The organism is Seonamhaeicola algicola (genome assembly GCF_007997385.1).
GTDB lineage: Bacteria > Bacteroidota > Bacteroidia > Flavobacteriales > Flavobacteriaceae > Seonamhaeicola > Seonamhaeicola algicola.
The window spans coordinates 115343-173013 of sequence record NZ_VOSC01000012.1 but is presented as its reverse complement, the minus strand read 5'-3'; the positions used below and the strand labels follow the sequence as shown (position 1 = coordinate 173013).

At 31.9% G+C, this 57671-nt stretch carries 52 protein-coding genes, 1 tRNA gene and 2 pseudogenes (2 of these 55 running past the window's edge); 27 read left to right on the top strand and 28 right to left on the bottom strand.

Annotation, left to right across the window (positions count from 1 at the left end; genetic code table 11):
* A protein-coding gene (locus FUA26_RS03270) for a sulfatase (protein ID WP_147131511.1) crosses the window boundary here: on the bottom strand, positions 1–1162 show its 5' portion. The gene continues 425 nt to the left of window position 1, outside the view; 1162 of the gene's 1587 nt are visible here — the first part of the coding sequence; it begins with the start codon at positions 1160–1162; the stop codon falls past the left edge of the window.
* Between the two features lie 102 nt (positions 1163–1264).
* On the opposite strand from FUA26_RS03270, the gene FUA26_RS03265 reads away from it, so the two are divergent.
* Positions 1265–1660: a hypothetical protein gene (locus FUA26_RS03265; RefSeq protein ID WP_147131509.1), complete on the top strand. Its 396-nt coding sequence runs from the start codon at positions 1265–1267 to the stop codon at positions 1658–1660.
* Positions 1661–1729: 69 nt separating this feature from the next.
* Here FUA26_RS03265 and FUA26_RS03260 read toward each other — a convergent pair whose 3' ends face one another.
* From FUA26_RS03260 to FUA26_RS03250, 3 genes are all read right to left on the bottom strand, one after another.
* On the bottom strand, positions 1730–2182 hold the full coding sequence (locus FUA26_RS03260) for a hypothetical protein (protein WP_147131506.1): 453 nt from the start codon (positions 2180–2182) through the stop codon (positions 1730–1732).
* A gap of 97 nt (positions 2183–2279) precedes the next feature.
* Positions 2280–2654, bottom strand: a complete 375-nt coding sequence (locus FUA26_RS03255) for a hypothetical protein (protein ID WP_147131504.1) — start codon at positions 2652–2654, stop codon at positions 2280–2282.
* Between the two features lie 51 nt (positions 2655–2705).
* Positions 2706–3707: an NAD(P)H-dependent glycerol-3-phosphate dehydrogenase gene (locus FUA26_RS03250; RefSeq protein ID WP_147131501.1), complete on the bottom strand. Its 1002-nt coding sequence runs from the start codon at positions 3705–3707 to the stop codon at positions 2706–2708.
* Between the two features lie 134 nt (positions 3708–3841).
* On the opposite strand from FUA26_RS03250, the gene FUA26_RS03245 reads away from it, so the two are divergent.
* Positions 3842–4780: a nicotinic acid mononucleotide adenyltransferase gene (locus FUA26_RS03245; protein ID WP_147131499.1), complete on the top strand. Its 939-nt coding sequence runs from the start codon at positions 3842–3844 to the stop codon at positions 4778–4780.
* 114 nt (positions 4781–4894) lie between these two features.
* Here the strand turns inward: FUA26_RS03245 and FUA26_RS03240 are convergent, their stop codons facing one another.
* From FUA26_RS03240 to FUA26_RS03215, 6 genes are all read right to left on the bottom strand, one after another.
* The gene (locus FUA26_RS03240; RefSeq protein ID WP_147131497.1) at positions 4895–5728 is read right to left on the bottom strand and encodes an alpha/beta hydrolase; all 834 of its coding nucleotides are present in this window, start codon (positions 5726–5728) and stop codon (positions 4895–4897) included.
* 15 nt (positions 5729–5743) lie between these two features.
* Positions 5744–6106 (bottom strand): methylglyoxal synthase, encoded by a 363-nt coding sequence (locus tag FUA26_RS03235; protein ID WP_147131494.1) that lies wholly within the window; start codon positions 6104–6106, stop codon positions 5744–5746.
* Complete coding sequence (locus FUA26_RS03230; RefSeq protein ID WP_147131492.1) at positions 6107–10546, bottom strand: CheR family methyltransferase; 4440 nt, start codon at positions 10544–10546, stop codon at positions 6107–6109.
* Between the two features lie 110 nt (positions 10547–10656).
* On the bottom strand, positions 10657–11238 hold the full coding sequence (gene nadD / locus FUA26_RS03225; protein ID WP_147131490.1) for a nicotinate (nicotinamide) nucleotide adenylyltransferase: 582 nt from the start codon (positions 11236–11238) through the stop codon (positions 10657–10659).
* A 2-nt stretch (positions 11239–11240) separates the two neighbouring features.
* The gene (gmk, locus tag FUA26_RS03220) at positions 11241–11828 is read right to left on the bottom strand and encodes a guanylate kinase (protein WP_147131487.1); all 588 of its coding nucleotides are present in this window, start codon (positions 11826–11828) and stop codon (positions 11241–11243) included.
* A gap of 75 nt (positions 11829–11903) precedes the next feature.
* Positions 11904–12761: a YicC/YloC family endoribonuclease gene (locus FUA26_RS03215; RefSeq protein WP_246109058.1), complete on the bottom strand. Its 858-nt coding sequence runs from the start codon at positions 12759–12761 to the stop codon at positions 11904–11906.
* Positions 12762–12880: 119 nt separating this feature from the next.
* Here FUA26_RS03215 and FUA26_RS03210 point away from each other — a divergent pair, with 119 nt between their 5' ends.
* Positions 12881–13903, top strand: coding sequence for a LacI family DNA-binding transcriptional regulator (locus tag FUA26_RS03210; protein ID WP_147131485.1), 1023 nt, complete (start codon positions 12881–12883; stop codon positions 13901–13903).
* 69 nt (positions 13904–13972) lie between these two features.
* On the opposite strand, the gene FUA26_RS03205 is transcribed toward FUA26_RS03210, so the two are convergent.
* From FUA26_RS03205 to FUA26_RS03190, 4 genes are all read right to left on the bottom strand, one after another.
* Positions 13973–15625, bottom strand: a complete 1653-nt coding sequence (locus FUA26_RS03205; protein WP_147131482.1) for a sodium:solute symporter — start codon at positions 15623–15625, stop codon at positions 13973–13975.
* 2 nt (positions 15626–15627) lie between these two features.
* Positions 15628–16935: a xylose isomerase gene (gene xylA / locus FUA26_RS03200; protein WP_147131479.1), complete on the bottom strand. Its 1308-nt coding sequence runs from the start codon at positions 16933–16935 to the stop codon at positions 15628–15630.
* A gap of 2 nt (positions 16936–16937) precedes the next feature.
* Positions 16938–18422, bottom strand: a complete 1485-nt coding sequence (locus FUA26_RS03195) for a xylulokinase (protein WP_147131477.1) — start codon at positions 18420–18422, stop codon at positions 16938–16940.
* 319 nt (positions 18423–18741) lie between these two features.
* Positions 18742–18823 (bottom strand) — tRNA-Leu (locus FUA26_RS03190).
* Between the two features lie 145 nt (positions 18824–18968).
* Between FUA26_RS03190 and FUA26_RS03185 the strand changes: the two genes are divergently transcribed.
* From FUA26_RS03185 to pth, 3 genes are all read left to right on the top strand, one after another.
* Positions 18969–19910, top strand: a complete 942-nt coding sequence (locus FUA26_RS03185) for a ribose-phosphate pyrophosphokinase (RefSeq protein ID WP_147131474.1) — start codon at positions 18969–18971, stop codon at positions 19908–19910.
* A 50-nt stretch (positions 19911–19960) separates the two neighbouring features.
* A complete protein-coding gene (locus tag FUA26_RS03180; RefSeq protein ID WP_147131471.1) occupies positions 19961–20578 on the top strand; it encodes a 50S ribosomal protein L25/general stress protein Ctc in 618 nt (205 codons plus the stop codon).
* Positions 20579–20724: 146 nt separating this feature from the next.
* The gene (pth, locus tag FUA26_RS03175; RefSeq protein ID WP_394344908.1) at positions 20725–21291 is read left to right on the top strand and encodes an aminoacyl-tRNA hydrolase; all 567 of its coding nucleotides are present in this window, start codon (positions 20725–20727) and stop codon (positions 21289–21291) included.
* Between the two features lie 20 nt (positions 21292–21311).
* Here the strand turns inward: pth and FUA26_RS03170 are convergent, their stop codons facing one another.
* Entirely contained in the window at positions 21312–24752 is a 3441-nt protein-coding gene (locus tag FUA26_RS03170) for a reprolysin-like metallopeptidase (protein ID WP_147131465.1), read from the bottom strand.
* Between the two features lie 70 nt (positions 24753–24822).
* Here FUA26_RS03170 and FUA26_RS03165 point away from each other — a divergent pair, with 70 nt between their 5' ends.
* The 16 genes from FUA26_RS03165 (at position 24823) to FUA26_RS03095 (ending at position 38303) form a co-directional block, all read left to right on the top strand.
* Complete coding sequence (locus FUA26_RS03165) at positions 24823–25758, top strand: bifunctional riboflavin kinase/FAD synthetase (protein WP_147131462.1); 936 nt, start codon at positions 24823–24825, stop codon at positions 25756–25758.
* A complete protein-coding gene (locus FUA26_RS03160) occupies positions 25751–27067 on the top strand; it encodes an HTTM domain-containing protein (protein ID WP_147131459.1) in 1317 nt (438 codons plus the stop codon). Before FUA26_RS03165 ends, FUA26_RS03160 begins: the two co-directional genes overlap by 8 nt.
* Before the next feature lie 45 nt (positions 27068–27112).
* A complete protein-coding gene (serS, locus tag FUA26_RS03155) occupies positions 27113–28384 on the top strand; it encodes a serine--tRNA ligase (protein WP_147131457.1) in 1272 nt (423 codons plus the stop codon).
* A gap of 166 nt (positions 28385–28550) precedes the next feature.
* Positions 28551–28673 carry a hypothetical protein gene (locus tag FUA26_RS15840; RefSeq protein ID WP_262712115.1) on the top strand — a complete coding sequence of 41 codons (123 nt, stop codon included), beginning with the start codon at positions 28551–28553 and terminating at the stop codon, positions 28671–28673.
* Positions 28674–28903: 230 nt separating this feature from the next.
* On the top strand, positions 28904–30679 hold the full coding sequence (locus FUA26_RS03150; RefSeq protein ID WP_147131455.1) for a tetratricopeptide repeat protein: 1776 nt from the start codon (positions 28904–28906) through the stop codon (positions 30677–30679).
* 122 nt (positions 30680–30801) lie between these two features.
* The gene (locus FUA26_RS03145; protein WP_147131452.1) at positions 30802–31131 is read left to right on the top strand and encodes a DUF4286 family protein; all 330 of its coding nucleotides are present in this window, start codon (positions 30802–30804) and stop codon (positions 31129–31131) included.
* A 13-nt stretch (positions 31132–31144) separates the two neighbouring features.
* Entirely contained in the window at positions 31145–31921 is a 777-nt protein-coding gene (gene rsmA, locus FUA26_RS03140) for a 16S rRNA (adenine(1518)-N(6)/adenine(1519)-N(6))-dimethyltransferase RsmA (RefSeq protein ID WP_147131450.1), read from the top strand.
* A gap of 38 nt (positions 31922–31959) precedes the next feature.
* Positions 31960–33336, top strand: coding sequence for a magnesium transporter (gene mgtE, locus FUA26_RS03135; protein ID WP_186826845.1), 1377 nt, complete (start codon positions 31960–31962; stop codon positions 33334–33336).
* A gap of 55 nt (positions 33337–33391) precedes the next feature.
* The gene (locus tag FUA26_RS03130) at positions 33392–34330 is read left to right on the top strand and encodes a 2-hydroxyacid dehydrogenase (protein ID WP_147131447.1); all 939 of its coding nucleotides are present in this window, start codon (positions 33392–33394) and stop codon (positions 34328–34330) included.
* A gap of 113 nt (positions 34331–34443) precedes the next feature.
* Positions 34444–34815, top strand: coding sequence for a VOC family protein (locus tag FUA26_RS03125; RefSeq protein WP_147131444.1), 372 nt, complete (start codon positions 34444–34446; stop codon positions 34813–34815).
* Between the two features lie 11 nt (positions 34816–34826).
* Entirely contained in the window at positions 34827–35282 is a 456-nt protein-coding gene (locus FUA26_RS03120; RefSeq protein ID WP_147131442.1) for a DUF1801 domain-containing protein, read from the top strand.
* Positions 35283–35385: 103 nt separating this feature from the next.
* The gene (locus FUA26_RS03115) at positions 35386–36144 is read left to right on the top strand and encodes a sulfite exporter TauE/SafE family protein (RefSeq protein WP_147131439.1); all 759 of its coding nucleotides are present in this window, start codon (positions 35386–35388) and stop codon (positions 36142–36144) included.
* Positions 36145–36253: 109 nt separating this feature from the next.
* A complete protein-coding gene (locus tag FUA26_RS03110; protein ID WP_147131437.1) occupies positions 36254–36697 on the top strand; it encodes a YtxH domain-containing protein in 444 nt (147 codons plus the stop codon).
* A gap of 85 nt (positions 36698–36782) precedes the next feature.
* Complete coding sequence (locus FUA26_RS03105) at positions 36783–37106, top strand: ArsR/SmtB family transcription factor (RefSeq protein WP_147131435.1); 324 nt, start codon at positions 36783–36785, stop codon at positions 37104–37106.
* A gap of 10 nt (positions 37107–37116) precedes the next feature.
* Complete coding sequence (locus tag FUA26_RS03100) at positions 37117–37629, top strand: DUF6428 family protein (RefSeq protein WP_186826844.1); 513 nt, start codon at positions 37117–37119, stop codon at positions 37627–37629.
* A 53-nt stretch (positions 37630–37682) separates the two neighbouring features.
* Positions 37683–38303, top strand: coding sequence for an arsenate-mycothiol transferase ArsC (locus tag FUA26_RS03095; RefSeq protein WP_147131432.1), 621 nt, complete (start codon positions 37683–37685; stop codon positions 38301–38303).
* A 3-nt stretch (positions 38304–38306) separates the two neighbouring features.
* Here FUA26_RS03095 and FUA26_RS03090 read toward each other — a convergent pair whose 3' ends face one another.
* The 4 genes from FUA26_RS03090 to FUA26_RS03075 form a co-directional block, all read right to left on the bottom strand.
* A complete protein-coding gene (locus FUA26_RS03090) occupies positions 38307–38507 on the bottom strand; it encodes a hypothetical protein (protein WP_147131429.1) in 201 nt (66 codons plus the stop codon).
* A 239-nt stretch (positions 38508–38746) separates the two neighbouring features.
* Complete coding sequence (locus FUA26_RS03085) at positions 38747–40567, bottom strand: GNAT family N-acyltransferase (RefSeq protein WP_147131426.1); 1821 nt, start codon at positions 40565–40567, stop codon at positions 38747–38749.
* A 46-nt stretch (positions 40568–40613) separates the two neighbouring features.
* Positions 40614–41864 carry an aspartate kinase gene (locus tag FUA26_RS03080; protein ID WP_147131423.1) on the bottom strand — a complete coding sequence of 417 codons (1251 nt, stop codon included), beginning with the start codon at positions 41862–41864 and terminating at the stop codon, positions 40614–40616.
* A gap of 1 nt (position 41865) precedes the next feature.
* Positions 41866–42345: a GNAT family N-acetyltransferase gene (locus FUA26_RS03075; protein ID WP_147131421.1), complete on the bottom strand. Its 480-nt coding sequence runs from the start codon at positions 42343–42345 to the stop codon at positions 41866–41868.
* 123 nt (positions 42346–42468) lie between these two features.
* On the opposite strand from FUA26_RS03075, the gene fbp reads away from it, so the two are divergent.
* Complete coding sequence (gene fbp, locus FUA26_RS03070; RefSeq protein WP_147131418.1) at positions 42469–43485, top strand: class 1 fructose-bisphosphatase; 1017 nt, start codon at positions 42469–42471, stop codon at positions 43483–43485.
* Here the strand turns inward: fbp and FUA26_RS03065 are convergent.
* From FUA26_RS03065 to FUA26_RS03040, 6 genes are all read right to left on the bottom strand, one after another.
* On the bottom strand, positions 43482–45149 hold the full coding sequence (locus FUA26_RS03065; protein WP_186826843.1) for an ArnT family glycosyltransferase: 1668 nt from the start codon (positions 45147–45149) through the stop codon (positions 43482–43484). The two genes, fbp and FUA26_RS03065, sit on opposite strands and share 4 nt — an antisense overlap.
* 194 nt (positions 45150–45343) lie before the next feature.
* Positions 45344–45877: a hypothetical protein gene (locus tag FUA26_RS03060; RefSeq protein ID WP_147131412.1), complete on the bottom strand. Its 534-nt coding sequence runs from the start codon at positions 45875–45877 to the stop codon at positions 45344–45346.
* Between the two features lie 27 nt (positions 45878–45904).
* Positions 45905–46885 (bottom strand): T9SS type A sorting domain-containing protein, encoded by a 981-nt coding sequence (locus tag FUA26_RS03055; protein WP_147131409.1) that lies wholly within the window; start codon positions 46883–46885, stop codon positions 45905–45907.
* Between the two features lies 1 nt (position 46886).
* Positions 46887–47909: a right-handed parallel beta-helix repeat-containing protein gene (locus tag FUA26_RS03050; protein ID WP_147131406.1), complete on the bottom strand. Its 1023-nt coding sequence runs from the start codon at positions 47907–47909 to the stop codon at positions 46887–46889.
* Between the two features lie 38 nt (positions 47910–47947).
* Positions 47948–48808 (bottom strand): tetratricopeptide repeat protein, encoded by an 861-nt coding sequence (locus FUA26_RS03045; RefSeq protein ID WP_147131405.1) that lies wholly within the window; start codon positions 48806–48808, stop codon positions 47948–47950.
* On the bottom strand, positions 48798–49232 hold the full coding sequence (locus FUA26_RS03040) for a hypothetical protein (protein WP_147131402.1): 435 nt from the start codon (positions 49230–49232) through the stop codon (positions 48798–48800). The genes FUA26_RS03045 and FUA26_RS03040 overlap by 11 nt, the downstream gene beginning before the upstream one ends.
* A gap of 177 nt (positions 49233–49409) precedes the next feature.
* On the opposite strand from FUA26_RS03040, the gene FUA26_RS03035 reads away from it, so the two are divergent.
* The gene (locus tag FUA26_RS03035) at positions 49410–51464 is read left to right on the top strand and encodes a tetratricopeptide repeat-containing sensor histidine kinase (protein WP_147131399.1); all 2055 of its coding nucleotides are present in this window, start codon (positions 49410–49412) and stop codon (positions 51462–51464) included.
* Positions 51457–52203, top strand: coding sequence for a LytR/AlgR family response regulator transcription factor (locus tag FUA26_RS03030; protein WP_147131397.1), 747 nt, complete (start codon positions 51457–51459; stop codon positions 52201–52203). The genes FUA26_RS03035 and FUA26_RS03030 overlap by 8 nt, the downstream gene beginning before the upstream one ends.
* A gap of 54 nt (positions 52204–52257) precedes the next feature.
* Here FUA26_RS03030 and gltD read toward each other — a convergent pair.
* Positions 52258–52430, bottom strand: a pseudogene (gene gltD / locus FUA26_RS15790) (glutamate synthase); the annotation flags it as partial.
* Between gltD and FUA26_RS03020 the strand changes: the two are divergent.
* Positions 52408–52689 (top strand): annotated as a pseudogene (locus FUA26_RS03020) (class 1 fructose-bisphosphatase); the annotation flags it as partial. The pseudogenes gltD and FUA26_RS03020 overlap by 23 nt on opposite strands.
* Before the next feature lie 427 nt (positions 52690–53116).
* Positions 53117–55030: a T9SS type A sorting domain-containing protein gene (locus FUA26_RS03015; protein ID WP_147131395.1), complete on the top strand. Its 1914-nt coding sequence runs from the start codon at positions 53117–53119 to the stop codon at positions 55028–55030.
* An 84-nt stretch (positions 55031–55114) separates the two neighbouring features.
* On the opposite strand, the gene FUA26_RS03010 is transcribed toward FUA26_RS03015, so the two are convergent.
* On the bottom strand, positions 55115–56311 hold the full coding sequence (locus FUA26_RS03010) for an IS256 family transposase (protein WP_147131392.1): 1197 nt from the start codon (positions 56309–56311) through the stop codon (positions 55115–55117).
* 129 nt (positions 56312–56440) lie between these two features.
* Positions 56441–57671, bottom strand: the 3' portion of a protein-coding gene (locus FUA26_RS03005) for a glutamate synthase subunit beta (RefSeq protein ID WP_147131390.1). 233 nt of this gene lie beyond the right edge of the window; only the last 1231 of its 1464 coding nucleotides appear in the window; the start codon falls outside the window, past its right edge; its stop codon occupies positions 56441–56443.

Genomic DNA, 57671 nt, shown 5'->3' with positions numbered 1-57671 from the left:
TAATAGGTTTTAAGCTAATACCATCAATATGTTGTTTGGGCAATAAATTTATACCAGCTAAATCTAAAATTGTAGGATAAAAATCAGAACCCATAACAGGATAATGTATTTGTGATGCCTTAATACCTGGTACTTTAATAAAATACGGCTCTCTAATACCACCTTCCCATTGATATCCTTTACCGCCTCTTAAAGGTAAATTTGAGGTTGAAAATGAATCTCCTGAAGACACACCTCCGTTATCTGAAGTAAAAATAACAATAGTGTTATCATCAATACCTAATGTTTTTAATGTATTTAATACCTCGCCAACTGCATCATCAGTACTTTCTACTAAACCGGCATAAATAGGATTATCTTGTTTTTGGCGAATTGGTAGCACGCGTTCCATAATATATCCAGTACTATCAATGCCTAATCTAGCAGCTTTATCTCGGTATTTTTGCCATTTTTGTTGCGTAGTTTCAATAGGCCCATGAACAGCATAAAATGATAAAAACGCAAAAAATGGCTGTTCTGTATTATTTTTTATGAAGTTTGAAGTTTCTTTTGCTAAGCGCATAGTTAGGTTTTCGCCATCATATGAATTTGGAAGTTTCGGGTTTTTCCAAGGTGAAAAATAACCACCTCTTGGGCCACCAGCTTCATAACCGCCAATATTAATGTTAAATCCATGATCTTCAGGTAATGATCCGGTGCTGCCTAAGTGCCATTTTCCGGCAAAAAATGTATTGTATCCGGCATTTTTCATGGCTTCGGCTAAAGATATATCGTTGTGTGGTAATTGATGTTTGTATTCAGCAGGTAGCAGCTTGTCATGGCGTTTACGGTCTCTCCAAGCTTCGCCGCTTTTGGCTCCAATCCAGTCTGTAATTCCGTGTCTAGCAGTAAATTTTCCAGTAAAAATACTAGCTCTAGATGGGCTACAAACGCGGCAATTGGCATAGCCTTGAGTGAATACGGTTGCGTTTTCAGCTAAATTATCTATGTGTGGTGTTTCATAAAAATTACTACCGGTATAGCTTAAATCATTCAAACCTAAATCATCAACTAAAATAAAAAGTACATTGGGTTTTTTTGTGGTTTTAGAAGGTTCAGATTTACAAGAAATTAAGCATAATGATATTGTAAGTACACTGAATATAGGTTTTAAAAAAGGCATAGTTTAATGTTGAATAGCTGATATACAACTAAATTAAAGTTTTTATTTAAAACATTAAATGTTTAAACTACTATTTTTGCACCTGTAAAAACTGAATTTAACATGAAAAAGGATATTGAAATACCAAAGGTTGAAGGTGTTTATGTGGCGGTTGTTAATGAGTATAACGAAACCTATAAAACCCAAGATTGGAATGCTTATATTATAAATGATAAAACGGTAGATTTAGAAATGGTAATTATTGTTACCAGTGGTTATGCTGAAGGTAAAACAACATCGGTTTTTAGAAAAAAAATAGATAAACTACCTAAAAAAAGCTATGCTAAAATAGAGTTGATGCAAGAGGCTTTGTTTGAAATAAATAATACGTTCAAAGTATCGTTTTTTGAAGGTAATAAAATGTTTGATAAAACGTATTTGTTTAGAAAAAACACCATAAACTTAAATGCTTTACAGCCTATTCCATTAATGGATGTAAAAGGTGTTTTGGTAAAGTAAAAGTGCCTGTTTGAAAGTTTTAATTTTCTTGATAAATAATGTTACTATCAAACAGACACGTTTTTTAAATTAGGCTGCTATTTTAATGTGTTTATTAAAAGTGTTAACCCATTTTTTAGAGAAAATAGTTTCGCCATTTAAAGGTGGGTCTTGTGCTTCATCATAAACATTAAAACTACCTTCTTGGTTTGATAGGTGTTTAAAACAAATATCTGCCGAAATTATAACATTTTTATTATTGTGTTTTACATTTAAAAAACAATGCTCTGTTTCTTTAAGGTTTACAACAGTACTTTCATTATTTTTAATATAAAATGCTAAATTATTTACCGTATCAATAGCAATTATTGATGTGTTAAAAATTTCAAATGTTGTAATTGTTGCATTATGTTTTTGTGCAACGGTATTTAATGTATTTAATAATGTTTGTTTTTGCTTTTTTTTAGATATGTAAAAAAGTATAAAAGGTATAGCGCAAATTAAGGCTAAAACAACGCCAATAATGGTGTTTTGTATGTCCATTTTTTTATGTTTTTAAGTTAAAATAAGTGTGTAAGAGGTTATTTTGGTCTAATTGTTTTTAAACCAAATAACATACAATGTAAAAAGAACACGTAACTTAAAAATGGTTGTGAAAAGGAAAGATTATGTCCGTTTTTTTAAACGGTACAAATACTTGGTTTTGTGTTTTTAAAATAACACCACATGCTAATGAAAAAAAAGTAACCTGATATTGCAAGTTTGTAAAACCACCAAAAGCAATATTTGGTTGTGTGTGCCTAACCGTATCAACTAGGTTAAATACAATGTTTTCTGCATTATTAGCATGAATAGCTACTTTGTTTGGCTGAGAAACATTACTTAAATACGCGTTATTATTGGTATTAGTAATATTAGCAATAACAGCTACATCTTTGCTATTAGTATTTACAGCAAAGGTGTTAAGGCTTGTAAAGCAACTAAGCGTTAATAAAAAGAAAATTAACTTTTTCATGGTGCAAATGTAGTTTAAACTAAATTACACCATACGTTGTAAATGTTAATTTTAATCTAATTTTTCGGTAAGTTTTTTAAATACTTTTTTGGGGTTTTTGTTTTCGTAAAGTATTTCATAAACTGCATTAATAATTGGCAAACGGGTTTTTTTAAGGTTTTTTTGGTTTAAAAGCTGTGCGCTTTTTGCGGCGTAGTAACCTTCGGCTACCATATTCATTTCCATTTGAGCAGATTTTACAGTGTAGCCTTTACCAATCATGTTACCAAACATACGGTTACGTGAAAACGTTGAGTAGCCCGTAACTAATAAATCACCTAAATAAGCAGAGTTATTAATGTTACGTTTCATTTTATGCATTTTTTTAATAAAACGGCGCATTTCTCTAATGGCATTGCTCATTAAAACACTTTGAAAATTATCACCATAGCCTAAACCATGAGCAATACCGGCAGCAATGGCATAAATGTTTTTAAGCATTACGGCATATTCAACACCTATAATATCATCACTAATTTTAGTTTTTATATAGTCTGAAGATAGGCTTTTAGCAATTATTTTAGCTTTCAGGGTATCAGAACATGAAATAGTAAGGTATGATAAGCGTTCTAAAGCCACTTCTTCGGCATGGCATGGGCCAGCAATAACCGCAATATTTTCATAGGGTATTTTGTAAACCTGATGAAAATGTTCACCTACTAATAAACCAGACTCTGGCATAATACCTTTAACAGCCGATACTATTATTTTATTTGAAATATCAACATGCAGTTTTTCTAATTCAGTATGAATAAATGCTGAAGGAATAACAAAAAACAAAACATCGGCCCATTCTGCAATTTCATTTATATCATTACTAAGCTTTAATTGTTCTAAATGAAACTCTACTGAACTTAAATAATTGGGGTTGTGTTGTTCTTTTAAAATATGTTCTTTGGTATAAACACTTCGCATATACCAACCAACTTCATTAATATTTTCACACAGCATTTTTACAATAGCTGTTGCCCAACTTCCACCACCAAAAACCGCATATTTTAAAGGCTTTTCCATAAAAAGTTTGTCTTTTTTAGCTGTTCAAAAGTACATAAAATTATTAAAGGCAAAAGCAGCTTAATGTATTAATAACATTTTTTTGGCACAGGTTTTGAAAACCAATTACATGTAAACCCTAAAATAACGAGATTATGAAGACTGTAAAATTACTTTTAAGCTTTGTTTTAATTGCCAGCGTATTTACATCATGTTATACCGAAGTTCATGTTGATGATTATGTTGAAGAACCACCAATTTCAATACATCAATTATTAAGCTCTTATGAATTATGGTATGTAGATATTAATGCAACCCAAGGTTATGGTGAAACACCGTTTTTACAAAAGGCTTTTACAATATCATTTAGAGGTGGTGTAGTTTATGCAAACAATAATATAGTTGGTTTGGGCAATAGCGGAAATGGCTTTGGAATTGATGTAGCTGAATACGATGCTTACAATATGATTTTAGATGTACAACATGATATTGATGGGTTTTCAACCTTTGATGTATATCAAATAGATGGAAATACTATTGAGTTATATAACCCAGATAATGATACATCGTACTTTTTAGATGGATACCAGCGTAGTAATTTTGATTATGATTTTGTGTTTTATGACAATATTCACTACTTCTTACAAGAATATGAAGCTTGGGAAAAAACATATACCAGTGATTTTGGAGCCATTAATGAGTTTGATAACGAAAACTTTTTAGCGTTTTTAGCTAGTGGAAATGACTCTGAATTCTGGAGTTCACAAGATCCTTCGGGTACAAACGTAAATAATTTACAGTGGGATTATACTGGGGTTTATGGTGTTGGAAATGTGGCAGGAAACATGTACTTAAAAACTTTAACATTAGATTATGATTTCTTCAACAATGAATACTTTGAATTAAGCGTTATTAATGATGTAACTATAGAGCTATATCACCCATCATCTGAAACGGTATATGAGTTTAAAGGAAGAGGTTACATACAGTATTTAAAAAATGCTGATAGTACAAGTAAAATAAAAATAGAAAAGAAACGAAAGTTTAAAAATAAAAGGGTAGATAACCCTAGAGAAAGTAAAAGAAGTATTTAAAATATAAGTAAAAACTAGTTTGCATTAACACCAAACGTAGTTTCACAAATTTTTTGGTTGGTTATTTAGTTAAGAAACCGTTTAAAGTGTTGTTACTTTAGGCGGTTTCTTTATTTATTCTTCTTTGTTAAAAATTTTTTCAAAGGCATCATACACTGCTAAATGTAAAACATCGCCATGGTTTTGTTTCTCAAAAAACTCAAAAAAAAGTTTTGTGTTTGTTGTTTTTTCGGTGTTTAGTTTGATAAATAATTCATTAGCAACACGCTCCATAGTTGGGCCTTCTTTACCAACAGCTATATATATAGATTTTTTCGAGTTGTAAGGCGTTGGTTTATATTTTAGCAATGACGCATCGTCCCACCATAAGCTAGGGCTTGCAATAATGTAATTATTAAATAAGTTGGGGTGTTTAAACAGAATTTCGGTAGCTAAAAGCCCGCCTAAAGATTGCCCAATTAATGTTTTTGTTGCATTGGTATTGTAATTTTGGTCTATAAAAGGTTGTAATTCGGTTTGTATAAACTTGATAAATTGTTCTGATTTTCCTGATGTTGGTAGTTCCTTTAAATCTAATTTGTTTTTTGAAGGATATGTAAAATCTCTTTTCCTATCAACATTTGAAATTCCTACAACAATTGATTCTGGTAGTATATTTATCCATGAGAAAGCCCCAAATTGAACAAGCCCCGTTATATGAATAAAATCTTCATCAATTGAGCCGTCTAAAAGATAAATAACAGGATACTTTTTTGATTTATTTTTAGAATATCCGTTAGGTAAATAAATGTTTAAAACTCTATTTTCGTTGAGAATGTTTGAGTGTAAATCTATTTTCTCACCAATTACAAGTTCTGATGATTTACTGGAAATATTTATGTTTTGGGCGTATAATAGCGTGCAAAACATTACACTTAAAAAAGGTAATAATGTTTTTATAAACTTCATAAGTTATATTAAAAATTAAAGACCTCTAACCAATAATTCTGCGGTAGCTGGGTTTGTAGCTAGTGGCACATCATGAACATCACATAAACGCATAAGCATATTTACATCAGGCTCGTGTGGGTGTTTTTCAAGTGGGTCTCTAAAAAAAATAACCATGTTACATTTACCCTCAGCAACTCTGGCAGCAATTTGAGCATCGCCACCTAATGGGCCAGAAAGCATTTTGGTAACCTCAATGCCTGCGTTTTCAACTTTGCTACCGGTTGTGCCTGTAGAAATTATGGTAATGTTTTTTTCTTGAAATTTTGTTTTATATTGGTTTAAAAACTGAACCATTTCAGCCTTTTTACCATCATGCGCTATTATTGCTATTTCCATTTAATTTGCCCATTTATTTAAAAGTTCAAACAATTCTTCTTTTACAACAGGTTTTGTTAAAAAGCCAACACAACCTTTGCTGTAGCATTTTTCTTTTTCTTCTGGCATAACGTAAGCAGATTGCATGATAACCTTAGCTTTTGGATTTATTTTTATTATTTCGTCTAAGGCATCAATACCATTCATTTGTGGCATTCTTATATCTAGCAAAGAAATATCTATTTTAGGGTTTTCTTTGTGTGCTTTTACTGCGGCTTTACCATTATTTGCAAAAAGTAAATTGGCACCTGTGTTTTTAAGTACAATTTTAAATAACAGCCTAATTAAAGAGTCATCTTCAGCAATTAAAATGGTTTTTCCGTTTAAAGATTTAACCGTTTCAAAATCAACGGCTTCTTTTTTGTCTGGTAAAATTTTTCCAACTTTTAAAGGTATATAAAATTTAAAGGTTGTACCAACATTAAACTCTGAATTTACTGTAATATCACCACCCAATAAGGTTACAAGACCTTTACAAATAGCTAACCCTAAACCAGTGCCACCATAATTTGCATTATCATTATAATTAACTTGTTTAAAGCGTTCAAAAATTTCCATTTGCTTACTTTTTTGTATGCCAATACCTTGGTCTTTAACAAAAAAGTTAATGTTATTTTTTTCAACGGTAAAGCCAAATGAAATTTCGCCTTTGTTAGAAAATTTAAGCGCGTTGTTTAGTAAATTAGAAAGTATTTGTTGCAGCCTTTGCGGATCTGTTAAAATAATTAAATCTTTATGCTGCTCAGGTATATAAGATTTAAAAGTAACCTCTTTTTTATACCTAGTGCGCTTAAGTTGGTTGTAGGTTATTTCTAAATTATTAATAAGTTTTGGTAAATGACACTCTTTGGTTACAATTTTAATTTCGTTTGATTCAATTTTGGCAATATCAATAATATCATCAATTAAATTTAAAAGTTGTTTAGAGTTGTTGTCTATGATTTCAAGGTATTTAAGCCTGTCGTTTGTTGATAACTGATCGTTTTTAAGCAACTCAGAAAAGCCTAAAACACCATTCATAGGTGTTCTAATTTCATGGCTCATATTGGCTAGAAAATGACTTTTGTGTGCGTTTGCAAGTTCAGCCACTTTTTTAGCTTTTATAAGTTCGGTTTCAGTGGTTTTTTGGTCTGTTATATTTTGTGCAGCACCTCTTAAGCCAATTACATTACCATCGTCATCTAAAACAGTTTCTCCACGTGCCCAAAGCCAGCGTTTATGGCCTTTTTTTGTAATTATGTTTAATTCTATTTCGTATGGTATGCCTGTTTTGGTAGTTTCGGCAACCGCATTTTCAAGTATTTTCCAGCTTTCATCAGTAAAAAAGTCTCTACTTTCGGTAAATGTTGGTGCGGGTAAATTAGGGTCGCAATCAAAAATTTTATAAAGTTCTATAGTCCAGGTAACTTCATCAGTATTTAAATTTAAATACCAACTACCAATTTGGGTTATTTCTTGTATGCGTTTTAATTCTTCAGTACTTTTTCTAAGCTCAATTTCACTTCTTTTTACTGCTGTTAAATCTGAAATTGTACCAGCAAATTCGCCTCTTCTAGGTGAAAAGGCATTTACAACAAAGTATTTTCCTAGGGCGTTAACATTGCCTTCAATGGTTCGTTTTTCGCCAGAAAAAGCTATTTCGGCATAATTTTGAATCCATTTATTAGGTTCATTAACTAGTTGAGGGAAAAATTCTGATACTTTTTTCCCTTTAACATCAGCAACTTTAATACCTGTAATTTTTTTATAAGCTGGATTTACAGTAATGTATTCCCAATCTATGGGTGTTCCTTTATTATCTGTTATTATTCTACAGTGAAAAAAACCTTCAGTTAAGTTTTCAAACAGCATTTGGTATTTTAAATCTGTTTGTGCTAATTCTTTTTCGGTTTCTTTTAGTTTGTTAATGTTGTTAAACGTTATTACTACACCATCAATAGTTTTGGTGGTTGTAATAAACGGGCTTATTCTTTTTAAATAGAAATTATTGTCTTTGTCTTGTACTTGTTTTTCAATGGTTATAAGTTTTGATAGTACAAGTTTAGAGTCTTCAATGATTTGATTTCTAATGGTTTCATCAAAATTTGATGTAAAACTTGAAAGTGTTCTTCCGTAGTCAGACTCTCTTAAATTAAAAACGTCGGTAAGTTCTGGTGTAAATTTTCTAATACGTAAGTCGGTATCTAAAAATAGGGTTCCAATATCCGTATTGTCTAAAAGGTTGGTTACATCATTACTTAAGTTTGTGAGTTCTTTATTTTTTTCTTGAAGTTCAGAATTTACAGTATACAACTCTTCGTTAACAGATTGAAGCTCTTCATTGGTGCTTTGAAGTTCTTCGTTTGAAGCCATAAGTTCTTCGTTTGAAGACTGTAATTCTTCATTACTAGTTTCTAGTTCTTCAACGGTGTTTTGTAATTCTGTTTTTACAATAGCTAATTCATTTTCTAAATCTTCTAAACGATGATTTGAAATTTCATCAGCAGTTATGTTGCTTATTAATAAAGGGTTGTTGTGGTTTATTTCAACTTCTTCGCTAAATTCTATTAAATAGCAATCTTGTAAGTTAAATTTATCATTTGGTATATGAAATGTTAGGTTAAATGTATAGTTATTGCCATTAACTTCATTAATAACATCTTTAATTATTATATCTTTTTTCTCAGTTTTTAGTCGCCTAATACCGCTTCTAATTATTGAGGCTATTTCAGGGTTTACAATTTTTAATAAGTTATTTTGAAAAACGCCCTCTTGATGTGATAATTTCTTGCCAGCATCACCTTTAATGAATAGAATGTTATAACTTCCATCTATAAATATGGCAGACGGACTGAACTTTTTGCTTAAGTATTTATGAAACACAACATCGGGAGCCTCTGGCGATGAAATATATTTTGCAGGTTCTGTTATTTTGGTTGGTGTTTTATATGCATAAGTACTAATACGCTCTGATAAGTTGTTTTTTGAAGGTGAAAACTTCTTGTTTTCAGATACGTTTTGATAAATTTTCCATTTTACATCAACAGGTTTAAAATATTTAGCAATATCACCTAAAGATTCACTGTTACCTAAAAACAAATAGCCAGATTTGTTTAGCGCAAACTGAAAACTATTAGTTACCTTATTTTGAATTTTATTATCTAAATAAATAAGTAGGTTTCTGCATGAAATTAAATCCATTCTAATAAAAGGTGGATCTTTTATTAAGTTATGGTTAGAAAACACAATACGCTCTCTTATGCGTTTTAAAATACGAATTTTATCGCCGGTTTTTAAAAAATAGTTTTCAAGGTATTTTTGTTCAATTTCATTAATAATATTAATGTGATATGAGCCTATACCTGCAATAGCCAAAGCTTTAGTATCAATATCTGTGGCAAATATTTTATAGTCTATTTTTAACTGGTTGGTGCGTATATAATCATCAAGTAAAATAGCAATAGAATACACTTCTTCGCCAGTAGAACAACCAGCAACCCAAACTCTAACGGTTTCATGTTCTGGTTTGTTTTTACATATATCTGGTATTACATTTTCTTTTAATATTTTAAAAGCTTCACTGTCTCTAAAAAAACGGGTTACGCCAATTAAAAAGTCTTCTTTTAAAATTCGTTTTTCTTCTTCATTACCAGCAATAAACGATGCATAATCAAACAACTGTTCAATGTTGTTAATATTCATGCGTTTTTCTAGCCTGCGTAGTAATGTGTTGCGTTTGTATTCTCTAAAATCTATACCAGAATGCCTGTAAATTATGGTTAATATATCATTAACGATAGATTCGTTTGATTTGCTTTTATGAAATTCTTTAGTAATAATTTGTTTGTCTATTGTTTGTTTTTGAAAAAGTTCAGCAATTTTTCTAGGGCTTAAAACATAATCAATAGCATTAGTATGTATGGCAGAGTTGGGCATGCCATCAAACTGCGTAGTTGTTGGGTCTTGCACAATGGTTGTACCGTTGCCTTCTTTAATGGTTTTTATGCCTCTAGAACCATCTGACCCTGTGCCAGATAATATAACACCAATGGCTTTTTCTTTAAACTCTTCACCTAAGGTGTGAAAAAAAATATCTATTGGTAAATTTAAGCTTTGCTTAGGGCCTTTATTTAATAAATAGAGTTTATTACCCTTTATATGTAGGTTTTTATTTCTCTGATTTAAATAAATGGCGTTAGGTTTAATAGTTTGCTTATCCTCAGCCGTAAAAATAGGCATGTTGGTGTGCTTACTAAGCAATTCTGGCATTAAGCTTTTAAAATCAGGCGAGAGATGTTGAATGATTATAAATGCCATCCCAGTGTCATTTGGTATGTGATCAAACAAGGTTTGTATAGCATCCAAACCGCCTGCCGATGCACCTATACCAACAACATAGAAGTTGGAATTTTTACTTTTCATTATTTTAGTGCTGAACTCGAGATTACACGAGCTAAAATACTGTTTTTTTCGGTTTAAATGCCAGTTTCAAAGGTTAAGTTTGAAAAAAATTCTTTCACACTTATTTATTGCTAGTTTTTATAAAAATTCATCTCATCTATATATTGCCAAACAGATTTTGATAGTAGTGGCTGTACATTTTTGCCTTCTTTTATGGCGTTACGTATAAAGGTTGATGATATTTCCATAATAGGCGCATTTACCATGTGTATTTTAGGGTGGTTGTTGTATTGCGAAGTACTTTTGTCATTAGAAATTCTTGGATACACATACATGTGGTAGTTTTCTAAAATAACATTGGCGTTTTTCCATTTATGAAAATGGTTCAAATTGTCTTCGCCCATAATTAAACTAAATGTATGCTGTGGATATTTTTCTTCTAAATGCGCTAAGGTGTTAATGGTGTAGTTTGGTTGTGGTAAATTAAACTCAATGTCACTTGGTTTTAGTTTTGAATAGGTTTCGGTAGCTCTAAATACGAGTTCTAAACGTTGGTAGTTATCAAGTAATGAGCTTTTCTTTTTAAACGGATTGTGTGGTGTTACTACAAACCAAATTTCATCTAAATTACTATATTCGGCCATATGGTTAGCAATAACCAAGTGCCCAATATGAATGGGATTAAAGGACCCAAAGTACAACCCAATGTTCATGTTTATGAATTTATAAAATTACTTACCAGTGTATGTGCATCTTTAAAGGCGCTTTCTAAATTATCATTAATAACAATTTCATCAAATAGAGGTGCTGTTGCTAATTCGGCCGAGGCTTTAGCAACACGCATGCTTATTTTTTCTGGGCTTTCAGTTTTGCGTTTTTTTAGTCTTATTTTAAGCTCATCAATACTTGGTGGTTTAACAAAAATAGCTAAAGTTTGTTCAGGGTATTTGCGTTTTATACGCAAGCCACCAGATACGTCAATATCAAAAATAACATGTTTGCCCATGGCCCAAATACGCTCTACTTCGGTTTTTAAAGTGCCGTAAAAGTTATCTCTATACACTTCTTCCCACTCTAAAAATTCTTCGTTTTTAATTTTGGTTTTAAAATCTTTTGCCGAAAGAAAATAATAATCTTTTCCGTTTACCTCAGTGCCACGTTTATCACGAGAGGTTGCCGATATTGAAAATTCTAAATTTAATTCTGGTTTGCTTAATAAATGCCTAACAATGGTTGTTTTTCCTGAACCTGATGGTGCTGAAAATACTATGAGTTTACCTTGTTTTGTTGTGTTGTTTTCCAAAAGTTATGTTTTTTGAATTGAGGTTTAAATAAGTTTAACCTTTTTATTGTTTTACTAAAAAAGGTTTGCTTAAAATTAAAGCACATTTAATAATTGTTCTTTAATTTTTTCAAGCTCATCTTTCATTTGTACAACCAATTGTTGCATGGGTGCATAATTACTTTTAGAGCCAATGGTGTTTATTTCTCGGCCTATTTCTTGGCTAATAAATCCTAATTTTTTTCCGTTAGAATCTTTAGTTTTTAAAGTTTCAATAAAATAGTTTAAGTGGTTTTTTAAACGGACTTTTTCTTCGGTAATATCAAACTTTTCAATGTAATACACCAATTCTTGCTCAAAACGGTTTTCGTCGTATTTTTCTTTTAATTCTTCAACACCTTTAAGTAAACGTTCTCTAACGGCTTCAACACGAAGCGGGTCCATTTCAATTACTTTTTCAAGAATATTTTCAATTGTGCTAACACGTTCTGTAAAGTCTTTTTCTAAAACATTTCCTTCATCTAACCTGTATGCTGTTAGTTTAGTAACGGCATTGTTAATTTCGGTTTGTATGGCTTTCCATTCGTTATCATCAATTTCTTCTCTTACAGTATTTAAGGCATCGGGAAACCTTACGGCCATTTTTAATAGTTCAATGGCATCACCATCAACAACGTCTTTTAATTGGTTTATGTATTGTTTTACAACAGGTTTGTTAATTTGAGATGAGGTGTCTTCGCCTGTAACTTCAACATAAATTGAAAAATCTATTTTTCCACGCACCAAAGCATCGGCTAATTGTTTTCTAATGGCCAATTCTTTTTCTCTGTAAATAGAAGGCATTCTTGCGTTTAAATCAAGATTTTTACTGTTTAGAGATTTTAGCTCTATAGTAATTTTTTTGGTAGGCAGTTGCAAAACAGATTTTCCGTAACCTGTCATTGAATAAATCATAAACGTGTGTATTAAGTTCTACAAAGGTAATTAAAACAAGTAAAGCGCATAAAATACTAAGCATAAGTAATAAATAAATTTAATAAATACCTAAATTAGCCTACTTTTCTATTTTAAAAATGAAGAAGCGTATAACACTTAAGCATATAGCTAATGAGTTTGAAGTATCTATAGCAACAGTATCAAAAGCATTAAATGATAGCTATGAAATTAGTGTTAAAACTAAAGAAAAAATACAACAATATGCTAGGGCTCATAACTATAAGCCCAACAGCGTAGCTCTTAGTTTGCTTAATAAAAAAACTAAAACTATTGGTGTTATTATACCCAATATTATGAATAACTTTTTTGCTAAAGTATTTGTAGGTATTGAGGAAAAAGCTGCTGAAAAAGGGTATAGTTTAATTTCGTGTATTTCAAACGAATCACATGAAAAAGAACTTAAAACTATGGAGCTTTTAAAAAATGGCACGTTAGATGGTTTTATAATTTCATTAGCCGAAGAAACACAAGAAAAAGAACAATATCAGCACTTAAAAAATGCTATAAATGAAGGGGTGCCTTTGGTAATGTTTGACCGTGTTACTGATGAAATTACATGCGATAAAGTTATTGTTGATGATTTTGAAGGTGCGCGTCATGCTACCAACCATTTAATAAAAACAGGTTGCAAGCGTATTGCTTTAATATCTGTAATTGATAATTTAAGCGTTGGAAAACTAAGAGCACAAGGTTATGAACAGGCATTAATTGAAAATAACATAACTATTAACCCTAAGCATATTGTGAAAATTGGCAAAAATGAAGACTTTGAAACAGCTATGAAAATTGTTTTAGCCGATAAAACTATTGATGGGTTGTTGTGTTTAGAAGAAAGTAGCGCGGTACAATCATTAGAATTGGTAAAACGTATGAAATACCAAATACCAGAAAATTTATCTATAATCTGTTTTACAAATGGGCCATTACCACAATATGTATCGCCTAAAATAACAACCATTAGTCAGCATGCTAAATACATTGGTGAAACAGCTGCAACAATGCTAATAAAAAGATTGGAAAGCACCACTGAAATCCCTTTTGAAACAAAAGTGGTTAAAACGAGCTTAATTGAACGCGAAAGCACTAAAAAGTTAGCATAAAACTAAATAAAAAGCCCTGTTAGAATAATATTAACAGGGCTTTTTAAAAACTTAATTAACAAAAAATAATTATCCTGTAAAATAGCTTAAAACACCAATTACCAGAATAACTAATATTATAGATAACACAATATCAATTGTATCATAACTTCCTTTGTTTTCTTGTTTTTGCTCTTCAGTAAGTGTTCCAAATGATAGGCCAACAATAGCTTTATAATCAGGAGCGTTTGTTGCTAAACTTACCGAGATACAAAGTATTACAGAAAAGATAAACATAAATATGGCCATGTGCGCAAAATTAATAGTTGCAAAACCATACATTAAGTTGTTCAATTCTTCGCCAGCAGCAATTTGTGGTTGAAAATAAATTTCAGAACCTAAACGAAGAATTAATAAAAATAACCCAGCTAAAAGCGTTGTAATAGCAGCTTTGGCGTTTACGCGTTTCCAAATAATACCTAAAAGAAAAACAGCTGTTACAGGTGGTGCAATGTATGATTGTACATTTTGAAGGTATTGATACATAACACCTCCACCAATTTTTTCCATTATAGGAATCCAAATAATTCCTAAGATAACAATGAATCCCGTTGCTATTTGTCCTATTTTAACCAGTTTAGCTTCGGTCATATTAGGTTTTAGCTTCTTATAAATGTCTATTGTGAAAATTGTAGAGCACGAGTTAAAAACAGATGCTAACGAACTCATTAAAGCAGCCATTAAACCTCCAGCTACCAAACCTTTTAAACCAACAGGTAAAAGTGTTTTTACAAGCATTGGGAACGCTCTATCTGCCTTTTCAACCGAAAACATTTCAGGATTTTGAATTGATAAAGCAAAAGCAATAATACCAGGTATTAAGAAAATTAAAATAGGTAATAGTTTTAAATAAGCGCCAAAAATAGCGCCTCGTCTACCAATTTTAATGTTGTTAGCGGCCAATGTGCGTTGTACAATATATTGGTCTGTACACCAATACCAAATACCTACAATAGTGCCTCCAATGAGTAAGCCTGTCCATGGAAATTGCGGATCGCTCATGGGGCGCCACATATTAAAATGATCAGGACTTACAGATGTTACAGTTTCACGCAATTGTCCCCATCCACCAACTTCTTGTAACCCTAAAAAAGTAATGATTATAGAGCCTAAAATGAGTATAACAGTTTGTAAAGTTTCAGTATAAATTACAGCCTTCATACCGCCAACTACAGTGTAAATACCTGTAAAAACTACAATGCCAATGGCACCATACCAGAAAGGAATTCCTAATAATTCAGAAACCACAATACCACCGGCATATATGGTTACAGATACTTTTGTAAGCACATAAGCAACTAATGAGAAAACGGATAAAAACCAACGAGAACGTGCGTCAAATCGTTTCTCTAAAAATTCAGGCATTGTAAAAGCCCCACTTCTTATGTAAAATGGCAAGAATAACCAGCCAAGAAGTAAAACTATCCAAGCATGTAACTCGTAGTGAGCCATGGGTGTACCAGATTCAAACCCTGTGCCCGCAAGCCCTACAACATGTTCGGAGCCAATATTAGAAGCAAAAATTGAAGCACCAATTACAAACCAGCCAACGTTTCTACCTGCTAAAAAATAATCTTCGGTGTTTTTGTTTTTTTGAAGCACTACCCAAACGGCAACAGCTACAAGGGCTAAAAAATAGATACCTAAAACAACCCAATCTAATCCTTCTAATACCGAACTCATAATTAAATGTATTGGTTAATAATATTTTCGAATAACTCTTGCTTACCACTAGTTAAAGGCAACTCACCATTATCATTAGCAATATTATAAAGCGCTTTTAAATCTAATTTTCCAGCTTCAAAATCTTTGCCTTTTCCAGTGTCAAAAGAACTATAACGTTCAGTTCTTAAGTTGTTATATTGTGAAGAAGATATGATTTTATCTGCAGTAATTAAAGCACGTGCAAAGGTATCGGCACCACCAATATGAGCTAAGAAAACATCTTCTAAATCTGTTGAGTTTCTTCTAATTTTAGCATCAAAATTAACACCTCCACCTTGTAAACCACCTGCTTTTAGGAATACTAACATAGCCTCGGTAGTTTCTTGGATGTTGTTTGGGAACTGGTCTGTATCCCAACCATTTTGGTAATCACCTCGGTTAGCATCAATACTTCCTAACATGCCTGCAGCGGCAGATACTTCTAATTCATGCTGAAATGTGTGTTGTGCTAATGTAGCATGGTTAACTTCAATATTCATTTTGAAATCTTTATCTAAACCATATTCTTTCAAGAACCCGATAGCTGTTGCAGCATCAAAATCATACTGATGTTTCATTGGTTCCATAGGTTTTGGTTCAATAAAGAAAGTACCATTAAACCCTTGACCTCTAGCATAATCTCTAGCCATTGTAAGGAGCTGCGCCATGTGGTCTAACTCACGTTTCATGTCTGTATTTAATAAAGACATATAGCCTTCACGACCGCCCCAAAACACATAGTTTTCACCGTTTAATGCAATGGTAGCATCTAAAGCTAATTTTATTTGTGCGCCTGCTCTGGCAACCACATTAAAATCTGGGTTGGTAGCAGCACCGTTCATGTATCTTGGATTAGAAAAACAGTTGGCAGTACCCCAAAGTAGTTTTTTGCCTGTTTCGGCTTTTTTCTCTTTGATATATTCAACAATGGTTTGAAGCCTTTTTTCAGATTCCGCTAAAGTTGGTGCCTCTTGTACTAAATCAAAATCATGAAAACAGAAATAATCAAATCCCATTTTAGAAATGAATTCAAAAGCAGCATCAGCTTTATCTTTTGCAGCCTGAATAGGGTCTGAAGCTTTATCCCAAGCAAAATTTTGTGTTCCAGGACCAAATGGGTCTGCACCTTGCCCGCAAAACGTATGCCAGTAGGCAATGGCAAATTTAAAATGCTCGCGCATGGTTTTTCCTGCCACAACTTGGTCTGGGTTATAATATTTAAACGCTAAAGGGTTATCAGATTCTTTTCCTTCGTATTTAATAGCATCAATGCCTTTAAAGTATTCCATTGTTATTTATTCTTTAATATAATTTCTAATTCTTTTTTCCAGTTTTTATATGCTTGCAGGTATGGCGTTTTGTTTTCAGAAGGTTTAAACGTCATTACATAATCGTTATTAGTAATATTAGCGCCAAATTTTTCAAAATCACCATCGGTTAAACCTGCGGCTCTTGCGGCACCAACGGCTCCAGTGGTGTTGTAAATTTCAATGTCATGGCCAATTAAAGTGGCTACAGTATTTGAGAAAATTTCGGCTCTAAATAGGTTGTCGTTACCTGCTCTAATTACATTTATTTCGGCATTGTCATTTTTTAAAATTTCCATTCCGTATACAAAGGCAAAGGCAATACCTTCTAAAGCTGCCCTACATAAATGTGCATTATTATGAAGATTTAGGTTGAAATTTAAAAAATGTGCGCCTACATTTTTGTTGTTTAGCATGCGCTCAGCACCATTTCCAAAAGGAATAATAGCAACACCATTAGACCCAATAGCTACCTCGGCAGCTTTTTTATTCATAGCTTCATACGAATTTATGCCAATATTATCTTTGAGCCAGCGGTACATAATACCGCAACCGTTAATGCATAAAAGCTTACCAACAGTAGTGTTGTTTTTGGTGTAATTTACGTGTGTAAAATGATTAATTCTTGAAGATTCTTTAGATTTTAAGGTGTTTGAAACCGCATACAATACGCCCGATGTGCCACCAGTAGCAGCAACTTCACCATTGTTAAAAATGTTTAGCGATAGTGCATTGTTTGGTTGGTCTCCAGACCTATAGTTTACGGGTACACCTTCGGGTATTCCTGTATCTTCAAAAGCTTTTTTATTAGTTACGCCTTGGTTGGTAAAATTATCAACTATTGCTGGAGTTAAATCTTTATCAATACCATAATAGTTCAATAAAGATTCAGCTAATGTGTTATTTTTATAATCCCATAAAATACCTTCAGATAAACTGTTTTTTGTGGTAACAATATTGCCGGTTAATTTATATGCAATATAATCACCTGGTAACATGTATTTATAAATTTGCTTATAAATTTCAGGTTCATTTTCTTTTACCCATTTTAATTTTGAAGCTGTAAAATTCCCTGGAGAATTTAGTAAATGTTCTGCGCAAAAATCTTCGCCTAAACCTTTATGGGCATCGTTTCCTATGGCAACGGCTCTACTATCGCACCAAATTATTGAATTTCTTAGCGGATTACCATCTTTATTAACAATAACCAAACCGTGCATTTGGTATGAAATACCAATACCCGATATTTTTGAGGCATCAATATTAGTTTCTACAATAACACGTTTTATAGCTTTACAGGCATATTGCCACCACATATTGGGGTCTTGTTCTGCCCAATCATTTTGAAGCGCCAAAATTTCCATTTCATTTTCGGGCTCGTTTAAGCTTAAAATGTTCTTGCCAGAAGCGGCATTAACCAGTGCTACTTTAACAGACGAACTGCCAATATCTAATCCTATGTAATACAAAATTTAGTGTTTAGTTGGTAAATTAAACCTGTTGAGATTTGGTTTAATATGGTTTTGTAAACTTAAAAGTATTTATTTATTGGTAATTTTTACAAAATAATGTTTTTTATGGCGTATTCTATGTGTTTTGTTTTTTTAATTTTGGGTAAATAGTATACTGTTTTAAAGCGCTGAAACTACAGTAAAATAAAGGGTTTTAACAGAATTTATTTTAAGGTTTTGTTGTTGCTTAGTGCAACTTAAACCTTTAAGTAAGTTTTTAAAAGTTGCTTAAAAAAGAAAAAGCTCCATTGTTAAAATGAAGCTTTTTTAAGATATGTACTCAAGGTGGGAATCGAACCCACACTTCCGAAGAAACTGGATTTTGAATCCAGCGCGTCTACCAATTCCGCCACTTGAGCATTTAAAGGACAGCAAAAATAGTTTTTTTTTCAATATTAAGCACAAAAATTATAGTCATAATACTTTATAGGTTAAAATAAATGTATAAATTTGCACCTCGTTAAAAAACGGGTAGCTTAAATACTAAAAAACAACACATTAACTATGCCTACTGTAAATACCGAAGCTAAAATATTTGCCTGTACACAAAGCGAAGTTCTTGGTAAGAAAATAGCTAAAGCTTTTGGCGAAGATTTAGGTAACGTAATAACTTCTACATACAGTGATGGAGAGTTTCAACCATCATATGAAGAATCTATACGTGGTGCCAGAATATTTATAATAGGTTCAACAAATCCAGGGCCACAAAACCTCATGGAAATGTTGTTAATGATTGATGCTGCTAAACGTGCTTCAGCAAGACATATAACTGCTGTTATGCCGTATTTTGGTTGGGCAAGACAAGATAGAAAAGACAAACCAAGAGTGCCAATTGCCGCAAAATTGGTAGCTAAAATGTTAGAAGCAGCAGGTGCAACCCGTATAATTACCATGGATTTACATGCAGATCAAATACAAGGTTTTTTTGAAAAGCCAGTTGATCATTTGTTTGCATCTACCATATTTTTACCATACTTACAAAGTTTAAATTTAGATAACCTAACAATAGCATCGCCAGATATGGGAGGTTCAAAAAGAGCATATTCATATTCTAAAGCATTAAAAAGTGATGTTGTTATATGTTATAAGCAACGTGCAAAAGCCAATGTAATTTCTCATATGGAATTAATAGGTGATGTTACAGGAAAAAATGTAGTACTTGTTGATGATATGGTTGATACAGCAGGAACGCTAACTAAAGCAGCCGATTTAATGATGGAACGTGGCGCTTTAAGTGTAAGAGCAATTTGTACACACCCAATATTATCGGGTAAAGCGTATGATAATTTAAAGAAATCTAAATTAGAAGAATTAATAGTAACAGACTCTATACCACTAACGCAAGAAAGCGAAAAAATTAGAGTGTTAAGTTGTGCAGATTTGTTTGCCGATGTTATGAAAAAAGTACACAACAACAGTTCTATTAGTTCAACATTTGTAATGTAATGCTAGTTGGCATTATAAAAATAGAATATTAATTAAATTTTAAATAGAAAATGAAATCGATTACAATCAACGGATCTCAAAGAGAAAGCGTGGGCAAAAAAGCAACTAAAGCCTTACGTAATGCTGGACAGGTTCCTTGCGTATTATACGGAGGAGACAAGCCAGTGCATTTTGCAGCACAAGAGTTAGACTTCTCTAACTTGGTTTACACACCAAATGCGCATACAGTTGTAATTACTTTAGAAAACGGCGAAACTTACAATGCTATTTTACAAGATATCCAGTTTCACCCTGTAACAGATAGAATTTTACACATAGATTTCTATCAGTTATTTGATGATAAAGAAATTACTATGGATATTCCAGTATCATTTGTAGGTAACTCTAGAGGTGTTAAAAATGGTGGTGTTTTACGTAAAAACAAACGTAGCTTAAGAGTAAAAGCTTTACCAGCAAACTTACCAGATTTTATTGAGGCAGATATTACGCCTTTAAAAATTGGGGGTAAATTATACATTACTACTTTAGAAAATGATGCATACAAATTTATGCACCCAGATAACACAGTTGTATGTCAAGTAAGACGTTCTAGAGCTTCTATGAACGTTGAAGATGAAGATGATGAAGATGAAACAACTGATGCAGAAGCACCAGCAGCTGAAGCATAAGTAGCAAACTTATAAATAACAAAAAGCATTCTGTTTTCAGGATGCTTTTTTATTTTTACACAAATTTGTAACATGCAATGTGTAAATTTATTTTCAATTTATTAAAAAAAAGACAAAGTGCTTTTAGTGTTGAAGAACAAAACGAGATGAAAAAATTTTTAGTAGTAGGCTTAGGAAATATAGGAGAAAAATATGAAAATACACGCCACAATATTGGCTTTAAAGTGTTAGATACATATGCAAAAAATGAAGACCTAACATTTCAAACCGATAAATTGGGCGATGTAACATCACACAAATTAAAAGGGCGTACCATTATTTTTTTAAAACCTAGCACATACATGAATTTAAGCGGAAAAGCTGTGCAATATTGGTTAACAAAAGAAAAAGTGCCTTTAGAAAATTTATTAATCATTACAGATGATTTAAACTTACCCTTTGGTAGCTTAAGGTTAAAAACTAAAGGAAGTGATGGTGGCCATAATGGTTTAAAAGACATACAAGCAAAACTAAATACAACAGCCTATAATCGTTTTAGGTTTGGCATAAGTGATACTTTTAGTAAAGGCAGGCAAGTAGATTATGTTTTAGGTGAATGGAATGATGATGAAATGAGTAAACTAAAAGAGCGCCTACAAAAATCTACCCAATTAATACAATCATTTGTTTTGGCTGGCGTAAGCAATACTATGAATACTTTCAACGGAAAGTAGTTAATGGTAAATGAGTGTTTTTATTTAACAATAATTTTTTTAGTTTCTTTTTTTATACCATCTGAAATATTTACAAAATAAACACCTGCTAGCGGATATTGTAACAACGTATTTTCTTCAAAATCGGCACCAGTGTTATAAGTTTTTTTGTAAATAAAGCGGTTTCTAATATCAAATATTTCAACAGTAATAGGTCTTGAAAGCGCACCGTTAAGCCTTATAGTAAACGCACCATCATTAGGGTTAGGGTATAAAATTAGGTTTTCAAAACCATTGTTTTCAATACTTATTGTGGGTGCTACTTGTATTGTATAATCTTCGGTTTCTCCATCTGTATCATTATTTGTTGCACTAGGTTCAATAGTGCCAGAACTTCCAGCATAACTTGTTGCAACACGCATTATGGTATTTCCTAAAACAGCATTAATAGGAATTTGTATTGTGAAAGGCGAATTGCTTGTTGCTGTATTTGAGGCATTGGTAGCAGCGCCTAAATTATAAGCTTCGTCTTCTGAAAACATAGTATCTTGGTTCCAATCTATCCATGCTTTTGTTATGCTAGAAAAGTTTCTTTCGGTGCTAACATTTACCGTTAGTTGGTATTCTGAATCACGATTAACAGTGGTTGAAACATCAGTAAAATCAGAATAGTTTGATGTTTTTCCTGATACTTGGTTAATAGTATTAAAGTTAACTAACGTAATTGATGTATCATACGAATCACTTGAGCCAACAATATTAATGGTGTAATCTTCAACTTCACCATCAAAACCATTTTCACAAGTTGTTGGCAAACCATCATCTTTAAATTTAGTAGATACACGCATAATTGTATTGCCTATTACAGCGTTATTAGGCACTAAAATAGGTAGGCTACTGTTTTGGGTTGCACCATTAGCTACATTGGTTGCATCGCCTAAATTGTATGTTTCGCCAGCATCATCAAAACTACAGTTTTGGTTCCAATCTATCCACACACGTGTGTTAGTGGTAAAATCACCATCGGTGTTAACTCTTACGGTTAAATTATACGTGTCGTTTCTGTTTACATCTGTTGATACGTTAGTGTAATTGCTATAACCACTGGGTTTTGCAGATGTTTGATTTATAGTATTAAATTGTACAAATGTGGTACTTGTATTGTATTCTGTATTGGCTACAGATTCACACAAACCATTATAAAAGGGTAAGTTAAAATTGGTGTTTTTTGTAATAGAGTTTGATGCACCTGTAACTGTTATAGTGTAATTGCCTTGCGGTGTATTGTTTAAATTAGTAACGGTCATGGTAACGCTGCCAGAGTTTGTCATGTTTGTTGGTGAAAAACTTACGGTGCTACCAGCAGGATTGTTTGATGCACTAAAGGTTGTAGTTTCATTAAAGCCGTTTGCGGCTTCATAATCAAAAGTATAGGTTACACTTGTGGCGTTACACTCAATAGGTGCTAAAGTTTCATTTACAATAAAAAAGTCTGGGTTAGTTGATATTGAAAAGTTAAAATCAGATACATCATAAAAAATATTATCTGCTGCTTCAATTAAAATTCTAGCATTGTCAGTATCTGCAAAAGCAGGAACATTATAAGTAAATGAACCAGTATTAGGGGTGTTTGTTGCTATAACAGTATCAAAAGTAACGCCGCCGTTAGTAGACAAAAGAATATTAACATTTTGGCAATTAATGGTAGCGTTATTAGTTTCACCAACCACCCATTCTATTGTTTGTGTGCTACCTTGCGCCCAGGATATTGGGTTTATAACACTAAAAGGTGTAACATCTTCTACAGTAATTTGCATGGTATCGTAACTTGATTGCCCACCAGTAGCATTATTTGGTGCGCGGTCTCTTACGGTTAAAGCCCAATTTAAAGTACGCGCAACATTGGCAACTGTTTCCCAATCGCTACCAAGTGTTGGGTCTGTTTGCTCAATATTTCCTGCTAAAACACTATTAAAATTAGGAATATATCTATTAGAAGAGCTGCTTGGAGGCAAAGATCTATTCATAGAACCTGTGGTTAATGAAGGCCCAAAGTTTAAAAAATTAGTAACACCATTATCTATTTGTTCCCAGCAAAAAGTTAGGTTATCGGTGCTGTTGGCATCAGTGGCATTTCCTTTTAAAACATATGGTGTGCTTTTGGGTATGTTGTAATTGTTACCGGCGTTTGCACTTGGTGGATTGTTAGTAATACCTTCAGTGGTTTGGCAGCTTTTAGTGGCAATATTATCAAGAATTTGTTTTATACTGTGGTAATGAAAGTAGTCATCGCCACTAAGTTCAACATTATTTGCACCTTCTAAACCCGCATAACCCATAATGGTAGAGCCGCTACCAGGTTCAGAGTTTACGCCTGTGCCTTCGCTTTCAAAAGCCCATGTGTGGTTAGCACCCATTTGATGCCCAATTTCATGTGCTACAAAATCTATATCAAACAAATCGCCTTCAGGAACATTATTTGATGGCGATGTAAATGCACTTCCTTTTTCATTATTCACACAAACACAACCAATACAACCTGCGTTTCCGCCACCACCCGAGGCTCCAAAAAGATGGCCAATATCGTAATTAGCTTCTCCAATAACACTTGTTAGTGTGTTTTGAATTTCAGAGGTCCAAGCACCATCAACACCAGTGTTAGACTCTGAATATGGATCTGTGTTAGCATTGGTGTAAATTATTTGATCATTGTTAGCAATAAGTTCAAACCTTACAGCCATATCGGTTTCAAAAACTTCATTAACTCTATTTAGTGTTGTGTTTATTGCTGCTAAGGCATTGGCTACAGTGCCACCGTGGTATGCGGTATATTCGCCAGTTACAGAAATAGCAATTCTAAATTTTTGAAGCGTTTGATTGTTGGCTCCACCTTCATTTACTTTTGAAGTTGTATTTTTAGATTTTGCTAATTTATTTAAAGCACTAAAGGTTTTACATTCCATGTGGTTTGATAACCCTTCATGATCATTTTTGCTGTATAATACATATTGGTTAGCGTTTTTTGTAACAGGTTGCATAAACACATTAGGCTTATCAATGTAAGTAATCATGGTTTGTACACCACTAGGGGAAACACTCATGCGTAATCTGGCTCCAGAATTATTAGCACTAAAACCAATATACGATTTAATATTAGGAAATTTAGCAGCCAATTCTGGTGCAAAAACAGGCGCTTCAAAAATATTGAAAGCTTCTAAATGGCCATGTATTCCAGGAATAAATATGGTTGTTTTATGTGAATTTTTAGCAGAAAACCTTAAAGAAGCATTAGCAATGCTTGTATTAAAGTGATTTATATTTAAAGTGAAAAAATGGGCATTATCTCTTTGTATTTCTAACTTAGAAAGGGCTGAGGTATTTTCAATGTTTTTTAATTTTTTCCAAGAATATGTTTGCGCAAATCCTGAAAATGCTGTTAAAACCATTGCTATTGAAAAAACATAATGTAGTTTTGTTTTCATAAGGTTGTACAGGGCAATTTTTTAAACAAATCTAGCCTTTTTAAATTAATATAACAATTAAGCTCTATAAATGAGTGAAGTAAAAAATATAACAGCATACAAATCTAATGAGCCAACAGTGGTTACTATTGGTACTTTTGATGGGGTGCATATTGGCCATAAAAAAATTATAAATAGGCTGGTTAATACGGGTAAAATAGAAGGGTTAAAATCGGTTATTTTAACATTTTTTCCGCATCCAAGAATGGTGTTACAAAAAGATGCCAACATAAAATTAATTAATACTATTGAAGAAAGACGTAGTATTTTAGAAGCTGCAGGCATAGACCATTTACTTGTAAAAGAGTTTACACATGAGTTTTCTAGACTTAGTGCCGAAGATTTTGTTGTGAAGTTATTACTAGACAAATTAAACGCTAAAAAAGTTATTATTGGCTATGACCACCGTTTTGGAAGAAATAGAAGAGCGGATATTAACGACCTAAAAACTTTTGGCGAACAATATAATTTTGATGTTGAAGAAATATCAGTACAAGATATTGACGATGTTGCAGTAAGTTCAACAAAAATTAGAAAAGCACTTGTTGAAGGCCATATTGAAAAGGCAAACCTATACTTAGGCTATAATTACATGCTTACTGGCACAGTAACAAAAGGTAAAGGCTTAGGTAGGCAACTAAACTATCCTACAGCTAATTTACACATTGAAGAAAACTACAAACTAATACCAAAACAAGGTGCTTACATTGTGAAAGCAACTATTGAAAGCACAACGGTTTTTGGTATGATGAATATTGGTACAAACCCAACAGTAAATGGTAGTAAAGAAACCATTGAGGTACATTTTTTTAATTTTAATAAAGATATTTACAACACAGCTATAAAAATTGAACTGTTAAAACGCTTAAGAGATGAGCAAAAGTTTGAGTCTGTAGAAGCGCTAAAAGCACAATTAAATAAAGACAAAAAAATAGCACAAGATTATATAGCATTAAAACATGGTTAATTCGTGGTTATTTAAACATATTGATAACAGTGCGCTTATAGTTTTTAGAGTAATATTTGGGTTATTATGTTTTTTAGAGTCTGTTGGTGCTGTTTTTACTGGTTGGGTAAAAACCACGCTTGTAGAGCCTAAATTTACATTTTCATTTATTGGTTTTGAGTGGTTACAACCATTACCCGGAAATGATATGTATATTTATTACATAATTATGGGTGTTTTTGGTTTACTCATAATGGTTGGTTATAAATACAGGTTTAGTATGTTAGCCTTTACGCTAATGTGGGCAGGCACATATTTTATGCAAAAATCATCATACAATAATCATTATTATTTGCTTATGCTATTAAGTTGTATTATGATTTTTTTACCAGCAAATACGTATGCTTCGTTTGATGCAAAACAAAACCCAAGTATAAAAAGCTTTTCAATGCCATTGTGGTGTAAATGGGTTTTTGTTATTCAGCTTTTAATAGTTTATACCTATGCCTCTGTGGCTAAATTATATCCAGATTGGCTAAATACTAGTGTTTTAGAATTGCTTATGAAATCTAAAGAAAACTACCCTATTGTTGGTAGTTTTCTACAACAAAAATGGTTGCACTACGTGTTGAGTTATGGCGGTATTTTTTTTGATGGGTTCATTATTCCGTTGTTGCTGTTTAAACCAACCAGAAAGTATGTTTTTGTAGTGTCTATTTTCTTTCATTTATTTAATTCGTTTATATTTCAAATAGGCATATTTCCGTATTTATCGTTAGCATTTTCATTGTTCTTTTTTGAGCCCAAAACCATTCAGAAGTTATTTTTAAAAAAGAAACCGTTTTATACTGATAATAACATAAAAGTACCACCATATAAAAATAGTTTATTAGCAGTTTTCAGTATTTATTTTATACTTCAAATAGCATTGCCATTACGTCATCATTTTATTGAAGATGATGTTTTATGGACAGAAGAAGGACATAGATTATCATGGCGCATGATGCTTCGTAGCCGCGGCGGATATGCCACTTACCGTATTAAAAACAATGATACAGGCGCAACCACTATTGTTAATTTAAATGATTACTTAACAAGAAAACAAAAACATGGTGCCACTACAAAGCCCGATTTTATTTGGCAGTTTTCACAATATTTAAAAAAGAAATACAAAAACGAAGGACAAAATATTTCAGTATTTGTAACCAGCAAAGTAAGTATAAATGGGAAACCTTTACAGCCATTAATAAATTCTGAAATAGATTTAGCAAACACCAATTGGCAAATGTTTAAGCATAACAACTGGATTTTACCTTCAAAACAAGACTAAATAAATTAGTAATTTCCTAAATTTGTCGCTTAAATTTTTCAACGTATGTTACAAGTACCATTTATTAGAGAAAACAAAGATTTGGTTATAGAGCGTTTAACAAAACGAAATATTGATGCAACGCAAGATATAAATCAAATAATCTCTTTTGACGAAGACAGAAGACGCATTCAAACTGAATTAGATAATACCTTAGCCGAATCTAACGCATTATCAAAAGAAATTGGCATGCTTTTTAAGTCCGGAAACGTTGAAAAAGCCAACGAAATAAAAGCTAAAACAGGTGAGTTAAAAGAAGCTTCAAAACAATTAACCGAAGATTTAAACAATGCTACCAATGCTTTAAATGAATTGCTGTATAAAATTCCTAATGTACCAAACAGTATTGTGCCTAAAGGAAATACAGATGAAGATAATGAAGAGGTGTTTAAAGAAGGTGATATTCCTGTTTTACATGAAGGCGCATTACCGCACTGGGAATTAGCCAAAAAATATGATATTATAGATTTTGAACTTGGTAATAAAATTACAGGCGCTGGTTTTCCGGTATATAAAGGTAAAGGAGCCAGATTACAACGTGCTTTAATTAGTTACTTTTTAGATAAAAACACCGAAGCAGGTTACACAGAGTTTCAGTTGCCACATTTGGTAAACGAAGCTTCAGGGCTAGGTACAGGGCAATTGCCTGATAAAGAAGGGCAAATGTACCACGTAACCGCCGATAATTTATATTTAATACCAACTGCCGAGGTACCAGGAACCAATATTTTTAGAGATGTGGTTTTAAACGAAGCAGAATTACCAGTAGCCATTACAGGTTACACACCATGTTTTAGGCGCGAAGCAGGAAGTTACGGTGCACATGTAAGAGGTTTAAATAGGTTACACCAATTTGATAAAGTTGAAATTATTAGGGTAGAACACCCAACAAAATCTTATGAAGCTTTAGATGGTATGGTAGCACATGTTAAAACCATTTTACAAGAACTTAAATTACCATATAGAATTTTAAGACTTTGTGGTGGAGATTTAGGATTTACATCAGCTTTAACATATGATTTTGAAGTGTTTTCAACAGCACAAGATAGGTGGTTGGAAATATCATCAGTCTCTAATTTTGAAACCTTTCAAGCCAATCGTTTAAAGTTAAGATTTAAAAATGCCGAAGGTAAAAATGAACTGGCTCACACATTAAACGGTAGTTCATTAGCATTGCCTAGAGTGTTGGCAGGTATTTTAGAAAATTACCAAACTAAAGATGGTATTGTTGTGCCTGATGTTTTACAACCATATACTGGTTTTAAAATTATTAATTAAAAGCAAAATATTTTGAAGTAAAAAACTCACTTTTATAGTGGGTTTTTTATTTTTTATCGATTAAATGCATGTTAAACATGTTGTTTAACGATTTTTTAGTAGGTTTTTTTGTCTTTCTACATTTATTTTAGAAGTTAGCTATACCAAATCTATCAACCTACTAACCATGAAAAATTTAAAGCGCATAATCATTTTAATAGCCTTAGTATTTTTTGCAGGAAAGGTGTTGTTTTCAGATTTTAAAATTGATAAATCAGAAAATAACGTAACGGCCTACGCAGAAAAATAAGCTTTATTATTTCTAAGATTTAAAATTTTTATAACTAAAATGTCCTGAATCTTAACAAACTGTTGTTTTTAAATTTAACGGTAGTTAATGGAACATTTATTTTTGGTTGGTTAGGATGCCCGAAATGTATTTTTCGGGCATTTTTGTTTTTAAAGGTCAAATAACATACAAACGTTAAGGTTTATAATAATATTTACAAGTACTAGCACACCATTTATTATATTTACATCATGAGATTGTTTTTGGTACTATTTTTAATGTTTTCGGCCAGCTTGTTTGCACAAGATGAAACCTTGGCTTTAAACTATTTTGAAAAAGGCAATTATGAAAAAGCCTTACATGAATACCAAAAGCTATATGCCCAAAGCACATCAAACATAAATTACATTTATAAAATTATTGAAACTCACCAGCAGTTAGAACAGTTTGATGCTGCTGAAGCTTTTTTACTAAAACTCATTACCAAAAAAAATTATCCTGCATTTTTGGTAGAATTAGGGTTTAATTTTCAGCTAAAAAACAATATAGATAAGGCCAACCAATATTACAAAGAAGCCCTAGATTTTATAAATGAAAGACCAAGCCATGTATACGCTGTGGCAAGAGCATTTCAAAATCATGCCTTATTAAATGAAGCCATTAACGCTTACGAAAAAGCTATGGCGCTTAACAGTAGTTATAATTTTAGTATACAATTAGCTCAGTTGTATGGAGAGCAAGGGCATATTGAAAAAATGTTTAATAGTTATTTAGATTTTACTCAAATAAACCCTGCCGCTTTACCCGATATAAAACGTAGAATAAATGAATTTTTAGGTGAAAGTGGCAATCATGAAAATAACATACTTTTTAAAAAAACATTGCTGAAAAAATTACAACAAGAGCCCAATGTACTTTGGAATCAGTTATTAAGTTGGTTGTTTATTCAGCAAAAAGATTTTAACAAGGCGTTTATACAAGAAAAAGCCATTTTTAATAGAAAACCCGAAAGTTTAGATAGAATTTTAGAACTCGCTTTAATTGCTGTAAATGATAACGATATAGAAATAGCCACACAAATACTTAATTACATAATAACCACCGCGCAAGATACAGACACAAAGCTTAATGCTCATTACACCTTATTACAGTTAGAAACCAAACAGAGTAATGCCAATAATTACAGCGCTATAAATGATAAATATTTAAAATTATTTGAAACGTTTGGTAAATTTTCACAAACCTTAAACTTACAAATTGCTTATGGCCATTTTTTAGCTTTTTATAAAAATGATACCAATGCTGCCATTAGTTTTTTAGAAGAAACATTAGAGTTGCCTATATCGCAAATACAAAAAGCAGAGGTAAAATTACAGTTAGGCGATATTTTAGTGTTACAAGAAAAGTTTAATCAAGCACTTATTTACTACACGCAAATACAACGCAATTTAAAAAATAGTACCATATCACAAGAGGCGCGTTTTAGGGTTGCAAAGGCTAGTTATTATAAAGGCGATTTCAAATGGGCAGAGTCTCAATTAAAAATTCTAAAATCATCAACATCGCAGCTTATAGCTAATGATGCGCTAGATTTAAAGTTGTTAATATCAGATAATAAATACGAAGATTCACTTCAAACAGCATTAAAACTGTATGCAAAGGCAGATTTGCTGGCCTTTCAAAATAAAAAAGATGAGGCAATAACCGTTTTAAACAAAATTTTAAACAACCATAAAACCGAGCCCATAATTGCTCAAACATTATTTAAACAAGGGCAATTATTTAAAGACAAAAACCAAATAGAAAAAGCGGTTGCAAATTTTGAAACTTTAATAAAAAATTACAGTGATGGTATTTTGGTTGACGATGCCTATTTTCACCTAGCTCAAATATATGAAAAGCAGCTAAACCAACCAGAAAAGGCAAAAACCCTGTATGAGCAAATTATATTTAATCATGCAGATAGTATTTACTTTGTTGAAGCCCGAAAACGGTATAGAACCTTACGTGGTGATGCCATAAATTAAAATACAAAACTCAAAAACCAAATTCCAAAAATCAATACCATACCTTTGTACCTCAATAAAGGTTGTTAAAACATAATGTTTTTTTTGATGCTTTTTAATAAGAATTTGAACTTTTTACAATTATGATAATTTATAACGTAACGGCAAATATAGATCCGTCTATTCATGACGAATGGTTAACATGGATAAAAGAACACATACCACAAGTATTAGCAACAGGTAAATTTGATAAAGCCACACTAACCCGTGTTTTAGTAGAAGAAGACATGGGAGGCATAACCTATTCTATACAATACAGAGCCTATTCGCGCGAAGCTTTAAATGATTATTACAAAGAAGATGCCCAAAGGTTAAGAGCCGATGGCTTAAAGCGCTTTGCCGATAAAATGCTGTCTTTTAGAACCGAGTTAGAAATGATAGACGAGTATTTTGTAAACATAACTCCTAATTAAATACCCCACGCCAATGACGGTAAAAGCAAAAAAACATTTAGGTCAGCACTTTTTAAAAGACGAAAATATTGCCAAAAAAATTGCCGATACACTAACCTTAAACGGTTATAAAAACGTATTAGAAATTGGTCCGGGCATGGGCGTACTTACCAAGTATTTATTACAAAAAGATGTTGAAACTTATGTTATTGAAATTGATACAGAATCAGTAGAATATTTGCAAGCTAACTACCTAAATTTAGCGCCAAGAATTATAGAAAAAGACTTTCTTAAATATGATTTAACAGAGGTTTTTAATAACCAACCTTATGCCATTACAGGAAATTTTCCGTATAATATTTCATCACAAATAGTGTTTAAAACTTTAGAAAAGCGTCATCAAATACCAGAGTTTACAGGCATGTTTCAAAAAGAAGTAGCACAACGTATTTGCTCAAAAGAAGGTAGTAAAGTTTATGGTATTCTTTCAGTTTTAACACAAGCATTTTACGATGCCGAGTATTTGTTTACGGTGCCGCCAACGGTGTTTAATCCGCCACCAAAAGTAGATTCGGGTGTTTTAAGGCTTATCCGAAAAAAAGAATTCACATTACCCTGTAATGAAGCCCTCTTTTTTAAAGTAGTTAAACAAGCATTTCAACAACGCCGAAAAACACTTCGTAACAGTTTAAAAACATTCAATTTATCTAATAATTTAAAAGCAAATAGTATCTTTGGCCAGCGGCCAGAGCAATTACCAGTACAAGCGTTTATAGAACTTACGCTGCTTATTGAAAAAGATCAAGTATAAATATCACGCTAAGTGATTTCTATTTTCATCAGAATTATATGCAAGAGGAAAAAGAAAACATACAATTTCAGCTAACCGATGAACTTTTAGAGAAGGTTGAGTTACTAATCGAAACTAAAAACGATAAAGAACTTAAAACCTTAATGGATGATTTCCATTATGCTGATATTGCCGAAATTCTAGATGAACTTAATTTAGAGCAGGCCATGTACGTCATTAAACTATTAGATTCTGAAACTACTTCAGATATTTTAATGGAACTTGATGAAGACAACCGTGAAAAGGTATTAAAAAACCTTTCGGCCAAAGAAATTGCTGAAGAAATTGAAGAGCTTGATACTGATGATGCTGCAGATATGATTGCAGAATTACCAGAAGAACGCCAAAAAGCAGTTATTGATCAAATTGAAGATGAAGACCACAGAGCCGAAATTACAGAACTTTTAGCTTATGATGAAGATGTTGCAGGTGGTTTAATGGCAAAAGAGCTTGTAAAAGTATATGAAACATGGACGGTTGCGGGCTGTTTACGCAGAATTCGTGGGCAAGCCAAAGATGTTAAACGTGTACATTCTATTTATGTGGTTGATAAACAAGAACGTTTAATAGGGCGTTTATCATTAAAAGATTTAATTACAGCAAAAAGCGAACAAAAAATAGCCGACATTTATATTTCTAGTGTAGATTATGTAAATGTAAATGAAGATGCTGAAGAAGTTGCCAAAATTATGGCAAAGTATGATTTAGAGGCAATTCCGGTAGTTGAAAGCGATGAAAACAAAGTACTTTTAGGCCGTATTACCATTGATGATATTGTTGATGTTTTAAAAGAAGAAGCTGATAAAGATTACCAATTGGCAGCAGGTATATCAAAAGACGTTGAGGCTGATGATAGTATCTGGCAACTAACACGTGCCCGCTTACCATGGTTAATTTTAGGTTTGTTTGGTGGTTTAGGAAGTGTGTTTATTATGGAAAGTTATGAAGAAGCCTTAAACAGTTATAAAGAACTCTTTTTCTTCACACCACTTATTGCGGCCATGGCGGGTAATGTTGGTGTACAATCTAGCGCTATTATTGTTCAGGGTTTAGCTAATGATATTGTAAAAGGCAGCCTATTAAGCAGGTTATTAAAAGAAGTTGGTTTAAGTCTTATAAACGGTGCTGTTTTAGGTATTTTGGTAATACTTTTTGGTTTTGTAATGGATATGCAATTTAATTTCAGTATGACTATTGCCATTTCTATGATGTCTGTAATTATTATTGCAGCTTTAATAGGTACTTTTGTACCCATTATTTTAGATAAACGCGGTATTGATCCGGCCATAGCAACAGGTCCTTTTATTACAACAAGTAACGATATTTTTGGTATTTTCCTGTTTTTCTACATAGCAAAACTTATTTTAGGGTTTTAAATTTTTAAGTATAAAACACTCTAAAAAACCATAAATTTATCTTATAATTTTAGTCATGAAAATTCTTCATTTAGATACTAATCATCCGCTATTAATCAGTCAATTACAAAGCTTAGGGTTTGCAAATCATGAAGATTATACAGCTTCAAAATCTGAAATTGAAAGTAAAATATCAGCTTATGATGGTTTAATTATTAGAAGCAGATTTACAATAGATAAACAATTTTTAGATGCAGCCACAAACCTTAAGTTTATTGGTAGAGTTGGTGCCGGTTTAGAAAATATAGATTGTGAGTATGCCGAAAAAAAAGGCGTGTACCTAATTTCTGCACCCGAAGGCAATAGAAATGCTGTTGGCGAGCATGCCTTAGGTATGCTATTATCATTATTTAATAAGTTAAATAAAGCCGATTTAGAAGTTAGATCTGGCAAATGGCTTCGTGAAGAAAACCGAGGTATTGAGTTAGACGGAAAAACCGTTGGCCTTATTGGTTACGGTAATATGGGTAAAGCCTTTGCAAAAAAGTTAAAAGGTTTTGATGTTGAGGTTTTATGCTACGATATTAAAGATAATATAGCCGATGAAAACGCAAAACAAGTAAGTTTACAAGAACTTCAAGAAAAAGTTGATGTTTTAAGTTTACATACGCCACAAACACCACTAACGTTAAACATGGTTAATACCAATTTTATTAATGCCTTTAAAAAACCATTTTGGTTAATTAATACAGCACGTGGTAAAAGCGTAGTTACAAATAATTTGGTTTCGGCATTAAAAACAGGTAAAATTTTAGGCGCAGGTTTAGATGTTTTAGAGTATGAAAAAGCATCTTTTGAAAGTTTATTTTCTTCTGAAATGCCTGAAGCGTTTCAATATTTAATTCAAGCTAAAAACGTATTGTTATCGCCACATGTAGCAGGATGGACGGTTGAAAGTAATGAGAAACTTGCCCAAACTATTGTAGATAAAATTAAAGCGCGTTTTACCTTTTAGTAAACCTTAAGGAGTATAGCTTGCATAGGTTTGTTGTAAAAGCGCATAAATAATTTATTAACTTTAACAGCAACCCATTTTCTGCTTTTATGCCTACTTCAAAAAATATAATTATGAAACTAGGTGCATTTTCTGTGAGTTTAAATGTTAAAGACATTCAAAAGTCAAAAAACTTTTATGAGCATTTGGGGTTTACCGTTTTTGCTGGTGCTGTTTCAAATAATTACCTAATCATGAAAAATGGCAATGCGCTGGTAGGCCTTTTTCAGGGTATGTTTGAAAATAATATTTTAACTTTTAATCCAGGTTGGGATGAAAATGCTAATACGTTAAAAGATTTTACTGATGTAAGAAACATTCAAAAGCATTTAAAAAATAATGGCATAGCATTTATAAATGAAGCTGATGAAACTACAAAAGGTCCAGCAAGTGCTGTTTTAATTGATCCTGATGGAAACACAATTTTGCTAGATCAGCACGTTTAAAAGTTTTTAAAATGCAATATAACGCCAACACACCCGAAGACTACATAAACCAAGTGCCTAAAGAACGTCAGGCTGCTTTAAAAAAGTTACGGCAAGTAATTAATGATAATTTGCCAGAAGGTTTTAAAGAAGGTATGCAATATAAAATGATAGGGTATTTTGTGCCACACACAATATATCCAAATGGTTACCATTGTAACCCTAAAGAACCCTTACCTTTTATGAGTTTTGCTTCACAAAAACATACTATTAACCTTTATCATAGCGGTATTTATGCAAAAAAAGAATTATATAATTGGTTTGTTGCAGAATACGCCAAACACAGTAAACACAAGTTAGATATTGGTAAAAGTTGCATCCGTTTTAAATATATTGATGATATTCCGTTTGAATTAATTGCGGCATTAACTAAAAAAATAACCTGTAAGGAGTGGATTGAAATTTATGAGTCTGCAATAAAAAAATAAACATATATAGAAAAACAATAACTTTAATAGTTAAAATTAATTAATGAAATTTGTTTACAGTTTATAAAAACTATGGTAATACATTTCAACTACATATTTTAGTATGCTAGATATTCTTCAGCAGTATAATTTATCGGTTTATAAGTGGTTAGCAATTGGTCTTGCTGCCTTTGTTTTAGGTGCTTCAAAATCTGGTATAAAAGGCATTGGTATAGTAATAGTTATAATGTTGGCATTTGTTTTTGGCGAAAAAGCTTCAACTGGCGTATTATTACCAATGTTAATAAGTGCAGATGTTTTAGCAGTAAGTTATTACAACCGCCATACCCAATGGAAATTTATAAAAATGCTCTTACCTTCAATGATTTTAGGTGTTTTAGTAGGCGTTTGGGTAGGTGATACTATTTCTGAAATTGTTTTTAAACGCATAATGGCACTTATAATTATAGGTTCTATTGGAATTATGCTGTTTTTAGAACACCGAAAAAGTAATAGCATGCCAAATAATAAAGTATTTTCATATGCAATGGGTTTTATGGCTGGGTTTACAACCATGATAGGTAATTTGGCTGGCCCCATTTCAAATATTTATTTTTTAGCTATGCGTTTGCCAAAAAATGAATTTATTGGTACAGCTGCATGGTTATTTTTTATTATAAATGTGTTTAAACTACCGTTTCACTTTTTTGTATGGAAAACCGTATCTGTACAAACACTTACTTTAAACGCATGCTTATTTCCGGCTGTAGTTATTGGTTTCTTTTTGGGTGTAAAATTGGTAAAGCTTATATCAAACACAAACTACAGGCGTTTTATAATTGTTATAACTACTATTGGTGGCCTTGTTATGTTATTTAGTTAATAAACAATAACCTAGTAAATAGTTATGTTAAAAAAATAAAAGACGTATGATGCCAAATAAATTTTTAATTTATAAATTTATACTCTAACCATTTAAACAAATTTATATCATGTCTGATGAAAAGAATTTAAGCGATGACCTAAACGATATGTTAGGCGATGCTAAAGAAGGCGTAAAAAAAGCAGCAGATAAAGCTGAAGATTTTGCTGATGACGCCAAAGAAACAGCTAAAGAATTTACAAATGATGCCAAAGAAGTATTAAGTGATGGTAAAAATGTAGCAATAATTGCACATATTACTTTAATAGGATGGATTATTGCTTTAGTAATGAATAATGGTAATAAAACTGAATTTGCTTCATTCTACATTAGGCAAATGTTAGGGCTTATAATATGCTCATTTGTATTATGGTTTGTGCCTGTAGTTGGCTGGATTTTAAATCTTGTACTTATTGTTTTCTGGATTATGAGTTTAGTAGGTGCATTAGGTGGAGAAAAGAAAGAAACACCAGTTATTGGAAAGTTTTTTCAAGATTGGTTTAAGTCTCTATAAAAACAAAAAAGTCAAAATTTTATAATTTTGGCTTTTTTATTAATCTCTATTATCGTAATATTGCAATATATAATTTATATGAGTTATGGGCATTACAAAATCGCAAATATTCACAAAGCAGCAAAATGATTTAGCACAGTTTTTTAAAGTGTTAGGGCATCCTGCACGTGTGGCAATTCTTCAATATATAAGTGAGCAAAACAGTTGTATTTGTAATGATTTGGTTGAAGAAATTGGATTGGCACAAGCTACCATTTCACAACATTTAAAAGAATTAAAAAGTATAGGCTTGCTTAAAGGTGAAATTGAAGGAAAAAGTATGTGTTATTGTATAAATATTGACCGTTGGAATGATATTCAAAATCATTTAAACTCATTTTTTAATAATACAAAACAAAATTGTTGTTAAAACATATATTATGAAAACACAAGAATTATTAAACATTTTAGAGCAAAACCAAGACAAAGCATTACTTTTTGAATATGCACCAAACATGTTGGTAGGCACCAATTATCATATAACCGAAGTTAAACACATAACCGTAGATTCTGTTGATTGTGGCGCTCAAACTGATAGTTGGAAAGAAACAATTATACAACTTTGGGAAAGCCCAACAGAATTGGGTAAACCTAATTACATGAGTGTTTTAAAAGCCCAAGGCATACTTAAAAAAGTAGGTAAAATAAAACCTTACAACTTAAATGCTGAGGTTAAATTTGAATACGGAAATGCAGCATTTCACACTGCACAACTTTTTGTTAACGATTTTGAAATTAAAAACAACAACCTAATTTTTAAGTTAGCTGTAGAAAAAACAGATTGCAAAGCCAAAGGTATTTGTGGTGTTCCAGAAAACATAGTTTTAACTAATGAAACCGATGCAGCCAATACTAACGAGCCTTGTTGCTCGCCAGACGGTAATTGTTGTTAATTAACACATTTATCATTTTTGTACTAGCTAGAATTTAAAAATAAAACCCGAATATGAGTAATACATTATTTGAAACCATAAATAAAACTATAAACGCTTTAAACGTAAACACAATTAGTGAAGAAAGAAAAGCTGTTTTAACCCCATTAATTAATTACGTAAAAGAAAAAATAGAAGCAAACCAACCTATTAGGTTAAATTTTATATGTACACACAACTCACGCCGAAGCCATTTATCGCAAATTTGGGCACAAACAATGGCAGCGCATTTTAATATTAATAATGTAAACTGTTATTCTGGCGGTACAGAAGCAACAGCAATGTTTCCTAAAGTAGGCGAAACGCTGCAAAACCAAGGTTTTAAAATAAATCAATTATCTGAAGGTTCAAACCCCGTTTATAGCGTGAAATTTTCAGAAAATGCACCAGCAGTAATTGCATTTTCTAAGCGTTATGAAAATGCGTTTAACCCATCATCAAACTTTGCAGCCATTATGACTTGTTCATCGGCAGACCAAGGTTGCCCTATGGTTTTAGGCTGCGATAAACGTGTGGCGGTTACCTACGAAGACCCAAAACAGTCTGACGGTACACCGCAACAAACCGAAACTTACTTTAATAGAAGTTTAGAAATTGCTACAGAAATGAAATATGTGTTTGGGAGTTTACTGTAAAGATTAATTTTTTTTAAGCCCTTGTATTTTATCGTTTATTTTAGTTACTGTAAATGTGCAAATTACAATAAAAATAAACATAGCAATAACAAAATCTGTTAGGCTTTCATCTTTCATGTCACTTAAAAAAGTGTATAAAATAATACCAGTAGCAATGGCTATGTATAAAATAATTTCTGGGGTTAAAATTCTGAATAACTTCATAGTTTATTAGGGATGTTTAGTTGCTTTTTATTAATCTTTTCATAACAAAAACAAAGCGTTTTATTAAAATAACGCCTTTATTTTGCATTTATTTTTTCTGCATAATAAAGCAATTTTCGTACCAAAACGTATAGAAAATTATTATATTATTAATTTTAAGAAAAGATTAACGGTAATTTTTACAGGTTAAAGTGTTAAAATGAAATAAAAATGAAGTGTTTTTACCTATGTTTTAGGCGTTATTTTTCAATAAACTTACGCTCTAATTCTGCTTGAAATTCTTCCATTACGGGGCGTACAGTACTTTCGGGTAAATCGGCTATTTTAATGTACATTAAACCATCAACAGCATTGTTAAATAGTGGGTCTACATTAAAAGCAACTAAACGTGCATTTTGTTTTATATACTTTTTAAGTAAAACAGGTAGTCTTAATGCACCAGGTTCTATTTCATCAATAATTTTATCAAATTTATTGAGGTCTGCTTCAGTTTCATCAAAAACAAAATCTTTATCGGCATCTTTTAATTTTACTTTAAATTCTTTTTTAGGGCGTACGTATTGTGCTAAATACGGGTCGTAGTAATGTGATTTCATAAACTCAATCATTAATGATTTTGAGAAGTTTGAAAACTGATTACTAATACTAACACCACCAATTAAGTAATTGTGTTCTGGGTAACGCAGGGTGGTATGTACAATACCTTTCCAAAGTAAAAATAAAGGCATTGGTTTTTGCTGATAAGCTTTTATTATAAAGGCACGCCCCATTTCTATAGATTCGCTCATCATTTTATAAAGTTCGGGCTCAAACCTAAATAAATCTTGTAAATAAAAGCCGTCAATACCATATTTTGCAAATATTTTTGAACCTAAGCCCATGCGGTAAGCACCTGCAATAAGTTTACTTTCATTATCCCATAAAAACATGTGGTGATAATAGGTATCAAAGGTGTCTAAATCTATAGCTTCATTGGTGCCTTCGCCTACTTCTCTAAAGGTTATTTCACGTAGGCGACCAATTTCTCTTAAAATGTTTGGTATTTTATCGGCGGCAGCCAAAAACACTTCGTAATTTTTACTTTCTAATAAGCGCGCATCGGCTTTTCGTAATGCGTCAACTTCGGCATCCATAACATCAGTATCAATTGGTGTTACAATGCGTTTTGGAGGTTTAACGGTTTTAAGCGTTGTTGGTATTTTATCTAATATTTTAGGTTTATCTTCAAAAGCATTAGAAAGCATATAGGTTTTTTTTCTAATAAATTCTGAAAATTCTTCTAATGTTTTATGCTCTTTTTGGTCGTTTACTAAAATAGGTTTGCCTATGCGTACCTTAATGGTTCTACGTTTTTGAGTTAGTAATTCTGAAGGTAGTTTAGCAGTGCGAAACGTATCACTAATTTTTGAAAGTTTATAAAATAACTTGCTGTTTTTAGCATGAAAATAAATAGGAACAATAGGAACTTCGGCTTTTTTAACCAATTTCATAGCGGCTTCTTCCCAAGGTTTATCTACTACTAATTTGCCATCTCTGTAGGTTGATACTTCACCTGCAGGAAAAATACCTAACGGATGCCCTTCGCGAAGGTGTAAAATAGCATTTTTAAAACCTGCAATACTTGAAGCTGCATCTTTTCTGTCTTCAAAAGGATTAACAGGCATTATGTAAGGCTTTAAAGGGGCAATTCGGTGTAATAAAAAGTTGGCTATTATTTTAAAATCTTTACGCTGTTCTAGCATTAGTTTTAAAAGTAAAATACCATCAATACCACCAAGCGGATGATTTGATACCGTTATGTAAGCGCCATCTTTAGGGAGGCGTTTAAGGTCTTCTTCAGGAATTTCAAATTTTATACTAAAATCTGATAAAATACCATTTAAAAAATCAAGGTCGTTTAAATGTTTGTTACGATTATAAATGCGGTTAAGTGTTGAAATTTTTAACACCTTCATTAAAAGCCAACCTATAAAAGTACCAATAAAACCGTATTTGCTTAATTGTATGGCTTTTGCAACTTCTTTGGCAGATACTAATCCTTGATCTTCTTGTTTAGTCATAACTGTAAAAGTACTAAATTTTCTATCTGATGCTTTAAAAAAATAATTATTTAGTAACTATTTGAACGGTTTCTTGTGTTAACTGTTTAAGTAAAACGGTTTTATCTGTTTCTAATTGTTTAATGGCATTTTGGTTGTAGTGCCTAATGGTGTATAATGATACATTTTTATGGCAAGTTACACTAAATTTTGCCTTAAGTTGCTGCAGTAAATTATCTAAATTATTATACATATTGTTAATGCATACTGAAAAACTAATGGCAGAATTTTGAATAACATCTACTTTCATTTTATGTTGATGAAGTAGCGCAAAAATTTCGCTTATGTTTTCTTCAACAACATACGAAAAATCTAAAGTAGACAATGAAATTAATACCAAGTTTTTTTTAGCAATAAAACAAGGAATTAAAGGTGTTATACCTACACCTTTGCTAACTGAAGTACCAGCAAGTGTAGGATTTAAAAACGATTTTACGTATAGTGTAATTTCCTTTTTTTGTAATGGTTGTAATGTTTTGGGGTGAATAACAGAGGCACCATAAAAAGCAAGTTCAATAGCCTCAGTATACGATATTTTATGAAGTAGCTGTGTGTTTTCAAAATACCGCGGATCTGCATTTAAAACACCAGGTACATCTTTCCAAATAGTTACACTTTGTGCATTTAAGCAATAAGCAAAAATAGCTGCTGTATAATCACTACCTTCTCGCCCAAGTGTGGTGGTAAAGTTATTGGCATCACTACCTAAAAAGCCTTGGGTTACATTTAAAATGTTTGTGTTTAAATTACCAGAAATGGCTGTTTGTGTGGCTTGCCAGTTAACATTGGCGCTACGGTAATAATCATCGGTTTTTATGAAATTTCGGGCATCAATCCAATTGTTTTTTATGCCAATGGTGTTTAAATAGTGGCTTATAATGGTGGTTGAAACAAGCTCGCCGTAGCATACAACTTGGTCATATACAAAACTATAGTTTGGTGATTTATTTGTTTTTAAAAATGCATTAAGCTCATTAAACAATAGTTTAACTTGTGTAAAAACAGGATGATTTTCGTTTTCAAACAAATCAAACAAAATATCATTATGAAATTTAATAATATCTTGTACGGTGCTTTGTAGCGCGCTTTTATTATTAAAATAATTGGTAATAACAACCTCTAAGGCATTGGTAACTTTACCCATGGCAGATATTACTATTAAAGTGTTTTTGTAGCCAACGGTTTTTAAAACGCTGGCTAAATTTTTAACACTTTTTGCATCTTTAACTGATGCACCACCAAACTTAAATATTTGCATGTTAAAGTTTTGCTATATAGTTTTTTATGCTTTCTTGGTTCATTTGTACCACATCCCAATCGCGCATTACGTTAGCACCTTTACTTTGGTAAAATTTTATGGCAGGCTCATTCCAATCTAGCACTTCCCAGTTTATACGTTTTACGCCCAAGCTATGCCCGTATTTAACTACTTCATCAAGCAGTTTGGTGCCAATGCCAGCACCACGGTATTTATTGCTTACAATTAAATCTTCTAAATGAATTATTTTTCCTTTCCAAGTAGAGTACCGGTTATACACAAGAGCAATACCTTCAACGTTCTTATCAACTTCGGCAACAAAGCATGTAAAAGCCGGTTGTTTGCCAAAGCCATCATTAATTAAATCTTCAACAGTAACTTCAACAGCATCGGGTTCTTTTTCAAATTCGGCCAGTTCATTTATTAAAGATAAAACTGCTGGCATATCATGTTGCGTTGCTTTTCTAATATTAAATTGCATAGTAAATTTTATATTTTCAAATATAAGTTAAAGAAAAATAAAGTTTTTGTTATTCTGCAACGAAAACGTTGTAGTTAATAGAAATTTAATTGATATTTGTAAAGAATTTAATACTAAATATTTATGACCCACCAAAAACAAACACTAGGTGAATTTATTATTAAGAATCAAGCATCTTTTAAATATTCTTCGGGTGAATTGTCTAGTTTACTAAACTCAATAAGGCTTGCAGCTAAAGTAGTTAATCATGAAGTTAATAAAGCTGGTTTAGTTGATATTTTGGGCGCCGTTGGAGATACCAATATTCAAGGTGAAGACCAACAAAAACTTGATGTTTATGCTAATACTAAATTTATACAAACGCTTACAAAACGTAATATTGTTTGTGGTATTGCAAGTGAAGAAGAAGACGATTTTATTACAATTAACAGCCAAGATAAAAACCACGGGAATAAGTATGTAGTATTAATTGATCCGTTAGATGGTTCATCAAACATTGATGTAAATGTATCGGTAGGAACTATTTTTTCAATTTACAGGCGTATTACACCTATTGGAACACCTGTACAATTAGAAGATTTTTTGCAAAAAGGTAGTGAGCAAGTTGCCGCCGGTTATGTAGTTTACGGTACATCTACCATGTTAGTGTATACCACCGGCGATGGTGTAAACGGTTTTACATTAAACCCAGCAATTGGTTCTTTTTACTTATCGCACCCTTGTATGGAATTTCCTGAAGATGGTAATATTTACTCGGTTAATGAGGGTAACTATGTGCATTTTCCGCAGGGTATAAAAAACTACATAAAATACTGTCAGGAAGAGGTTGATGATAGGCCTTACACATCAAGATACATTGGTTCTTTAGTGTCTGATTTTCATAGAAACATGATAAAAGGAGGTATTTATTTGTATCCACAAAGCTCAAAAAATCCAAACGGAAAATTAAGGTTGCTTTATGAGTGTAATCCTATGGCATTTTTAGCAGAACAGGCTAACGGAAAAGCTAGTGATGGTTTTACTAGAATTATGGATATTGAACCTACAGAACTACACCAGCGTGTACCGTTTATTTGTGGTAGCAAAAATATGGTAGATAAAGCCGAAGCATTTATGCTTAAAGCCAAAAAACAACATTAGTTTATTTGTAATAAATACGCTTTTTTAAGTGTTTTATGGCGTGTTTTAGGGTTTAAAAAATCAAATTTTAATTTGGTAACACGGTAATGCTTAAACTCATGTTTTTTGCTAAAATTTACCTGTGTTTTCAGTGTGTCTAGTTGTTGTTTATAGGCAAATAACCAAGTGCCTTTTTCTAGTGTGTTTAATTTATTAGCTGAAATTCTTTGAAGATTTTTTTGCGCATAAAACTCTAAAGACCAACTTTGTTTTCCTTTTAAAATATAAACATTATTACTATTTATGTTTTCTAAAGTTATAATTTTTGAAGCATTATTGCCCGCTTGATAGTTTAATAAATTAGGATAAAATTGATAGTTTAAGCAATAGTTAATAAGTACCATAAATAAAACCGATACAATTATTAGCTTTTTATGCGTAGCATAGTTTTTTTTAAAAAAATATATGGTAATAATAACAAAAGCTAAAAGCCCTATTATAAAAACCTTATTTGAAATATTAAAAGCCCAAATACTTAAAAAAACTACAAAAACACTACCTAAACCAAGAGTTAAGTATTGTGTTTTTAAAAATATGCTTAAGGCTTTTGTTTTATTATTTTCTTTTAAAAAAAGTATGTAACCTGCTACTAAAACTGCTGCAACAGGAAATATACTGTTTAAATAGTGTGGTAATTTAAATTTTGAAAAACTCATAACAATTAGAGCTGTTAATACACCAACAGATGTTAAAGTTTCCTGCATGTTTACATACTTAAATTTAGCGTTTATGTGTTGTTTTATTCTAGTAAAAAGTGCTGCATAAAAAAGTAAACTCCAAGGTAAAAATGCCCACAAAATAGTGTGAAAAAAGAATAAATAATCGGGGCTTGTGGGTTTAAAACCATGTGATGTTAAACGGTTAAAACTTTGATCCCACAAAATGAATTTAACACCAGAAACATTTTTTTGTCCGTTAAATACCTTTTCGGGGTGTAAATCAAATTGATAATAATACGCGTATAAAACAGGACTAATACTTAATACAAAAACCAATAGCCCAATGATAGATTTCCAATTAAAAACCAAAACAAGCTTACGTTTATATAAAACATAACTTAAAGTGCAAACCCCTAAAATAAACACCCCTAATAGCCCTTTGGTTGAAAATGCTAAAGCAGCAAAAAAAGCACCAAAAATTAAGTGTTTAAGTTTTTCATGGTTAATATAGCATACTAGTTGCCATAAGCTTAAAATTACAGCGCCTGTTAAAACAGCATCAGTTCTAACATCATGGTTTGCCAAAAATATAGCTTGAGCAGATAGAAAAATTAAAGCAGCAAAGTGTCCGCTTTCTTTTCTATATAACTCATTAGCCAATTTATAACATGCGTACGCACCGCTAAATGTAAAAACCAACGCAGGAATTCTGTATGCCCAATGATAAACCCCAAAAATTTTAAATGCTAAAGCTGATAGCCAAAAATGTAAGTGTGGTTTATCTAAATAAGGGTTTTCGCCTCTGTAAATATTTAAAAAATCGTTTTCAAGGTACATGCGCATAGCCATGGTAGCATGTTGTGCAGAGTCGTTTTCCATTAGTGGAATAAACAAGCCTATTACATAAACTATTAGTAAAAGAATATATAAAAAACTATATTCTTGTTTTTTAAATACAGATACCATTTTTAGCATTGGTTTAATGGTGCAATTTATAAAGATGGAATAGTTTATTTATAGGTTCATACTGAAATTAACTATTTAATAATTTTAGTTTTAAGCCTGTGGTATCAAATAAAAAAAAGCGAACTTAAAAAAGTTCGCTTACCACTAACTATCTTAATTTACAAGCAATTTAAAATAGCAATTTACATGTGTTTTTACCAGGTTATAGTACCATTCATAGTTAAAATTTTACCCGAAGTTGTGTTTATAACTGTGGTGTTATTAAAAACCACTTCTTTTTTTGTTTTATCAACACTAAAACCGCTACCACAATCGGTATCATAAGCTGAGGTTGTTGGTGGTGTTGAGCAAACATACCTGTATTCTGTACTGTTTTTAACTATTACCATAGATATAACTTTATTAACAGCAGCATTATCTTCAGTATTAAATTGCGTAGCAACTATTACAAAGCCGTTGGTAGCACCGTTATTTGAGTTTACTTCATTACCATTAATAGTAGTGTTTTCATCTAAAAGGGTAACAGATTTTGTAGTGCCTGTAGAAGTTAAACCATCTAAATTAATGTTTCCAACGGTTAATGATGTGCCAACCATAGCTGTATCATCACCAGACAGCTGTATTGTACCCAAAACGTTGGTTTTTAATGTATCACTATCATCACTGCTAGAACAGCTTAAATAGCATAATGAAAATATTGTAAGAACTAAAAATTGTATTTTTTTCATTGTTGGGTGTGTTTTAAAATAATCGTTTTATTTTTTTATTATTTTGAATGAAGCGTTGCCCACGTTAGTTTGTAAATTTAAAATATACATGCCGCTTTTTAATTGATGTAACTCTAGTGTTTTTGTGTTTTTAATTGTTGAAAACACAGTTTTGCCAAGGGTATTGTAAATTTTAATAGCTTTAATATTTGTGTTTGAAGGAACGTTAATATTAACATGATTTTTGAATGGCGAAGGATATAAACTAATATTTTTTAGTAAGCTAGTTTCTGTACTTAATGAGTTATCAATGTTAAAAAGTGCAGTATCATAAATAGACCAGTCACCGTTAGTATCTTGAACCCTAACATAAAAAACATGTTCACCTTCAGCTAAACCTGTGGTGTTAATATTTAGTGCTTGCGTATTTTGTGAGGCATCACCAAAGGCTACTTGTGTTCCATTGCCCACTCCAGGGTCAGTATCTATAAAGTACTCAGCATTTGTAACTTGGTGTAATGAAAAGTCAAATTCTTTAATGTAAATAATTTGTCTGTCATATAAACTCCAAGTTCCATTGGTGTCTTGGGTTCTCAAATAAAAACTATGAAACCCTTCGGGTAAACTTCCAGTTGGTATGTTGAAAACCTGATTTAAAACACCAGAATTACTGTCAACAGATAGTACTGTTCCATTTCCAACACCAGGGTCTGTATTAAAAAAATATTCAGCAGCGGCTATATTTCCGGTAATTACATTTTTTAAGTAAAAAAGTTGTTTGTCATACATACTCCAACTACCACTACTTAGTTGGGTTCTAACATATAAACTATGAAACCCTTCGGGTAAAGTATTTGTAGGTATTGAAAACGTTTGAGTTAATGTACCGGTATTAGCATTAACCGAAAGAGCATTGCCATTACCAATACCAGGGTCTGTATTAAAAAAATACTCTGCGTTTGATATGTTTTGGCCAATAGCAATACTACTAAAAAACACCAAAATGCACAGTAATATATACTTTTTCATGTTAATTGGTGTTTGTGGTTATAGTAACGCTTAGGTTGGCTCCAGGGGAAACTCTATCTGTAATATCAGTAATTTTTACTGTTGGAATACCATTTGTATATCCAAAATTATTAAATGCATTTGAACCGTCATAAAGGCCCATATCTACACCACTGGCACCAGAACCTATAGCTGGAGAACCTGCTTGTAAATGATAATCATCTGTTTCAGCATTAAAAGTGCTACCAGTTGCACTTACAAAGTTTGGATTTTGATTGTTTAAATTATTACTTCCAGATAAGTTACTGTAGTTACCACTACCTAAATTATAGGTTAGGCAATTTTCAAAGTTAACACCCGTAGAGTTTATGTTTAATGTTGTACTAGATGATTCTATAAATATACAATTTTGAACATCTAAATTTCCTGTAGCGTTATTTACATTAATTGGGGCTGAAGCATCTATAAATATGTTGTTTTTTATAGTTACAGATTCGTGGTAATAAATGTAAATATTGTCTGTAATAACATTATTACTAATAGTTGTATTTGTGTAGTTTGAATACGTTACAGAGTTGCTAGCTATTCTATAAAGAATATTACCTCTAATAATCATATTGGTTACACCAGCATTGTTGTTATTAGACCAAAAAGTACCTTCAATATAATTGTTTTCAATAATTAAATTTGTTATTGCTGTGGTAGGGTTTAAGGCGTTAATATCATTTGTAATATTAAAGCCTGTTATTGTAACATTTGATGCGTTATTAAGTAAATCAATTTCATTTATCATTGATTTTTTATCAGCATCACTATGCGAAAAACCAATGAGCGTTAATGGTTTATCAATATCAATATCTCCATAATTTATTTCAGAGGCGTGTACATATATAATGTCTCCGTTACTTGCGGCGCTAATAGCACTTTGTAAATCACTGTATTGGGCGTTTGCTCCAACTGAATTGTCAACAGTTAATGTGTTTTGGGCTTTTAGCAAAAAAATGCATAGCAAAGCCATAATCAAAAGCGTGTTTTTTGATGTCATTGTGTTTTTGTTTAAAAGGATTAATTAATAGCTAAATTTTATAGTTTGAATAACTTTTTTAAGTCCTTCTTAGGTTTTGCAGTAGTTGGTTTTTTAGGTTGGCTTCCAGAAGTATTTACAGCAGGAATTTGTTTTTGATTATTGGCATTAGCAGCATTATCAACAGTTGGTTGAGATGTGGTATTGCCTTTAATACCGGCTTTTCGTTTTACTAAAGCAGCTAAAATTTTGGTGTCTTGGTAGTAATAATAACCGTAACTGTAACCGTTGTTGTAAACGTTATTATAAATTTCAATAGCTTCAGGGTAGCGCTTTTGCTCTTCTAATATCCAACCTAAAAGTGTTTGTTCTTTTTTTAAGTATGCAGCGTTGTAACCTGTTTTATGAAGTTTTAAACTTTCTCTAATATCTGCTTCAGCTAATTTTAATTCACCTAAATAAAAATAGGTTTCAGCTCGCCTGTAATACGAAGTGGAATTAGGAGTCATTGCAACTTGTTGATTTAATCGTTCTAAGTGCGAACGAGATACTCTAGATTTTGCAGACATGAGTTTGCGTTGTCTTTCTTCTTCAAGAATTTGATAATACATATCGCAACTACTAACAAGCTCATAGAAAAATTTAAACTTAAGTTCTTTTCTTAATTCTTGCCCTTTTTTGTACTTAAGTTGTTGGTTTTCTTCGTTAATGCTGGCATCAATGGCGCTAGCGTGGTTTGGTAATGCTTTATTAAAACATTGCTCATAAGCGCTTCTGCTATTTCTAAGTTCGTTTATTTTATTTTCAAAACAGTTACAAATATCGTTTTTAAACTGGTCTTTGTAGTTTTGAGCATTAACTTTATTTAGTATTAAAGTTAATAATATGGCAGCTATTGTTACATGTAATTTATTCTTCATCTTCTTCGGTTTTAGTGCCAGCAGCGTAACCTTTTACAGTTTTTAAGCAATATTTTAATGCCTTTTTAGATTTGTTAAGGTTTGCAGTGGCTTTTAGTTTTTTTAGGTAAGCACCATCATCGGTTAAGTCTTCAAACAAATCTGGAAGTACTTCTAGTAAGCTATCAATGTTTTTTTCGGCTCTTGTAACTACTTCGGCTTCAAGTTCTGAAGGTATTTCTACACCAGCAGTAGTTAAACTATCATAAACATAAATTTTGTTATATAAGTCAAATGATTGTGTTACAAAATGATCAACAGTTTTTATGTTTGATATACGTTTAGGTTCTGACAATCGTTTTGGTTGAGAAAAGCCAATAGCTACGTTAAAAAGTAAAATAGCTAGCATACCCATAAGGGTATTTGTGTGAGATAAAGATTTCATTACGGTTAGGATTAATTAATAGCATTATGAAAATAAAACAGTAGCTATTAATAGTATACTTAAATTTATTATTTGACTACTTTTAGTTATTATTTGTAAGTTTTTTTATTGGCTGTTAACAGTGTATTCTTTCTATTGTTTATATATTTGACTCAACAACAATATTTTAACCCTTTTATGTTTAAAAAAATAAGCTACTTGTGTTTTTTATTTAGTGCTGTTTTGGTAGCTCAACAAAGAGAAATAGATTCTTTAGAGAACCAATTGGTAAACACTAAGTTGGCAGATTCTACACGACTGAATTTGTTAACAGATTTAGGGTATTACTACTATTCAATAAATGCTAAAAAAGGTTTAAAAGTTTTAGACGAGGCCATTACCATTGCCAAAAATTTAAAAAATGCCGATAAAGAGGCTAGGGCATACCAATATAAAGGGCATAATTACTCAACAATTGGTAATGATTCTATGGCACTAGTAATGTATGATAAAGCAGGTGAAATTTATAAAAGTGCCAATAATTATAATAAACAAGCAAGACTTATTTATAACAAAGGACTCATTTATTTTAATAAAAGTAATTATGTAAAAGCTAATAAATGTAATATTGAAGCTTTTGAAGCTTTTAAAAAAGCAAATGATAGTGTGTTAATGGCAAAAATGCTTAATAGTATGGGTATAAACTATATGTATTTGTCTGATTATCCTTCGTCTTTATCAAAGTATTTAGAAGCGCTCAGCATATATAAAAATTTAAAAGACACCCTTAGTTTAGATTATGCCAACGCTAGCCAAAATCTTGCAATACTGTACACTAAGTTAAAAACATATAATAAGGCATTAGTATACCATGAAAAAGCTTCAAAAATTTACCAAACTTTAAATTATAAATACGGTTTAGCTAATAGTTACAATAATATTGGAAATATTTATGACTACTTAAAACAGCAACAAAAAGCCATTGATAATTACCAAAAATCATATGGTATAATGCAAAAAAGTGATAATAAATTAGGTATGGCCAATGCCTTAACCAATATAGGTATTGTAAATGTTGGCTTAAAAAATTATAACAAAGCACTTACTAATTTTAATGAAGCTAAAGCGCTATATGAAACTATTGGTAACACCAATAACTTAGCTATAGTTTATGAGTATATGGGCGAGAGCTATTTAAATACAAATGGCTTGCTTAAAGCTAAAAATCATTATCAACAGGCTTATAATTTAGCTAAAAAAGCACAAAGTTTATCGTTGCAAGTATCAGCGCTAGAAGCCTTAGCAACAGTAAACAAGCAATTAAAAAACTATAAAAAGGCCTATAATTATATTAATGAAGCTGTAAAATTAAAAGATAGTTTTAATTCTATTGAAAAGAAAGAAGAATTAGTAAGGCTTGAAGAAAAATACAAATACCAAAATGAAAAAAATATTCTAGAAAACAATCATAAACAAGAGCAGTTGCTTTTTGCTAATGAGTTAAAGAGACAAAAGTTTATAAAAACAACATACTTAGCAGGCGGAGGCATTATTTTGTGTTTCATAGTTGGGTTAATGGTTTTTTATAAGAAAAAACGTGATGCCGATTTTAACACCAAAGTGGCTACAACCGAGTTAAAAGCACTAAGAGCACAAATGAATCCGCATTTTATATTCAATACACTAAACGCTATAAATAACTACGTTGTAAGTAATAAGGTTGATGATGCATCAAATTACCTTACCAAATTTTCTAAATTAATGCGTCAAACATTAGAGGTGTCTATGTATGAAAACATTACTATTGAAGAGGATGTAAAACTATTAGAGAGTTATTTAGATATTGAAAAAAAGCGTATTCCAAACGGATTTATTTATGAAATTATAATTGATGATAGTATTGATAAAAGCAACGTTTTAGTGCCATCAATGATTATGCAACCGTTTGTTGAAAACAGTATTTGGCACGGTATATCAAAACTCAATGGTTCTGGTGTAATTACCATTCAAATTAAAAAAATAAACAATAAACAGTTGTGTTATAGTGTAGATGATAACGGTGTGGGTATAACAAATACTAATAAAATGAATACAGAACACACATCATTGGGTATAAAAATTACAAACGATAGAATTTCGGTTTTAAACAAAACCAAAAACATAAAAGCAAAAGTTAATATTATTAATAAAAGTTTAGGTACAAGAGTTGAAGTAATATTACCTTTTCAATTAGCATATTTAAATAATGATTAATACATTAATTATAGATGATGAGCAGCATTGTATTGATGCTTTACTAAAATTAACCAGTAAATACAGTGATGTTTTTAATGTTGTAAAAACATGTACAAACGTTACAAATGCGGTTGAAACAACAAATGCGCTAAATCCAGATTTAGTTTTTTTAGATGTAGAAATTAACAACCAAACGGGGTTTGAGTATTTGCAACAAGTAAAGCATTTAAATTTTATGGTTGTTTTTACCACAGCTTATAGCAAATACGCTGTAAAAGCATTTAAGTTTGCTGCGCTACATTATTTATTAAAGCCTATTGATTTTGATGATTTTGATGAGGTTGTAAATAGGCTAAAATCTCAAAAAACTACTGAAGATGTAAATAAAAAAATAGACACATTACTTTATAATTTAAAAGAAGATACTACCAAAAAACGTATAAGCATAAACACAGCTAATGAATGCGTTGTTTTAAATGTTTCAAATATTATTTATTGTGAAGCTAAAGTAAATTACACTGATATTTATATTGATAACGGAAAGAAAATAACCAGTTCTAAAACCTTAAAGCGTTTTGAAGAAATACTACTTGAAAGCGGCTTTTACAGGGTGAGTCAATCGTGTTTAGTAAATTTAAGTCACGTAAAAAAATATACTAAAACTAAACCACCTTATGCTGTAATGAGTAATGCAGTGAAAGTTAAAGTATCATTAAGTAGTAAAGAGGGTTTTTTAAAACAGTTATTAAATTTATAAGCAAAAAAAGCGAACTTATAAGTTCGCTTTTCTATTTAATATGTGTTTAGTTTTTTAAAGAGCTACTAAATCGCCTTCAGCATTTTTAGTTGGAAGATCAGATTTACCCATTAAAAATATATCAACTTGTCTTGCAGCTTCTCTACCTTCAGAAATTGCCCAAACAATTAAAGATTACCCACGGCGCATATCGCTAGCATGGTAAAGATGTTAGGAATGTTGGTTTCTGATTTTCATATAAACATGATTAAGAGCGGTATTTACCTTTATCTACAAAGTTCTAAAAACCCTAACGGTAAACTACGCTTATTATATGAATGTAACCTCATGGCATTTTTAGAGGAACAAGCAAACGGTAAGGCTAGTGATGGATTTACTAGAATTATGGATATTGATCCAAGAGAATTACACCAACTTGTTCCTTTTATTTGTGGAAGCAAAAACATGGTGACTAAACCTGAAGCGTTTATGATGATGAGTGTGTAAAAAAGCGAATCATAAGTAGTTTATGTTTTTTTAATTTTGTATTTCAAATTATCTCTTATCTATTATTAATGTTAAGAAACCTCTTCTAAGTAAATTCAAAATATTCTTCTAATCAATATAAAGCTAACTTAGTAGTGTCCTTAAAATCGGTTGAACTGCACACATAAATTCAAAAAATAAATTTCAAAACACTGTAATTTTAATTTACTAATAATCAGTAATTTAGATTTTACATGTAAAGTTTTTATTTAATTTTTTTGAGTTTAAAATAAAGTTTGTAAAGTTTTAGTTGACTTGTTAATAACAATATAACAGATGTTATTATTGATATTTATGCGCTTTTGTTTTTATCAAATCATTAGTTTTTGCTTATCAAATTTATGATTCTGTTAAATTCAAAAACAAAAAACAACTAAAAACTAAAACTATGAAAATTATTAAACTAAAACACATTTTGTGGCTCTTTTTAATGGGCTTTTCACTTGCAACTTATGCCCAATTAAATTTTGGCAACACCCCTTTACCTTCAAGACTTGGTAATGCTAGTAATTGGCAACTCAACGAAAGTGCATCAGATGACTTTGAGTATACTTTTAATCCAACCAATAATAATGCAGATTTTGGTCCTGTAGGACTAACTAAATGGAATAACTTTTTTCATAACCCATGGGAGGGTCCTGGTGCAACTAAATGGGTAAGAAACCATGTATCTGTATCTGGAGGGAATTTAAACTTATGGGCATCAAGAAGGTTTTTTAATAATAACACCAATACTCCATACACAAAAACATTTGATTTCGATTTTGGAGATGGAAACGGTATTGTAAGTGTTACTAGACCAGAAACCTTAGCGGGTTGTATAACTTCAAAAGAAAGAGTTATATACCCTGTTTTTGTTGAAGCAAGTTTACGAGTAATGAATTCTTCTTTAGCTACAGATATCTGGCTGCTAAGTCCAGATGACAAAGAGGAAATAGATATCATAGAATGCTATGGAGGAGGAATGTCTGATGGAAGAAATAATTTTTTTGCGGAAAGAGTTCATTTAAGTCATCATGTCTTTGTCAGACCTCCAAATTTTAGAGATTACCAACCAAGTGATTGGAATAGCTGGTATAGGCAAAGCGGAGTAAACAAATGGGGCGGAAGAGTAGTTAGGATTGGTGTTTATTGGAAATCGCCAACAATAATAGAGTATTATTTAGATGGAGAGCTTATACGTGTACTAGATAATGATGCTATTGCATCTAGAGTTCAAAATGGAACATGGGAATACACTTACCCCGCAGGTGTAACAAGTACAGACCAAAATGGTCAATTAGTACGAGAAACATCAGGTATTCAAAATGGGTTTCAAAAAATGGTTGTGAGTTCTACTTCTAACAGTTTTAATCAGAATAATTTAGACGTAGCTAAAAGTCAATCTAATATTAGTGTATTAGATCCATTTAATTATTTGAATAATGGCCGTAAGTTTTCACGCGAAATGGATATCATTATTAATGTTGAGGATCAAAGTTGGCAAGCAGCTGCAAACCGTTCCCCTAATAATTCAGAAATGCAAAATTTTAATGACAATCTTATGCTAGTAGATTGGATTAGAGTTTTAAAACCAAGTGGGTCAACTACCGGTGGTAGTAGTGCTGCTACTTGCGATACAGCACCAGATTATAATGATAATGCAAATAGTTACTCACCAGGAGATCGTGTTATTAATGGTGGCATACTGTATGAGCGTACAGTAAATGGTTGGAACCAAATTGAAGATTGTAATGTTAACAGTGGAGGAAACATAGGAGAGGTGACTTGCAACAATGCACCTGCATACAACGGTAATGCAAATAGCTACTCCTCTGGAGAACGTGTTATTAACGGAGGAGTATTGTATGAACGTACAAGTAGTGGCTGGAATGTTATTGATAATTGTATTAATTGTTCTAATGCACCAACTTATAATGGTAATGCCAATAGTTATTCACCTGGAGATCGCGTATTAAACGGTGGTACATTATACGAGAGAACTGCTAGTGGCTGGAATATAGTACAGAATTGTAATGCATCTAAACGGGTTGGGGTAAAATCAAAAAATGATGAGTTATCCTTTAAAGTAGGGGTTTATCCAAACCCTGCTGAAGATTTTGTAAATATTTTATTAGAAGACATCACTGTTGGTTTAGCAAACGTGAGAATTCTAGATATGCAAGGTAAAGTAATTTACAAGAATAAAATTAACGATAGTGTTTTTACAATAAACACAAGTAATTTTAGTAAAGGCTTATATATAGTTGAAGTAAAAATGAATGAAGAAAACCTTGTTATGAAGAAGTTGGTAATAGAGTAAGCAATCACTTTTATTAAAAAACACATCATAAAAGACACTATCCCTAAAAGTGTGTAAATAAAATTTATCGAGGGTTTAACTTTTTTAGAGTTGAACCCTTTTTTCAAATATAGTTAAAAACTGATTCAAAATTATCCCCCAGTTTTGAATTGGCATAGACCACTTTTTAGTAGCTTCTCTTAGGGCTAAAAAAGTAGACTTCATAACCGCTTCATCCGTTGGGAACGAGAGCTTGTTTTTAGTGTATTTTCTAATTTTTCCATTAAGATTTTCAATAAGATTTGTAGTATAAATAATTTTTCTAATTTCCACAGGGAACTCATAAAAAACAGTAAGTTCCTCCCAGTTATCTCTCCAACTTTTAATAGCATAAGAATATTTAGATTCCCATGTTTTTGCAAAATCATTTAAAGCTGCTTTGGCTGCTTGTTTGGTGGGCGCATTATAAATCGCTTTCATATCTCTAGAAAAAGCCTTTTTATCCTTCCATACTACATATTTACTAGCATTTCTAATCTGATACACAACACAGATTTGCGTAGTAGATTCAGGGAATACGTTTTTGATGGTCTGTGTAAAACCATTAAGATTATCTGTAGCAGTAATAAGTAAGTCTTGTACACCTCTAGCCTTAATATCGGTAAGGACACTCATCCAAAAAGCAGCAGATTCATTCTTGCCTAACCATAACCCTAAGACCTCTTTTTTACCATCTCTACGCAGACCAACAGCAATATACATAGTTTTATTGATGACCTTAGAGTTCTCTCTAACCTTGAAGACAATGCCATCCATCCAAGTAATTAAATACACAGGTTCTAATGGTCTGTTTTGCCATGCAACAATATCATTAGTGACTTTATCTGTGATACGGGATATAGTGGATGTAGAAACATTAAAATCGTATACTTCACGGATTTGTTCTTCTATATCTGAATTGCTCATACCCTTGGCATAGAGGCTGATGATAACATTCTCAATACCATCAACCATATTAGTACGTTTAGGAACTAACATGGGATTAAAGGAAGCTTCTCTATCTCTGGGAACTATTATATTGGTTTCTCCTAAAGAGGCTTTTACTTTCTTTGAAATATAGCCATTGCGTGAATTGGTACTGTCCGAGGGTTGATGTTTCTCATAATCCAAGTGAGCATCAAGTTCGCCTTCGAGCATCTTTTCTATACCTAGTTTTTGAATGGATTTTAGAAATGAGGTAAGTTCATCTCCTGTTTTGAATTGTTTTAAAAATTCATCGTTTAATAAATCTTCTTTCTTCATTGTGTGTAAAATTTAAAATTAATCAAAAAAATATCGAGGGTTGCAACCCTCGATATTTTAAACTTTACACACTTAGTGAGATACTAGCGTTTATTTAATCTTATTTTAGGACGAATCAGTGTTTAGTTTTTAAAGAGCTACTAAATCGCCTTCAGCATTTTTAGTTGGAAGATCAGATTTACCCATTAAAAATATATCAACTTGTCTTGCAGCTTCTCTACCTTCAGAAATTGCCCAAACAATTAAAGATTGCCCACGGCGCATATCGCCAGCGGTAAAAATATTTGGCACATTTGTTTGGTATTTACCGTATTCTGCTTTGTAGTTAGAGCGCGCATCTTTTTCAATGCCTAATTTATCAGCTAAAGTACTTTCAGGGCCTGTAAAACCTAGCGCTAATAAAGCTAAATCACACGGCCATGTTTTTTCGGTTCCTTCAATTTCAACCAATTTTGGTCTTTCACCAGGAATCATTTCCCACTCAACATTAACTGTTTTTAAAGCGGTTAATTTTCCGTTTTCATCTTTAACAAATTCTTTAGTGTTAATTAACCAGTTGCGTTCAACACCTTCTTGATGAGAAGATGATGTTTTTAACTGTAATGGCCAATAAGGCCAAGGAGTTGATGGCGAACGGTGTCCTGGAGGTTTTGGCATAATTTCAAAGTTAGTAACCGATTTTGCGCCTTGGCGGTTTGATGTTCCAATACAATCTGAACCTGTATCACCACCTCCAATTACAATAACATCTTTGCCAGTGGCAAGTATTTGGTTTTTAACTTCTTTACCAAAAACAACTTTGGTTTGTTGTGTTAAAAAGTCCATAGCTTGTACAACACCATCAGCATCAATACCAGGTGTTGGTAAGCTACGTCTTTCAGTAGCACCACCACAAAGTACCACGGCATCAAAGGCTTTTAGCTCTTTAACATCATAATTTACGCCAACATTTACGTTGGTTTTAAACGTTATGCCCTCAGCTTTTAAAATTGCCAAACGACGGTCTATAATTTCCTTTTCCATTTTAAAGTTAGGAATACCATAGCGTAATAAACCACCTATTTCATCATCGCGTTCAAAAACAGTTACTGTATGGCCAGCTCTGTTTAATTGTTGCGCTGTAGCTAAACCAGCAGGTCCTGAGCCTACAACAGCTACAGTTTTGCCAGTACGTACCTTTGGAGGTTGTGGTTTTATCCAGCCTTCTTTAAAAGCACGTTCAACTATATTTTTTTCAATATTTTCTATTGAAATTGGATCTTCAATAATACCTAATACACATGCTTTTTCACATGGTGCAGGGCATAGTCTACCTGTAAACTCTGGGAAGTTGTTTGTAGAGTGTAATATCCATGAAGCT

Excerpts from the sequence above, each read along its gene's own strand:
- FUA26_RS03265 (WP_147131509.1), top strand. The coding sequence starts at position 1,265 with ATGAAAAAGGATATTGAAATACCAAAGGTTGAAGGTGTTTATGTGGCG.
- FUA26_RS03260 (WP_147131506.1), bottom strand. The coding sequence starts at position 2,182 with ATGGACATACAAAACACCATTATTGGCGTTGTTTTAGCCTTAATTTGC.
- FUA26_RS03255 (WP_147131504.1), bottom strand. The coding sequence starts at position 2,654 with ATGAAAAAGTTAATTTTCTTTTTATTAACGCTTAGTTGCTTTACAAGC.
- FUA26_RS03250 (WP_147131501.1), bottom strand. The coding sequence starts at position 3,707 with ATGGAAAAGCCTTTAAAATATGCGGTTTTTGGTGGTGGAAGTTGGGCA.
- FUA26_RS03245 (WP_147131499.1), top strand. The coding sequence starts at position 3,842 with ATGAAGACTGTAAAATTACTTTTAAGCTTTGTTTTAATTGCCAGCGTA.
- FUA26_RS03240 (WP_147131497.1), bottom strand. The coding sequence starts at position 5,728 with ATGAAGTTTATAAAAACATTATTACCTTTTTTAAGTGTAATGTTTTGC.
- FUA26_RS03235 (WP_147131494.1), bottom strand. The coding sequence starts at position 6,106 with ATGGAAATAGCAATAATAGCGCATGATGGTAAAAAGGCTGAAATGGTT.
- FUA26_RS03230 (WP_147131492.1), bottom strand. The coding sequence starts at position 10,546 with ATGAAAAGTAAAAATTCCAACTTCTATGTTGTTGGTATAGGTGCATCG.
- nadD (WP_147131490.1), bottom strand. The coding sequence starts at position 11,238 with ATGAACATTGGGTTGTACTTTGGGTCCTTTAATCCCATTCATATTGGG.
- FUA26_RS03215 (WP_246109058.1), bottom strand. The coding sequence starts at position 12,761 with ATGATTTATTCAATGACAGGTTACGGAAAATCTGTTTTGCAACTGCCT.
- FUA26_RS03210 (WP_147131485.1), top strand. The coding sequence starts at position 12,881 with ATGAAGAAGCGTATAACACTTAAGCATATAGCTAATGAGTTTGAAGTA.
- FUA26_RS03205 (WP_147131482.1), bottom strand. The coding sequence starts at position 15,625 with ATGAGTTCGGTATTAGAAGGATTAGATTGGGTTGTTTTAGGTATCTAT.
- xylA (WP_147131479.1), bottom strand. The coding sequence starts at position 16,935 with ATGGAATACTTTAAAGGCATTGATGCTATTAAATACGAAGGAAAAGAA.
- FUA26_RS03185 (WP_147131474.1), top strand. The coding sequence starts at position 18,969 with ATGCCTACTGTAAATACCGAAGCTAAAATATTTGCCTGTACACAAAGC.
- FUA26_RS03180 (WP_147131471.1), top strand. The coding sequence starts at position 19,961 with ATGAAATCGATTACAATCAACGGATCTCAAAGAGAAAGCGTGGGCAAA.
- pth (WP_394344908.1), top strand. The coding sequence starts at position 20,725 with ATGAAAAAATTTTTAGTAGTAGGCTTAGGAAATATAGGAGAAAAATAT.
- FUA26_RS03170 (WP_147131465.1), bottom strand. The coding sequence starts at position 24,752 with ATGAAAACAAAACTACATTATGTTTTTTCAATAGCAATGGTTTTAACA.
- FUA26_RS03165 (WP_147131462.1), top strand. The coding sequence starts at position 24,823 with ATGAGTGAAGTAAAAAATATAACAGCATACAAATCTAATGAGCCAACA.
- FUA26_RS03160 (WP_147131459.1), top strand. The coding sequence starts at position 25,751 with ATGGTTAATTCGTGGTTATTTAAACATATTGATAACAGTGCGCTTATA.
- serS (WP_147131457.1), top strand. The coding sequence starts at position 27,113 with ATGTTACAAGTACCATTTATTAGAGAAAACAAAGATTTGGTTATAGAG.
- FUA26_RS15840 (WP_262712115.1), top strand. The coding sequence starts at position 28,551 with ATGAAAAATTTAAAGCGCATAATCATTTTAATAGCCTTAGTATTTTTT.
- FUA26_RS03150 (WP_147131455.1), top strand. The coding sequence starts at position 28,904 with ATGAGATTGTTTTTGGTACTATTTTTAATGTTTTCGGCCAGCTTGTTT.
- FUA26_RS03145 (WP_147131452.1), top strand. The coding sequence starts at position 30,802 with ATGATAATTTATAACGTAACGGCAAATATAGATCCGTCTATTCATGAC.
- rsmA (WP_147131450.1), top strand. The coding sequence starts at position 31,145 with ATGACGGTAAAAGCAAAAAAACATTTAGGTCAGCACTTTTTAAAAGAC.
- mgtE (WP_186826845.1), top strand. The coding sequence starts at position 31,960 with ATGCAAGAGGAAAAAGAAAACATACAATTTCAGCTAACCGATGAACTT.
- FUA26_RS03130 (WP_147131447.1), top strand. The coding sequence starts at position 33,392 with ATGAAAATTCTTCATTTAGATACTAATCATCCGCTATTAATCAGTCAA.
- FUA26_RS03125 (WP_147131444.1), top strand. The coding sequence starts at position 34,444 with ATGAAACTAGGTGCATTTTCTGTGAGTTTAAATGTTAAAGACATTCAA.
- FUA26_RS03120 (WP_147131442.1), top strand. The coding sequence starts at position 34,827 with ATGCAATATAACGCCAACACACCCGAAGACTACATAAACCAAGTGCCT.
- FUA26_RS03115 (WP_147131439.1), top strand. The coding sequence starts at position 35,386 with ATGCTAGATATTCTTCAGCAGTATAATTTATCGGTTTATAAGTGGTTA.
- FUA26_RS03110 (WP_147131437.1), top strand. The coding sequence starts at position 36,254 with ATGTCTGATGAAAAGAATTTAAGCGATGACCTAAACGATATGTTAGGC.
- FUA26_RS03105 (WP_147131435.1), top strand. The coding sequence starts at position 36,783 with ATGGGCATTACAAAATCGCAAATATTCACAAAGCAGCAAAATGATTTA.
- FUA26_RS03100 (WP_186826844.1), top strand. The coding sequence starts at position 37,117 with ATGAAAACACAAGAATTATTAAACATTTTAGAGCAAAACCAAGACAAA.
- FUA26_RS03095 (WP_147131432.1), top strand. The coding sequence starts at position 37,683 with ATGAGTAATACATTATTTGAAACCATAAATAAAACTATAAACGCTTTA.
- FUA26_RS03090 (WP_147131429.1), bottom strand. The coding sequence starts at position 38,507 with ATGAAGTTATTCAGAATTTTAACCCCAGAAATTATTTTATACATAGCC.
- FUA26_RS03085 (WP_147131426.1), bottom strand. The coding sequence starts at position 40,567 with ATGACTAAACAAGAAGATCAAGGATTAGTATCTGCCAAAGAAGTTGCA.
- FUA26_RS03080 (WP_147131423.1), bottom strand. The coding sequence starts at position 41,864 with ATGCAAATATTTAAGTTTGGTGGTGCATCAGTTAAAGATGCAAAAAGT.
- FUA26_RS03075 (WP_147131421.1), bottom strand. The coding sequence starts at position 42,345 with ATGCAATTTAATATTAGAAAAGCAACGCAACATGATATGCCAGCAGTT.
- fbp (WP_147131418.1), top strand. The coding sequence starts at position 42,469 with ATGACCCACCAAAAACAAACACTAGGTGAATTTATTATTAAGAATCAA.
- FUA26_RS03065 (WP_186826843.1), bottom strand. The coding sequence starts at position 45,149 with ATGGTATCTGTATTTAAAAAACAAGAATATAGTTTTTTATATATTCTT.
- FUA26_RS03060 (WP_147131412.1), bottom strand. The coding sequence starts at position 45,877 with ATGAAAAAAATACAATTTTTAGTTCTTACAATATTTTCATTATGCTAT.
- FUA26_RS03055 (WP_147131409.1), bottom strand. The coding sequence starts at position 46,885 with ATGAAAAAGTATATATTACTGTGCATTTTGGTGTTTTTTAGTAGTATT.
- FUA26_RS03050 (WP_147131406.1), bottom strand. The coding sequence starts at position 47,909 with ATGACATCAAAAAACACGCTTTTGATTATGGCTTTGCTATGCATTTTT.
- FUA26_RS03045 (WP_147131405.1), bottom strand. The coding sequence starts at position 48,808 with ATGAAGAATAAATTACATGTAACAATAGCTGCCATATTATTAACTTTA.
- FUA26_RS03040 (WP_147131402.1), bottom strand. The coding sequence starts at position 49,232 with ATGAAATCTTTATCTCACACAAATACCCTTATGGGTATGCTAGCTATT.
- FUA26_RS03035 (WP_147131399.1), top strand. The coding sequence starts at position 49,410 with ATGTTTAAAAAAATAAGCTACTTGTGTTTTTTATTTAGTGCTGTTTTG.
- FUA26_RS03030 (WP_147131397.1), top strand. The coding sequence starts at position 51,457 with ATGATTAATACATTAATTATAGATGATGAGCAGCATTGTATTGATGCT.
- FUA26_RS03015 (WP_147131395.1), top strand. The coding sequence starts at position 53,117 with ATGAAAATTATTAAACTAAAACACATTTTGTGGCTCTTTTTAATGGGC.
- FUA26_RS03010 (WP_147131392.1), bottom strand. The coding sequence starts at position 56,311 with ATGAAGAAAGAAGATTTATTAAACGATGAATTTTTAAAACAATTCAAA.